The 46,932-nt window shown below is 66.2% G+C and carries 40 protein-coding genes, 6 pseudogenes and 1 riboswitch (1 of these 47 running past the window's edge); of the genes and pseudogenes, 21 read left to right on the forward strand and 25 right to left on the reverse strand.

The features are described 5' to 3' along the window. On the reverse strand, positions 1 to 984 hold the 5' portion of the coding sequence (locus tag PW843_26710; GenBank protein MDE1150162.1) for a hypothetical protein. 714 nt of this gene lie to the left of the window's left edge; the window shows 984 of its 1,698 coding nt (coding positions 1-984); its start codon is at positions 982 to 984; its stop codon lies beyond the left edge, outside the window. Between the two features lie 301 nt (positions 985 to 1,285). Here PW843_26710 and aroQ point away from each other — a divergent pair, with 301 nt between their 5' ends. Together aroQ and PW843_26720 are read left to right on the forward strand one after the other, a co-directional pair. Continuing rightward, the gene (gene aroQ / locus PW843_26715; protein ID MDE1150163.1) at positions 1,286 to 1,882 is read left to right on the forward strand and encodes a gamma subclass chorismate mutase AroQ; all 597 of its coding nucleotides are present in this window, start codon (positions 1,286 to 1,288) and stop codon (positions 1,880 to 1,882) included. A 152-nt stretch (positions 1,883 to 2,034) separates the two neighbouring features. Beyond that, on the forward strand, positions 2,035 to 2,619 hold the full coding sequence (locus PW843_26720; protein ID MDE1150164.1) for an NUDIX domain-containing protein: 585 nt from the start codon (positions 2,035 to 2,037) through the stop codon (positions 2,617 to 2,619). Between the two features lie 6 nt (positions 2,620 to 2,625). Here PW843_26720 and PW843_26725 read toward each other — a convergent pair whose 3' ends face one another. From PW843_26725 to PW843_26745, 5 genes are all read right to left on the reverse strand, one after another. Next, positions 2,626 to 2,994 (reverse strand): type II toxin-antitoxin system prevent-host-death family antitoxin, encoded by a 369-nt coding sequence (locus tag PW843_26725; protein MDE1150165.1) that lies wholly within the window; start codon positions 2,992 to 2,994, stop codon positions 2,626 to 2,628. 75 nt (positions 2,995 to 3,069) lie between these two features. Then, positions 3,070 to 3,783 carry an alpha/beta hydrolase gene (locus PW843_26730; GenBank protein ID MDE1150166.1) on the reverse strand — a complete coding sequence of 238 codons (714 nt, stop codon included), beginning with the start codon at positions 3,781 to 3,783 and terminating at the stop codon, positions 3,070 to 3,072. 55 nt (positions 3,784 to 3,838) lie between these two features. Then, positions 3,839 to 5,215 (reverse strand): serine hydrolase, encoded by a 1,377-nt coding sequence (locus tag PW843_26735; protein ID MDE1150167.1) that lies wholly within the window; start codon positions 5,213 to 5,215, stop codon positions 3,839 to 3,841. A gap of 107 nt (positions 5,216 to 5,322) precedes the next feature. Continuing rightward, a complete protein-coding gene (locus PW843_26740) occupies positions 5,323 to 7,230 on the reverse strand; it encodes a hypothetical protein (protein MDE1150168.1) in 1,908 nt (635 codons plus the stop codon). A 205-nt stretch (positions 7,231 to 7,435) separates the two neighbouring features. After that, positions 7,436 to 8,902 carry a catalase gene (locus PW843_26745; protein ID MDE1150169.1) on the reverse strand — a complete coding sequence of 489 codons (1,467 nt, stop codon included), beginning with the start codon at positions 8,900 to 8,902 and terminating at the stop codon, positions 7,436 to 7,438. 418 nt (positions 8,903 to 9,320) lie between these two features. On the opposite strand from PW843_26745, the gene PW843_26750 reads away from it, so the two are divergent. Beyond that, entirely contained in the window at positions 9,321 to 10,277 is a 957-nt protein-coding gene (locus tag PW843_26750) for a LysR family transcriptional regulator (protein MDE1150170.1), read from the forward strand. A gap of 21 nt (positions 10,278 to 10,298) precedes the next feature. Here the strand turns inward: PW843_26750 and folB are convergent, their stop codons facing one another. Next, the gene (folB, locus tag PW843_26755; GenBank protein MDE1150171.1) at positions 10,299 to 10,664 is read right to left on the reverse strand and encodes a dihydroneopterin aldolase; all 366 of its coding nucleotides are present in this window, start codon (positions 10,662 to 10,664) and stop codon (positions 10,299 to 10,301) included. Between the two features lie 239 nt (positions 10,665 to 10,903). Between folB and PW843_26760 the strand changes: the two genes are divergently transcribed. Both PW843_26760 and PW843_26765 read left to right on the forward strand, forming a co-directional pair. Next, complete coding sequence (locus PW843_26760) at positions 10,904 to 12,034, forward strand: beta-eliminating lyase-related protein (GenBank protein ID MDE1150172.1); 1,131 nt, start codon at positions 10,904 to 10,906, stop codon at positions 12,032 to 12,034. A 150-nt stretch (positions 12,035 to 12,184) separates the two neighbouring features. Beyond that, positions 12,185 to 12,499: a hypothetical protein gene (locus tag PW843_26765; protein ID MDE1150173.1), complete on the forward strand. Its 315-nt coding sequence runs from the start codon at positions 12,185 to 12,187 to the stop codon at positions 12,497 to 12,499. A gap of 4 nt (positions 12,500 to 12,503) precedes the next feature. On the opposite strand, the gene PW843_26770 is transcribed toward PW843_26765, so the two are convergent. Next, on the reverse strand, positions 12,504 to 13,088 hold the full coding sequence (locus PW843_26770) for a histidine phosphatase family protein (protein MDE1150174.1): 585 nt from the start codon (positions 13,086 to 13,088) through the stop codon (positions 12,504 to 12,506). A gap of 4 nt (positions 13,089 to 13,092) precedes the next feature. Continuing rightward, positions 13,093 to 13,255: riboswitch (cobalamin riboswitch) on the forward strand. Between the two features lie 81 nt (positions 13,256 to 13,336). On the opposite strand from PW843_26770, the gene PW843_26775 reads away from it, so the two are divergent. Beyond that, the gene (locus PW843_26775; GenBank protein MDE1150175.1) at positions 13,337 to 13,525 is read left to right on the forward strand and encodes a CbtB-domain containing protein; all 189 of its coding nucleotides are present in this window, start codon (positions 13,337 to 13,339) and stop codon (positions 13,523 to 13,525) included. Positions 13,526 to 13,633: 108 nt separating this feature from the next. Next, complete coding sequence (locus PW843_26780) at positions 13,634 to 14,452, forward strand: CbtA family protein (protein ID MDE1150176.1); 819 nt, start codon at positions 13,634 to 13,636, stop codon at positions 14,450 to 14,452. Positions 14,453 to 14,478: 26 nt separating this feature from the next. Here PW843_26780 and PW843_26785 read toward each other — a convergent pair whose 3' ends face one another. After that, positions 14,479 to 15,501 carry an RDD family protein gene (locus PW843_26785; protein MDE1150177.1) on the reverse strand — a complete coding sequence of 341 codons (1,023 nt, stop codon included), beginning with the start codon at positions 15,499 to 15,501 and terminating at the stop codon, positions 14,479 to 14,481. Positions 15,502 to 15,683: 182 nt separating this feature from the next. Between PW843_26785 and PW843_26790 the strand changes: the two genes are divergently transcribed. Then, positions 15,684 to 16,520: an EamA family transporter gene (locus PW843_26790; protein MDE1150178.1), complete on the forward strand. Its 837-nt coding sequence runs from the start codon at positions 15,684 to 15,686 to the stop codon at positions 16,518 to 16,520. A 7-nt stretch (positions 16,521 to 16,527) separates the two neighbouring features. On the opposite strand, the gene PW843_26795 is transcribed toward PW843_26790, so the two are convergent. The 3 genes from PW843_26795 to cobA form a co-directional block, all read right to left on the reverse strand. Further along, entirely contained in the window at positions 16,528 to 17,997 is a 1,470-nt protein-coding gene (locus tag PW843_26795) for a sugar porter family MFS transporter (protein ID MDE1150179.1), read from the reverse strand. A gap of 399 nt (positions 17,998 to 18,396) precedes the next feature. Then, complete coding sequence (locus PW843_26800; protein MDE1150180.1) at positions 18,397 to 19,725, reverse strand: cobyrinate a,c-diamide synthase; 1,329 nt, start codon at positions 19,723 to 19,725, stop codon at positions 18,397 to 18,399. Continuing rightward, positions 19,718 to 20,506, reverse strand: coding sequence for a uroporphyrinogen-III C-methyltransferase (gene cobA / locus PW843_26805; protein MDE1150181.1), 789 nt, complete (start codon positions 20,504 to 20,506; stop codon positions 19,718 to 19,720). The genes PW843_26800 and cobA overlap by 8 nt, the downstream gene beginning before the upstream one ends. A gap of 4 nt (positions 20,507 to 20,510) precedes the next feature. Between cobA and PW843_26810 the strand changes: the two genes are divergently transcribed. Beyond that, entirely contained in the window at positions 20,511 to 21,623 is a 1,113-nt protein-coding gene (locus PW843_26810; protein ID MDE1150182.1) for a cobalt-precorrin-5B (C(1))-methyltransferase, read from the forward strand. Here the strand turns inward: PW843_26810 and cobM are convergent. From cobM to cbiE, 3 genes and pseudogenes are all read right to left on the reverse strand, one after another. Continuing rightward, positions 21,602 to 22,364, reverse strand: a pseudogene (gene cobM / locus PW843_26815) (precorrin-4 C(11)-methyltransferase). The gene PW843_26810 and the pseudogene cobM overlap by 22 nt on opposite strands. Continuing rightward, entirely contained in the window at positions 22,361 to 22,774 is a 414-nt protein-coding gene (locus PW843_26820) for a cobalamin biosynthesis protein (protein ID MDE1150183.1), read from the reverse strand. The pseudogene cobM and the gene PW843_26820 overlap by 4 nt, the downstream one beginning before the upstream one ends. Next, positions 22,771 to 23,996, reverse strand: a pseudogene (gene cbiE, locus PW843_26825) (precorrin-6y C5,15-methyltransferase (decarboxylating) subunit CbiE). Before cbiE ends, PW843_26820 begins: the two are co-directional and overlap by 4 nt. A gap of 29 nt (positions 23,997 to 24,025) precedes the next feature. Between cbiE and PW843_26830 the strand changes: the two are divergent. Then, a complete protein-coding gene (locus PW843_26830) occupies positions 24,026 to 24,772 on the forward strand; it encodes a cobalt-precorrin-6A reductase (protein MDE1150184.1) in 747 nt (248 codons plus the stop codon). Here the strand turns inward: PW843_26830 and cobJ are convergent. The 6 genes from cobJ to cobW are packed head-to-tail and all read right to left on the reverse strand — an operon-like array spanning position 24,745 to position 33,175. After that, positions 24,745 to 25,536: a precorrin-3B C(17)-methyltransferase gene (gene cobJ / locus PW843_26835; GenBank protein MDE1150185.1), complete on the reverse strand. Its 792-nt coding sequence runs from the start codon at positions 25,534 to 25,536 to the stop codon at positions 24,745 to 24,747. The genes PW843_26830 and cobJ overlap by 28 nt on opposite strands. After that, the gene (locus tag PW843_26840; protein ID MDE1150186.1) at positions 25,533 to 26,312 is read right to left on the reverse strand and encodes a precorrin-2 C(20)-methyltransferase; all 780 of its coding nucleotides are present in this window, start codon (positions 26,310 to 26,312) and stop codon (positions 25,533 to 25,535) included. The genes cobJ and PW843_26840 overlap by 4 nt, the downstream gene beginning before the upstream one ends. 5 nt (positions 26,313 to 26,317) lie before the next feature. Continuing rightward, positions 26,318 to 26,980, reverse strand: a complete 663-nt coding sequence (locus tag PW843_26845) for a precorrin-8X methylmutase (GenBank protein MDE1150187.1) — start codon at positions 26,978 to 26,980, stop codon at positions 26,318 to 26,320. Then, entirely contained in the window at positions 26,967 to 28,364 is a 1,398-nt protein-coding gene (cobG, locus tag PW843_26850; protein MDE1150188.1) for a precorrin-3B synthase, read from the reverse strand. Before cobG ends, PW843_26845 begins: the two co-directional genes overlap by 14 nt. Continuing rightward, positions 28,361 to 32,077 (reverse strand): cobaltochelatase subunit CobN, encoded by a 3,717-nt coding sequence (gene cobN, locus PW843_26855; GenBank protein MDE1150189.1) that lies wholly within the window; start codon positions 32,075 to 32,077, stop codon positions 28,361 to 28,363. Before cobN ends, cobG begins: the two co-directional genes overlap by 4 nt. A gap of 51 nt (positions 32,078 to 32,128) precedes the next feature. After that, positions 32,129 to 33,175: a cobalamin biosynthesis protein CobW gene (gene cobW, locus PW843_26860; GenBank protein MDE1150190.1), complete on the reverse strand. Its 1,047-nt coding sequence runs from the start codon at positions 33,173 to 33,175 to the stop codon at positions 32,129 to 32,131. 476 nt (positions 33,176 to 33,651) lie between these two features. On the opposite strand from cobW, the gene PW843_26865 reads away from it, so the two are divergent. The 3 genes from PW843_26865 (at position 33,652) to PW843_26875 (ending at position 36,856) form a co-directional block, all read left to right on the forward strand. Further along, a complete protein-coding gene (locus PW843_26865; protein MDE1150191.1) occupies positions 33,652 to 34,320 on the forward strand; it encodes a hypothetical protein in 669 nt (222 codons plus the stop codon). Between the two features lie 14 nt (positions 34,321 to 34,334). Then, entirely contained in the window at positions 34,335 to 35,927 is a 1,593-nt protein-coding gene (locus tag PW843_26870; protein ID MDE1150192.1) for a hypothetical protein, read from the forward strand. A gap of 104 nt (positions 35,928 to 36,031) precedes the next feature. Beyond that, positions 36,032 to 36,856: an IS5 family transposase gene (locus PW843_26875; GenBank protein ID MDE1150193.1), complete on the forward strand. Its 825-nt coding sequence runs from the start codon at positions 36,032 to 36,034 to the stop codon at positions 36,854 to 36,856. A gap of 48 nt (positions 36,857 to 36,904) precedes the next feature. On the opposite strand, the pseudogene PW843_26880 reads toward PW843_26875, so the two are convergent. Continuing rightward, positions 36,905 to 37,192 (reverse strand): annotated as a pseudogene (locus PW843_26880) (transposase). 204 nt (positions 37,193 to 37,396) lie between these two features. Between PW843_26880 and PW843_26885 the strand changes: the two are divergent. Beyond that, a pseudogene (locus PW843_26885) lies at positions 37,397 to 38,086 on the forward strand (IS256 family transposase). A 171-nt stretch (positions 38,087 to 38,257) separates the two neighbouring features. Here the strand turns inward: PW843_26885 and PW843_26890 are convergent. Continuing rightward, a pseudogene (locus PW843_26890) lies at positions 38,258 to 38,776 on the reverse strand (ATP-binding protein). 321 nt (positions 38,777 to 39,097) lie between these two features. On the opposite strand from PW843_26890, the gene PW843_26895 reads away from it, so the two are divergent. Then, positions 39,098 to 39,259: a hypothetical protein gene (locus PW843_26895; GenBank protein MDE1150194.1), complete on the forward strand. Its 162-nt coding sequence runs from the start codon at positions 39,098 to 39,100 to the stop codon at positions 39,257 to 39,259. Then, positions 39,240 to 41,288, forward strand: coding sequence for a recombinase family protein (locus PW843_26900; protein ID MDE1150195.1), 2,049 nt, complete (start codon positions 39,240 to 39,242; stop codon positions 41,286 to 41,288). The genes PW843_26895 and PW843_26900 overlap by 20 nt, the downstream gene beginning before the upstream one ends. A gap of 16 nt (positions 41,289 to 41,304) precedes the next feature. On the opposite strand, the gene PW843_26905 is transcribed toward PW843_26900, so the two are convergent. Both PW843_26905 and istA read right to left on the reverse strand, forming a co-directional pair. Further along, entirely contained in the window at positions 41,305 to 41,649 is a 345-nt protein-coding gene (locus PW843_26905; GenBank protein ID MDE1150196.1) for an ATP-binding protein, read from the reverse strand. Continuing rightward, positions 41,646 to 42,944, reverse strand: a complete 1,299-nt coding sequence (gene istA, locus PW843_26910) for an IS21 family transposase (GenBank protein MDE1150197.1) — start codon at positions 42,942 to 42,944, stop codon at positions 41,646 to 41,648. Before istA ends, PW843_26905 begins: the two co-directional genes overlap by 4 nt. A gap of 318 nt (positions 42,945 to 43,262) precedes the next feature. Between istA and PW843_26915 the strand changes: the two genes are divergently transcribed. The 5 genes and pseudogenes from PW843_26915 to PW843_26935 all read left to right on the forward strand — a co-directional run. Further along, positions 43,263 to 44,206, forward strand: a protein-coding gene (locus PW843_26915; GenBank protein ID MDE1150198.1) for an IS630 family transposase whose coding sequence is annotated in 2 segments (ribosomal slippage) — positions 43,263 to 43,598 and positions 43,601 to 44,206 — 942 coding nt in all. Because the reading frame shifts where the segments join, the coding sequence is not laid out codon by codon here. 62 nt (positions 44,207 to 44,268) lie between these two features. Then, positions 44,269 to 44,376: pseudogene (locus PW843_26920) on the forward strand (IS630 family transposase). A gap of 283 nt (positions 44,377 to 44,659) precedes the next feature. Further along, positions 44,660 to 44,845: a hypothetical protein gene (locus tag PW843_26925; protein MDE1150199.1), complete on the forward strand. Its 186-nt coding sequence runs from the start codon at positions 44,660 to 44,662 to the stop codon at positions 44,843 to 44,845. A gap of 277 nt (positions 44,846 to 45,122) precedes the next feature. Continuing rightward, on the forward strand, positions 45,123 to 46,406 hold the full coding sequence (locus PW843_26930; protein MDE1150200.1) for a DUF6212 domain-containing protein: 1,284 nt from the start codon (positions 45,123 to 45,125) through the stop codon (positions 46,404 to 46,406). Positions 46,407 to 46,431: 25 nt separating this feature from the next. Next, positions 46,432 to 46,932, forward strand: a 501-nt coding sequence (locus PW843_26935) for a glycosyltransferase family A protein (protein MDE1150201.1), incomplete at its 3' end; no start/stop codon positions are given.

A 46,932-nucleotide genomic window follows, 5' to 3' on the forward strand; every position in this document is an offset into this window, starting at 1 on the left:
GCTCAACACGCCCACCTGGGTCGCGGTCAGGGCACCCAGCTGGGTGTCGGTCAGGTAGTTGATCTGGGTGCTGGTCAGGCCCTTGACCTGGGTGGTGGTCAGGGCCACCACTTCGGTGGTCGTCAGGCCGGCGACGGCGGTGCCGGTCAGTGCCGCGATCTGCGTGGCCGCCAGGGCCGCCAGTTGGGTGGCCTCAAGGCCGGCCACTCCGGTCGCGGTCAGGCCGGACAGGGCCGTGGTGGTCAGGGCCGCCATCTGGGTGGTGGTCAGCGCATCCAGCTGGCCCGTGCTGAAGGCCGTCATTTCCGTCTTGGTCAGGCCCTTGACCTGGGTGGCCGTCAGGGCGGCGACCTCGGTGTTGGTAAGCTCGCCGATCTCGGTGGTGGTCAGCGCCGCCATCTGCGCCGCCGTCAGCGAGGCCAGCTGCGTGTCCGCCAGCGACTGGATCTGGGTGGCGCTCAAGCTCTTGATTTGGGTGGCGGTCAGGGCCGCCACCTGCTTGGTCGTCAAGGCTGCGAACTGCGTGCCGCTCAGGGCCGCCAGGTCCGTCACCGTCATGGCCTGCAGCTGATTGGTGGTCAGCGACTGGACCTCGGTCGTGGTCATGGCCGCCAGCTGGGTCACCGTCAAGGCGGCGATGCCGGTGGTGGTGATGCCCTGCAGCTGGGTGGTGGTCATGGCCGCGATCTCGTCCGCGCCGAAGGCGGCGATCTGGGCGGCCAGCAGGACATGGAACTGGGCGGCGCTGAAGCTGATCTGGCCGGTGGTCAGCACCGCGATCTGCGTGGTGGTCAGCCCGGCCATCTGCTTGGTCGACAGTTCCGACAGCTGCGTGCCGGACATCGCCTCGATCTCGTCCGTGGTCAGCGCGCTGATCTGACTGGTGCTGAACGCCGCGATGTCCGTCGCCGTCAGCGCCTGGATGGCGCTGGTCGTCATGGACGCGATCTGCGTCACCGTCATGGAGGAGACGGACGAAACCATCGTATCGGGCGCCCCCTTCAGGCCAAGGATCCGGTCGGCGGACGATGCGTTCCCCACATATCGCCCACACCCTTGAACGGCGGTGGGCCGGTTACCGGGCGGCTTTTTCGACGTCTGGTGCGACAAAATGGACCAGGTGGCGGGGGGGCGCCGGGATTTCCGCTTGTTTCCAAGGCCATCCCGCGCAAGTGTTGACCGCCGCCACCAGCGCCAGGGTGCCCATGACCGACGCGTTCAACGACCGCCGCCGCCCGTCGCCGCCCCGCACCGTTCGTTGCCTAACCGGAATGGACCAAGCCTGATGCCGCGCCCGTCCCTTTTTCCGTTCTGCCGCCTGCTGGTCTTGGCCGGTTTTCTGGCCGCCGCCATGGCCCTGCCGCGGCCGGCCCGGGCCGGTGCCGACTTCGCCGAAAGCCTCAAGGCCCTGGTCGAGGCGTCGGCCGACCGCCTGACGCTGGCCCATACCGTGGCCCTGTCGAAGTGGGACAGCGGCGCCCCGGTGGAGGATGGCGGGCGCGAGGCGGTGGTCATCATGGCCGCCATTTCGCAAGGGGAGGCCATGGGTCTGGAACGCCTCTGGGTGGCCGGCGTGGTCCGCGCCCAGATCGAGGCCAACAAGATGGTGCAGTACGGGCTGCTGGCCGACTGGTCGCGCGGTGCCGCCGTGCCGCGGCATGAACCGGTGGATCTGGTGCATGACGTCCGGCCGCAGCTGGACGCCATCCAGAAGACGATGATGGCGGCCCTGGCCGGCGTGGCGCCGATGCGGGCGCGCAAGACCTGCCGGGGGGAAATCGCGGCGGCGGTGAACGATTATTTCTACCGTCACCAACTGCCCATGGGCACGCTGGACGCCTGGGCGTTGGACCGCGCGCTGGCAGGCGTGTGCGGCGGCTGATCCAGATTGGTCACGGGCCCGACCTGGGACAGGCGGCGCCCATGCGCGCTAAGCTGATGCGTTGCCGACCTTTTTCGGGCCACAATGGCCTGTCAGCTTCGATCTGACATCCCTCCCCGGTATCGGAAGTGCCCGCATCCATGAATGGCTCGATGAAAGACCGCGTCCTTGTCCGTGAGGATCGCATCCTGTCCAACGAATGGTCCGTCCTGCGCAGTGTGACGTTCGACTACCACCGCCAGGATGGGGAATGGCAGACCCTGACGCGGGAGATTTACGACCGGGGCCATGGCGCCGTCATCCTGCCCTACGATCCCGCGCGCGGCACCGTGCTGCTGATCCGCCAGTTCCGCTTCGCGGTTTACGCGGCCGGCCACGACGCCCCCCTGATCGAGGCGGTGGCGGGATTGCTGGACGACAACACGCCGGAGGAAACCATCCGCCATGAGGCGGAGGAGGAGGCCGGCTGTCGCATCGGTGCCGCCCGCAAAGTGTTTGAATGCTACATGAGCCCCGGTTCCGTCACCGAACGCCTGACCTTCTTCGTCGCGCCCTACAGCACCGGGGATCGCATCGGCGCCGGTGGCGGCCTGGTGGAGGAGGGCGAGGACATCGAGGTCCTGGAGCCCACCCTGGATGAGGCCATGGCCATGATCACCCGCGGCGAGATCGTGGACGCCAAGACCGTCATGCTGCTGCAGTACGCCAAGCTGAACGGTCTGGCGGGCGGGGCGTAAGCGCCGTCAGCCCGAGGGGGGCTGGGCGCAGTCGTCCCCCTCGAACAGCGCGATTATCTCCGCCTGGCCCAAGGCGTCGAAGCCGTCGGGCACCTTAGAGCAAGATGCGATCACCCGTGATCGCATCTTGCTCGTAACCTGTTCATGATAGAGCGGATTTACACGATCAGGTGATTCCACCTGATCGCGTTCCGCTCTAAACGCATCCATCAGAAAACCCAGGCGGCGCTGTGGCTTGGTGGCCGGTGCCGAAAGAGGCACCACCATCGCCAGGGGAGTCCCGTGCCTGGTGATGATGAATGGTTCACCCTGCGACGCCTCCTGGGCGAGGCGCGACAGGTGGGTCTTGGCATCGCTTATGCTGACGGTTTTCATGTCGCGGGCCCGGCGATGGGGTGGGTTTCTTGAAGTATGCGATGGGCCGCAATTTGTTTCCAGATACCCTGAACTTCACGGCCCAATCGGACGTTCGCCGTGCACGTCGAGCCAAGCAACGATTCCATCGATCACCTTGATTTCGATTCCGTAATAACCGTGGGGCGTCAGCGACCCGCAGTCGTCGCGGGATCGCTGTTCCCCGCCATTGACGGTCAGCACGCGCACGTCGGGCGTGTTGGACAGCGCGGTGGCGATGCGGGGCGCGTCCTCCGGCGGGGCTACCCGGCAGCGGTCGTCGCGGTTGGCGACCACCAGGGCGGGGATGCGGACGGCGGCGGGGTCGGCATCGAACACCGTCTCATGGCTGCCGCCCAGGCGGCTGACGGATTCGGTCAACACCACGCCCGCCAGGCCATCGACGTGGGCGGCCCCATTCATCGCGGCGATGGAACCCTGGCTGGTGCCGACCAGGAAGACCGGTGCCGAGGATTGGGCATGCGCGAAGGACGCCAAGCTCGCGACCCAGGTGGCGAAGGCGGTCGTGCTGCGCGCACCCCGCAGGTTGTCGCCGCCCGGCGCGTCGGGAATCAACACGGCATAGCCATGGGCCAGCCACAGGTCGCGGGTGCGGATCAGGAAGTTGTCGGGATGCCGCAGGCTGCCATCCGCCTGGATGCCGATGTCACCGTCCCCGCCCGTCAGCATGACCAGCACGCCGCGCGGCCGGCCCGGCGGCGCGGCATAGAGGGCGGGAACCGGGCCGGTGGCGGCGGGCAGGTCCACCACCCGCGCGGTTTGCGCCCCCGCTGGCGTTGCCGCCAGCAGTGCAAGGGCGGCGACTTTAATCCGGGTAGGCCATGAACTGTTCATACTTGCCCTCGCTGGCCCGCGCCACCACGCGCAGGGACTTCTGGCCAAAGGCGGCCAGGTAGATTTCCTCCGTGAAGCCGCCGCGCAGCCGGCGGCTCAGCGGCTTCAGGGCTGTCAGCGGACCCAGGGGGCCCAGGCTGGCGGCGTAATCGGCGACCACGGCCGGGGTGAAGTAGGCGGCCCCGTCCGGCGTCAGGTGACCGGCGTCGGCGTGGCCTTTGGCCAGCCCCGCCAGGAAAGTGCTGGCCGCCGCCGTCTCCACCGCCGTGGGCTGGGTCGACAGCGGCATCAGGGCGGTGATCTTCTGGGCGATGCTGGCGGGGTCGCCGTAGTCGCTGTTGACCAGCACCACCACGGCGGCCCCCAGGTCCGGCCACACGCGGTTTTCCGCCAGGAAGCCTGAGACCTCGCCGCCATGGCGCACCATGCGGAAGGACCCGTCCGGCGTGACGGTCAGGCCCAGGCCGTAGCGCGCGTCCTGGCCGTTGTTCAGGCGCACGCTGGTCTGCATGGTCCGCCAGCTTTCCGGCTTCAGCAGCCGGCCCTCCATCATGGCGATGTCCCAGCGCGCCAGATCCTGCGGCGTCAGGGCCAGTTGTGCGGCCCCCATCAGCCAGCCCGGCGCCTCCTTCGGGGCCGGGCGCGGTTGGCCCAGGGCATAGCGGGTATAGCCGGCGGCATCATGGGGTCCCAGCGGGCTGGCATCGATGTCGGCGGCATCCAGGCCCAAGGGCTTCAGCACCCGGCTTGTCAGGAAGGTGAAGAAGGGCTGGCCCGCGGTCTTCTCCACGATGCGGGCGGCGATGGTGAAGCCGGTGTTGGAATACTGCCAGGCCTCACCCGGCTGGAAGTCCAGCGGCACGCGGGCCCAGCGGTCGAAGATGCCGTCGGCCGTGATGGGCTTTTCCATGAAGGCGGGGACGTAATCCTGCGGCCAGAAATCACGGTACCCCGCCGTGTGGCTCAGGATCTGGCGCACCGTGATGCGATCGCCGTCCGTCAGGTCCGGGATCCATTTGCCCACCGTGTCGTCCAGCGACAGTTTTCCTTCCTCGGCCAGCAGCAGGATGGCCGCCACCGTGAACTGCTTGGACACCGACCCGATGGCGAAGCGCTGCGCCGTCGTGGCCGCCACGTCCGGATCGCGCCGCGCCTGGCCGTAGGCATGGGCGTAGACCACCCTGCCGTCGCGCACCACGGCGATGGACGCCGCCGGCGTGCCGCTGGCCGCCAGCGCCTCCGTCACCGCCGTATCCACCTTGGCGGCCAGATCGGGGGACAGGCCGGGATCGGCCAGGGCGGAACAGGGGGCGATCAGGATCAGGGCTGCGGCGAGCAAGGCCCGCATGGGACGGTCTCCGGTATCGGTGCGCTGGCGCCGATTTGACGGGAGGTTGCAGGGGCAGGGCAAGCGTTTGTTCGTGGCCAGCCGATCCTGATGGTCTTGAACGGATTTCAGCGGCCCACCGGAAATGCCGCCAGGGACAGCAACGGCTGCCATCGTGTCCGCTGATCGGTGATGCGCAAGCTGGTCGCCAACGCATCATGGAGATCCGCCGCCTTGATCTGCGCTTTAGCGATATCCGCCAGCAGTGAATTTCGCTTGGCGACGATGTTGGCGTTGCTTTCGCCCTCCAAGCCGCTTTCCACCTCTAATGCCTGTGCGGTGTCTCCCTTGAGCGCCAGGTCGCGGGCAATGCCGACCAGCGTGTCGGCGTGTGCGCCGGCCACGGCTGCCGGCATCATTTTCTGTGCGGTTGCCAATGCCTTGGCCACCTCATCCTGGGTGGGAGGTGTTTTCGCGTTGTCGAACATCATGGTCGTCACGGCCAGGGCGGCCATGGGGCTGGGCGGTGCGGTCATTGGCCCCTGGGCATTGGCAGCGGCCACCGCTCCGGCCACGTCCCCCATGTCCGCCTGCAGCACGATGGTTTTATACGGGTCGAGACGGCGGGTAGGGGTTTGTGGCACGGCCTGTAATTCGGCCAGTGCTGTTTTCGCTTCGGTCTGGTATCCGGCCATGACCAGTTCCCGTGTCAGGGCGTAGAGATGGCCGAGCGCGCCATCCGGTCCATCCATGTCCGCCTTCAGGGCGTCGATGGCGACGGCCGTCATGCGGGCCACACCCGGCGCGTCCTGCCTGTCAATCGCGCTGCGGGTAATGCTGACATAGAATTGCAGCCGGTTCTCCAGCTCGATGGTTTGGATCACGCTCAGCGCATCGTCATATTCCCCCAGGGACGCCATCCGGCCGGATAGGCGTGAAAACAGGCTGAAGCGGTCCGCAGAACGAAGTATCGCGGGCCCCGGGCCGGGGCTTTGCGCCAGTGATGCCAGACTGAAAGCCTGTTTGATCAGTGCGAGGGCACCGATGTGGTCGTCCAGTTTCACCAGTAGATCCGACGCGTCCAGCAGCTCCCCGATATCGGCAGGATCGGGCGTCGGCACGAGGGCGTGTGCCAAGGGCTTGTTATCGGTGGCAAGGCCACGGACCAAGACACCCAAGACGGCGTTTTCCTGGATCTTGCTGATCGCGGTCGCCGCAACGAAATTCCGCGCCGCTTTGGCGCCGATACAATGGGCGGCCGCGCCGGCCGTAGCCTCAATCAGGTCAAACCTGATTGAGGGATCCGCGGTGTTGAGGGCTGTCCGGGTGGTCTCCACGGCCTGGGTTGCCACCTTGCGGCCCAGCGCCGTGTTCCGCTGCCGCATGGGTGTTGCATCACACAATGCGACGGCCACGTTGGCCAAAATTTCGACCCTGCTCAGGTCCGGCTGCGGCTTGGCCTGCAACCGAAGGGCATCGTCCGCCGCGCCGGTTTCGGCCAAGGCCTTGGCGATGCGGGGCAATGCGTGTGCCATATCGAGCGTCAGGCCCAAATATGCAGTGGGGGCAAGGGTGGGGATAGTGATGCCTTTTGCCACTTGCAGGGCGGCGGCCTTATCACCGGCATGGGCGAGGGCGGTGGCGAGACGCGCCTGGGCCATGGTCGCGGCGGGTGGTGGCGCATCCACCATGGCCACGGCGCGCCCAGCCGTGGGATCACCGGCAAGGACCAGCGTTTCGATGAGGCTTTCCCGGGTATAAGCTTCCGGCTGGGTCGCCGGGTTTTGTAGGAGGAGGGCGGCGGCGTTTGCGACTTCTCTGGCTTTCCCGGGGTTTCCGGCCTTCAGCAGCGTTCGGGCGAGGTCCGCCAACGCCATCACTTCCATCGTCCCGGTGGCTCCGGTGCCGGCTGGTGCCAAAGCCGTGCTGACAATGTCATTCACATCCTGGCTGTTCCAGGAGGCGGCGGCGGCAGGCAAGGTGCCGCTGAGGGCCAGCATCAACAGGGCGCGGACGACGATGACGGCTTTGGGCAAGGTCGCTTCCTGATCGCGGTGGCGGCCCCTGGGGTGGGGGCTGTTGGTTGCGACCTATTATGGATAAGTGGCGGCGTGCCGCAACGATCAAGGGGCGGCCCCCGGGATCACCGGGAACCGCCCCTTGACGCATGGCCGGGACGTTCGGGACAGAGACAGGGGGAAACCGCACCCGGCCGCCCGGCCGAAGATCAAAGCTTTCCCGTCAGCTGGCGGTCTGCACGGCCAGGGCACGCAGGGCCTGGGCCACGCCCTCGCCGTAGGCGGGGTCGGCTTTGGTGCAGTTGGCGATGTGGCGTTCCTGGATGTGCGCCTCGGCCCCGCCCAGGGATCGCGCGGTGTTCTCGAACAGCGCCTTCTGCTGCGACGGGTTCATCAGGCGGAACAGGTTGCCCGGCTGTTCCCAATGGTCGTCATCCACGCGGTGGTCCCAGTGCCGGGCGTCACCGGCCAGTTCCAGCGGCGGTTCGGCCGTGTCCGGCTGGTCGGGCCAGACGCCGTAGCTGTTGGGGTAGTAGTGCAGGGTGGCGCCCTGGTTGCCGTCGGTGCGCATGGCGCCGTCGCGGTGATAGCTGTGGACGGGGCACTTGGGCGCGTTCACCGGGATGTGGTTGAAGTTCACGCCCAGGCGGTACCGCTGGGCGTCACCGTAGGAGAATAGGCGCGCCTGCAACATCTTGTCGGGGGAGAAGCCGATGCCCGGCACCACGTTGGCCGGGGAAAAGGCGGCCTGCTCCACCTCCGCGAACACGTTGGCCGGGTTGCGGTTCAATTCCATCACCCCGACCTCGATCAGGGGATAGTCGCCATGCGGCCACACCTTGGTGAGGTCGAAGGGGTTGTGCTTGTGCGTCTTGGCCTGCGCCTCCGTCATCACCTGGATGGACAGGGTCCAGCGGGGGAAGGCCCCGGCGTTGATGCTGGTGAACAGGTCGCGCTGGTGGCTCTCGCGGTCCTTGCCCACCACCGTCTCGGCCTCGGCGTCGGTATAGTTCTCGATGCCCTGCTGGCAGGTGAAGTGGAACTTCACCCAGTGCCGCTCATTGGCGGCGTTGATCAGGCTGAAGGTATGGCTGCCGAAGCCGTGCATGTGGCGATAGCTGCGGGGCAGGCCGCGCTCGCTCATGACGATGGTCACCTGGTGCAGCGCCTCGGGCAGCAGGGTCCAGAAGTCCCAGTTGTTGTTGGCGCTGCGCATGCCGGTGTGCGGGTCGCGCTTCACCGCGTGGTTCAGGTCGGGGAAGCGCAAAGGGTCGCGGAAGAAGAACACCGGCGTGTTGTTGCCGACGACGTCCCAGTTGCCGTCCTCGGTATAGAATTTCACGGCGAAACCGCGGATGTCGCGCTCCGCGTCGGCGGCCCCGCGCTCACCGGCGACGGTGGAGAAGCGGATGAACATCGGCGTCTGTTTGCCCACCTCGGCGAAGATCTTGGCCTTGGTGTAGCGGCTGATGTCGCCCGTCACGGTGAAGGTGCCGTGCGCGCCGCTGCCCTTGGCATGCATGCGCCGTTCGGGGATCACCTCGCGGTCGAAATGCGCCAGCTTCTCGATCAGCCAGATATCCTGCAACAGGGCGGGGCCGCGCGGGCCGGCGGTCTGGATGTTGAGGTTGTCCACCACCGGCGCGCCGGTGGCATGCGTCAGGTGGGACGGTTTGGGGGCGTCGGTCATGGGGGCCTCCGGGCCGGCAGGGAAGGACTGCCGGGCGGCATGCGGGCCCCCGGCGTTGCTTGCGGATTTGGCCCGCAGGCGCTCCTCATTTTCATTCACAACCGGCCCGGCCTTTGTTGCGGTGGGCGCACCGCCCCGGGGTCCCGCGTGCAGGCCGGGTAGCCGCCGCCGGTATTCGGGAAATCGCATCGGCGGGGATGGGAAAGGCCCGGAACTGCAAAATTTAACAAGGCTTAACGCTGAATCGGCGCCGGTCCGGACAATAGTATCCAAATTGGTGTCCGTCCGAACAATCGTATCGCCAGTGGGGCGCCTACACTGTTTGCCGACGGGTTCATTGATGGGGGCGTTTCCGGCGCCCCCTGCCGAACCCAGACCGGGGCACGAGCCATCGACCTGAACAGATGAGGGACGCAAGATGTCAGACGTAGCGATGAAATACTTCTACGCGACCGCCATCCACGGGTCGATGCGCGCCGCCAGCCAGAAGATGAACGTGGCGGTATCCTCCGTCAGCCGCCAGATCGCCCAGCTTGAGGCCGCGATGGGCATGCCCTTGCTGGAAACCGGCCGCCGCTCGGTCAAGCTGACGACGGCGGGGCAGATGGTGTTCGACTATTACCAGGCGCAGATGGCGGACCGCGAGGCCTTCGCCGCCCGGCTGGAGGCCCTGCGCGGCATGCGCATGGGCACGGTGGAACTGGCGGTGGCGGAGGGGTGCACCACCCAGGCCGTGCAAGGGGTGCTGGACACCTTCCAGAACCGCTACCCCGGTGTGGAACTGTCCATCCACGCCGTCTCCACCGCCGAGATGGTGCGCATGATCGTGGATGACGAGGTGCACATCGGTCTGGGTGTCCGCGTGCCGTCCGACCCCAAGGTGCGGGTCCGCACCTCCACCCGCCAGCCGCTGATGGTCATCTGCCGGCCCGACCATGCCCTGGCCAAGCGTGGGGCCGTCACCCTGCAGGACCTGGCCGGCCACGATTTGTGCCTGCCCACCCGCGACAGCCGCATCCGCCAGATGCTGTCATCGGCGGAGATGCGCCATCAGGTCTGGCTGCGCGCTACCGTCACCACCAATTCCATCCACACCATGCGCGACCTGGTCCTGTCGGGCCGCGCCGCCGCCATCCTGCCGCGTGTGGGCGTGCTGGCGGATCTGGAGGACGGCACGCTGGTGGCGACACCGCTGTGCGATGTGGAGGCCGACACCGCCACCCTGGACCTGGTCACCCGCCTGGGCCGCCAGTTGCCGCACGCCGCGACGCTGGCCCTGTCCATGCTGGAACAGCAGACGCACCGCTGGTGTCAGCAGCAGAACGCCCGGCCGGAACGACGGACGGCACCGGCCCTGATGGAAGCGGTGGCTTAAAGACGACGGTGTGGATCAGATCTATGCCCGCGCGCGGCGGATCCGCACCGACACGCCGTCAATGATGGCCGGCACCGGGGCCGACGGCTTGTCCACCTGCACCGTGACGGCCTCGACGCGGGGAAACTCCGTCAGCAGGGTGCCGGCCACCGCCTCCGCCACCGCTTCGATGGTCATGAAGCGGCGGGCGGTGGCCACGCGGGTGGTGGCGGCCGTCAGCTTGGCGTAGCAGACGCTCAAATCCCAGTCGTCGGCCTTGCCCGCGATCGACAGGTCCAACTCGCAATCCAGCGAGATGAAGAAGCGCTGGCCCAGCTTGGCCTCCTCCACCATCACGCCGTGGTGGGCGTAGATGGCGATGCGGTGGACCAGGATGTGATCGCTCATGGGAAGGCTACCTTGGGATAAGGCCGGGACGGGGCGTCCGTTCCAGGCTGCCCGTTTTGTGGGTCGCCGTCACGGGTTCCGGTGTTTCAAGGCACGGTTGGGCAATCTCCTTCGGTGCCTTTGCCCGTATGCCCCTGTGGCTTTAATGTGGGTGGGGCGATTGGCCGTTGCCTGGATTGCGGCCCGGACGCAGGGTTGCCGCCTGCCTCATGATCCTTCGTGCCAGCGGACCGATGCCCATGCCTGCCCCCGCCCTCGGCCCTGTCAGCGGTTCCACCAGCGGCAACCTCGCCGCCCACCGCCAGCGCCTGCGCCAGGCTTGTGCGATTGTCTTTCCCGGCTTCCGCGTCCTGACCCCGGCGGAAGAGTTCCGGGCCGTGGCGGCGTGGTGCGATGCCAACGGCGTGGCCCATGACCAGTATGGCGAGGGCGACCTGCTGGCGGCGTTCGAGGGCACGGTGGCGGGCCTGCTGGGGAAGGAGGCGGCGGCCTTCATGCCCAGCGGCGTGATGGCCCAACTGATCGCCCTGCGCCTGTGGACGGAGGTCAGCGGCGTGCCCCGCTTCGGCATGCCCCACACCTCCCACCTCGCCCTGAATGAGGAGGAGGCTTACCAGGCCCTGTTCAATTTCCACGGCGTGCCGGTGGGCGACCGGCACCGGCCCATCCTGGCCCGCGACCTGGCGGCGGTGGCCCAGCCCCTGGCCTGCCTGCTGGTGGAACTGCCCCTGCGGGAAATCGGCGGCCAATTGCCGCGGTGGGATGAGTTGCAGGCCCTGAAGAACCTGGCGCGGTCACGCCAGCTGCCGCTGCACATGGACGGCGCCCGCCTATGGGAAAGCCGCGCCTTCTACGGGCGCCCCTACGCCCAGATCGCGGCCGGCTTCTCCTCCGTCTACGTCTCGGTCTACAAGGGCATCGGCGGCATCGCTGGTGCCGTGCTGGCGGCCGATGCCGATTTCATCGCCAACGCCCGGCTGTGGCAGCGGCGCCTGGGTGGCACCCTGGTGCGGCAAAGCCCCATGGTCGCCACTGCCGCCATGCGTTTCCAGGCGCGGCTGGGCCAGCTGGAGGCCTGTTATCGCCGCGCCGTGGATCTGGCGGCCGGCCTTTCGCGCATTCCCGGCATCCGCATCAATCCGGCCGTGCCGCAGACCAACATGCTGCATGTCTTCTTCGACCGGCCGGCGGAGAGGGTGGCCGAAACCCGCGACGCCATCGCCGCCGATGAGGGCCGGTGGGTGGTGGGCGACGTGCGCGCGACCGGCGTGCCGGGGTGGAGCGTGACGGAGCTTTACGTCGGCGACACGCTGCTGGACCATGACAACGACGACGTGCTGCCCTATTTCGCCCGCCTGATGGGCTTGTGAGGTGGCGGGCCGCTTTGCCTTTCGGCCCGGGTGGCTATATATGCGGGCAGGGTTCGTCCGCCGAACGCTGCCGGCGGATGCCGGTGTCCGGCGATTGAGGGGACATTTGATCGGTCACGGGTCAAATGCCGCGCTTATGAAAAGGCCCATGTGGTGAAGGCAATTCACAAGATTTTCAGGGATCCGAATAAGTTTCGGCGGCGCGCCGGCCTGACGGCCCTGGTGTTCGCCCTGGGCGCGCCGGTTGCCGGCTACAATTTCGGGATTATCGTTGGCGGCATGTTGACGGTCCTGGCCTTCCTGGTCACCCTGCTGATCGTCGTTTTCGACATGTGCTCGTCCTCGAAAAGCTGTTCCTGCCCCGTTTGCAGCTATCGGACGGTGCGGGAAACGGGCCTTTGGATGAAACCGCCGCCGGAGGAACACTGCACCGGTTTGCGTGCCCGCCTGTTCGGGATGACGTAGGGGCTTATTCCACGCCGGTGGCGCGGACGGTCCAGCGGCCGTTCCACCGCAAGTCGGTCAGCGACAGGGGCACGATGTCCAGGCGCCAGAAGGCGTCGGCACCGGTGCCCAGGGCATGCAGCACCGCCGCCCGGATGGGGGCCGCGTGGGTCACGGCCACGACATGCCCTTCCGCATCGATCAGCCCGTCCATCCAGCCGCCCACGCGTTGCAGCAGCCGTGCGATGGACTCGCCGCCGTGGGGCTCGGCCGTCGGATCGGTCAGCCAGGCGGCCAGGCCCGCCGGATCGACGGCACCCACGGCCGACAGGCTCTGTCCTCGCCAATTGCCCGCATCCAGGTCACGAAGGACGGGATCGATGCCCGCCTCCAGGCTCAATGTCCGGGATAGTGGGGCCGCCGTCTGCCGGGCCCGCGTTTCCGGTGCCGTCCATAGCCGGGCGGCCTTGCGCCACAGGGGTGCCCGATCGGCCAAATCCGCCATCCGCGCCAGGCCGGCGGCCTCCGCTGGTTCATCCGCCTGGGGGAAAACGGCGTCGCGTTGGGCACGGGTGGGGGCGTGGGCCAGCAGGGTCAGGCGCAGGGTCATGAGATATCCCTTGAAAGCGGGTGGGGGCACCCCTACCATCCGCCCGTCATTCGCGAACGGGGGAAGCCGGTGCAATTCCGGCACGGTCGCGCCACTGTGACCGGATGCCTTAGCCTTATATCGGCCGGCGTCCGGAAGCCAGACCCCCCGCTTGCCCAATCCAGCCTGGCACGGCTGATCGCGCACGGGACGCGTTTTTCCCAGGGAGCGTACAATCATGGCCCACGCCGCCACCCAGTCCGGCACCCCTGCCGTTGCCCCTTCCCGTCATCTCCGCCGGCGAGCTGCTGCCGTGGGCGGTGTTCGGCGGCCTGCTGCTGGTGCTGATGCTGTATTTCGTGGGGGCGGAGCAGGGGGCGACCTCCCTGGTCCAGGGCCGTGCCGTGCATGAATTCGTGCATGACGCCCGCCACCTGCTGGGCTTCCCCTGCCATTAACGTTTTCCCGCCTTCGCTGGGAAACGTTAATTTCTTGTTCGGCCGTGCGATTCACGCTTTGGGCGTTTCCGTCCAAAGTGATCGCACTTGAGGCAGGTCCTATCCATCATGGTTGGAATCCTTCTGGCCCGCGGGATGCTGATCGGCATCCTGGCGGGTGTGCTCGCCTTCGGTGTGGCCCGCTTGGCCGGCGAAGGGTCTGTCGAACGCGCCATCGCCTTCGAAGCCGCCCACGCTCACGAGGGGCATGACGATCATCATCACGATCAGGCCGATGCGGATCACGACGATGATCATGCCGGCGTTGGCCACAGCCACGGCGATGATGAGGAAGAACTGTTCAGCCGCGGGGTGCAGAGCACCGGCGGCCTGCTGACCGGCCTGTTGGTTTATGGTGCGGCCATCGGCGGCCTGTTCGCCCTGGTCTACGCCTACGCCCAGGGCCGTTTGGGTGCGCTGAGTCCCCGCGCACTGGCGGCCGTGCTGGCCCTGCTGGGGTTCGTGGCCCTGGTCCTGGTGCCGGCGTTCAAATACCCGGCCAACCCGCCGGCGGTGGGCGATCCCGACACCATCAGGCAGCGTACCGCCCTGTTTTTCATGGTGCTGATCCTGTCTGTCGTCGCCATGGTCGCGGCCGTGGTGCTGGCCCGGCGGCTGGCGGCGCGCTGGGGCGCCTGGAACGCTGCCATCGCTGGTGGCGCCCTGTTCCTGGCGGTGGTGATCGCGGCCGGCTTGGTATTGCCGGCGGTGGACGAGGTGCCGGCCGACTTCCCCGCCCAACTGCTGTGGCGCTTCCGCCTGGCCTCTTGGGCTATTCAAGCCACCTTATGGGCCGGCCTGGGCTTGGGCTTCGGCGCGTGGATGCAGGTGGCGCAAGGGCGGGACGTGGCGGCCCTGCGGCAGGATCGGCGGCCGGCGTTGTTCTGACCGAACCAGCACCGGAACTTGGGGCATCAGCCTTGGGGCTTGCCCGTGGTCGCTTCGCTTTCAGGCGCGAAAGTCTGGATGGTGGCGTGCCAGTGCGCGAACGTGTCGCCAAGCCCCAGTGTCTGGAACCAGTGGGCGAAACCGAAATCGAAGCCGTAGGCGATGCCTATGCTCAGGTGCGCGGACGGGGGCAGATCGGTGGCTTTCAGCACCTGCGCCGCGATGCGTGCCAGTTCCGGCCGCGCGTCGGCCATGGGCTGGAACAGGCGGACCGAGACCGCCAGCACTTCCGACGGGCCGGGGGCGTTTCCCGCGATCCGCTGGGTGTGGCTAATGCCCACGACCTCGACTTCCGGAAGCGTATCCACGGCCGTATAGACGGCCCGCAGCGGTCGTCCCAGCGGGGTGAAGAAAAAGGCCGGGCTCAGGGCTGCCAGCAGGATGGCCGCGATCAGGACGCCGGTCATATGGCTGCCCAGTCTCTCCAGTACCAAGGGGACCGGGGAGGATGGCATCGTCCGGCCACCGATCCGGGCAACGTACGTGCCGCAAGCCAGGTCATGCAGGCCACGGCGGCTGGGACGGTTGAATAGGAAAAGCAGAATCTGCCCCAGAAGCGCGCCTCCGAAAAGGGTGGTGGTAACCCAACCCACGATCATCACCGGGGTGTCGTTCGACAGGGATTTGAGCAGCATGCCGTTCAGGAACCAGGGTGCGGTCAGGATCATCGCCCGAACCAGGGCTTCGCTCACCTGCGGCGGCTCCCCCCCGGCTGACAGCACCCGTAGTTTCAGCAGCCGCTTGCCCGGCGTCTGACCGTTGCCCAGCCGGCTGCCCAGCAGGCCGAAATAGCAGACGGCGACAGCCCATCCGATGAAACGACCGCCGGTGCCCAGGGCCGCCGCCTGATGGAACAGGGGAATGCCGACGGCCAAGCCGGCAGCGGCCAGAACCAGGATGTCGACCACCAAGGCCAGCAGGCGGGGCCAGAAGCGGGCGAAGGATGGCGGCGTTAACGCGTCCGGCGCGGTTGAATCCAAGGTGTCCATCCATCTTCCCCCACGGCTTGGCGCCACAGCCAATAGGATAGGCTGTGTGGACTTCTTATGTCATGGCGTGTGGCGCGCGCGCCAGCCGGATGCCGGGCAGCCATCCCATGACAGGGCGGTGACAGGGTGGCGGCTCGCCCCGTACAACGGAACCGGCCCCGTACAGGAACCGTCGCCCCCCCATGTCCATTTCCGTCTTCGCCGTCGTCATGTTCGCGGCCCTGCTGCACGCCACCTGGAACGCCATCGTCAAGGGCGCGGGGGACAAGCTGCTGGGGGCGGTGCAGGTGGCGGCGTTCGGTGCGCTGATCGCCGCCGTGGCCCTGCCTTTCCTGCCGCAGCCGGCCGTGGCCAGTTGGCCCTATATCGTGGCGTCCAGCGTCTTGCAGGTCCTGTACATGAGCCTGCTGGCCCGTGCCTATCATGTCGCGGACATGAGCCAGACCTATCCCCTGATGCGGGGCACGGCACCGCTGGTGGTGGCGCTGGTCGGCAGCCTGTGGCTGCGGGAACCGCTGTCCGTCACGGCCTGGGTCGGCGTGGCGGTGATCTGCGCCGGCATTCTCAGCATGGCGTGGCTGGGTCGCGGCGGCGGCGGGGGCAAGGGGCTGCGCGTGGCGCTGCTGAACGCGGCGGTGATCGCGGGCTATACCCTGGTGGACGGGCACGGCGTGCGCCTGTCGGGGGCGCCGGCCGCCTACACCCTGTGGGGCATGTTGCTGAACGGCATTCCGCTGGTGGGTTGGGCGCTGGTGTTCCGCCGCCGTCCCTTCCTGGACCAGGCCCGGCGGCAGTGGCGCCGGGGCGTGGTGGGCGGCTTCGGCAGCCTGACCTCATACGGCCTGGCGCTGTGGGCCATGACCCTGGCGCCGGTGGCGGTGATCGCCGCCTTGCGCGAAAGCTCCATCCTGTTCGGCACCGCCATCGCGGCCCTGGTGCTGAAGGAAAGGGTCGGCCCCCGCCGGGTGGCGGCCGCGTGCCTGATCGCGGCGGGGGCCATGGTGCTGCGCCTGGCGTGATGCCGGCCTATTCGGCGGGGCTCAGCCGCGCCTCCAGGTGCTGTTCCAGGGTTTCCAGTGATTTTCCGCGCGTTTCCGGCACGAAATGCCAGACGAAGGCCAGTGACGCCACGTTCAGGGCCGCCAGCAGGAAGAAGGTCTCGCCGCCCAGCCAGTCCAGCAGGATGGGAAACAGGAAGGCGACAGCGGCATTGAACATCCACATCACCGCCACCACCAGGCCCGTCACCACGCCGCGCATGCGCTGGGGGAACAGTTCCGACATCAGCAGCCAGTAGATGGTGCTGATCATGCCCTGCTGGAAAAACATGAAGGCGAAGATGATGGCCAGCGCGATATAGCTGCGCCCCGTCCCGTCCGGCATCAGTTGCAGCACGGCACCCAAGCCCATCAGGCACAGGATCGCCCCGACCAGGCCCGTCATCAGCAGGGCGCGGCGGTTGTTGCGGGTGATCAGCCAGATGCCCAGCAGGGTGGACAGCACGGCGATGACGCCGTTGCCGATGGTGCCGGTCAGGGCGGCCTCCGTCCCCATGCCGGTCGATTGCAGGATGATGGGGGTGAAGTACATGAAGGCGTTGACGCCGGTGAACTGCGCCACGAAACCCAGCCCGATGCCGATCAGCATCAGGTTGCGGATCCAGGGGGTGCGCAGTTCGCTCAGGCCCGTGGCCTCGCTGACATCGCTGGTGGCGGCCATCATGCCGGCCAGCTCCCGCTCGCGCTGGGCCGGGTCCTGGCGGATGCGCGCCATGACGGCCCGCGCCTCATCCTCCCGGTTGTGCAGGGCAAGCCAGCGGGGCGATTCCGGCATGAACACCATGCCCAGCCACAGCAGCAGCGCCGGCACGGCGGCGACCGCCAGCATGACGCGCCACACCGCCGGATCGTGCAGCACATGGGCCAGCACGGCGCTGCAGACATAGGCCAGCATCTGGCCGGTGACGATCATCAGTTCGCTGCGGGTCACCAGGCGGGCGCGGCGGTTGGGCGGCGCTATCTCCGCGATGAAGACGGGCACGACGGCGGAGGCGCCACCAACACCCATGCCCAGGAAGAAACGGGTGGCCGCCATCAGGGCGATGTCGGGGGCGCCGGCCGTGCCCAAGGCGCCGGTGAAGAACACCAAGGCCAGGATCAGGATGGCGGCGCGGCGGCCATAGCGGTCGGACAGGCGCCCGCCGATGAAGGATCCCAGGGCGGCGCCGAAGATCAGGGCCGCGGTGATCGCCCCCTCCGTCAGCGGGGTCAGGCCCAACCCGCCTTGGGTGGCCGCACGGCTCATATAGGGCAGGGCGCCGGCGATGACGCCGGTATCGTATCCGAAGGCCAGCGCGCCCAGGGTGGCGACGCCGGTGATCACTTGCACGTAGTTATAGGCGCCGTTCTTGGCTGCTTTGGCGGCGGGTGGTGGGAGGGGATCCACCAGAGAATCCGGGAGTGACGCGGCGGACGTTGTGGCGTTCGTCGTATCCATGACGGCTTGTTTTTCCTTTTCCTTTTCCGACATGCCGCCCGCCAATCAGGCAAAAGCGATCCCAGCCCGGCGCCCAAGGGGGAACGCCGAAGGGGTTGTTCGGATAAAAGATGCGATCACCGGCTGCGGGGCTCATTCCCCGGGCACGGCGGACGGATCCGCCCCGCACGTAAGGGACCGGATCCTGTGATCGCTTTCAGGGATGGGGACGGTGGATGGATCACACCGGGCGCCCGGCCGATGTCAGGCCGGGCACGCATCCCCGACGGCGCCGCAACTCAGGGGCAGGGGCCGCACCTCATGCTGAATCGTGGCCGACAAAGCGGGGCTTCCACGTTCGAGGTGACCCGAAAGTACCAGTCAGATAGTTGTGTTGTCAACCTTATGGGGCTGGCGGGCTTATCCGGCTGCCGCGATCAGGTGCAGGAAGGACCCGGTGACGCCGCCCCGCCGGCTGCCCAAGGGCCCCAGATCGGTGCCGTCGGCGGCCTGCGCCGTCAGCAATGGGGCATCAGCACCAGGTGTGACCACGCTGGCGTAATGGAACTCATGCCCGCGGAAGCGGCTGCCCTGGGGGCCGAAAGGCAGGTCGGCCAGGGTGGTGATCAGGCGATAACCCAGATGCAGCTTGCGCTTGGCGAAGCTGGTCTGGACGGACAGCAGGCCCAGCATGTCGTGCGCCTGACCCTGGGCATCCACCAGCACCTCGCCCAGGGTCATGTAGCCGCCGCACTCGCCATAGATGGCGGCACCCTGCTCGGCCAGCCGGCGCATGCCGGCCTTAAACGTCACGGCGGCGGCCAATGTGCCGGCGTGCAGTTCGGGATAGCCGCCGGGCAGGTAGACGGCGTCGGCGCCGGCATCCGGCGCCTGGTCGGCCAGGGGGGAGAAGGAAAGGATCTCTGCCCCGGCGGCGCGCCAACCTGCCAGCACGTGGGGGTAGGTGAAACTGAACGCCGCGTCGGCGGCCAGCGCGATGCGCTGCCCCGGTGGCCGCAGGGCGGGCACGTCGCTGGCGACGGCCGGGGTGTGTGGCACGGCCAGGGCGGCCAACCGGTCCAGATCCACATGTTCCCCCACCCAGGTGCCCAGGGCCGCCAGGCGGTCGGCCAGGGCGTCGGTCTCCGCCGCCTGCACCAGGCCCAGGTGCCGTTCCGGCAGGGCCAGGCCGGGCGTGCGGGGCAGGGCGCCCAGCACGGGGATGTCCAGCGCGTGGATGGCGTCCTGGATCAGGCTGCGATGACGCGGGCTGGCGATGTTGTTCAGCACCACGCCGGCCAGGCGTACGTCGTCGCGGTACGTGGCGAAACCTTTGACCAGGGCCGCCACCGACTGCGACGCCCCGCGCCCGTCCACCACCAGCACGACGGGCCAGCCGGTGCGGGCCGCGATGTCGGCGGTGGCGCCATTGCCCCAGGCGCCCACCCGCGCCACACCGTCGAACAGGCCCATCAGGGCCTCGCAGATCAGCAGTTGGCCATTTGCCGCCGCCCGGCCCGCCAGCGTGTCGAACAGGGCCGGCGCCATGGCCCAGCTGTCCAGGTTCAGGCTGGGATGGCCGCAGGCCGCCGCGTGGAAGGCCGGGTCGATATAGTCCGGCCCCGACTTGGCGGCGCGCACGTCCAGCCCGCGCGCGCGGAACGCCGCCAGCAGGCCCAGGGTCAGGGTGGTCTTGCCGGAGCCCGAGGCGGGCGAGGCGATGATCAGGCCGGGGGCGAACTCAGCCATGGGCATCGACCCCCAGCCAGTTCAGTGTGCCGTGCAGTTCGGCGATGGCGCCGATGACGATGATGGCCGGCGGCGCCAGACCACTGTCCGCCAGATCCCGCGCGCAAGTCTCCAGTGTGCTGACCAGCACCTTCTGGCGCGGGGTGGTGGCATCGCAGATGACGGCGACGGCGGTATCCGGCGCCAGGCCACCGGCCATCAGCGCCTGCGCGATGCCGCCCAGGCCGCGCCAGGCCATGTACAGGATCAGCGGCGCCTTGGTGGCGGCAAGCGCCGCCCAGTCCGGCCCATCGCCCGCCGATTGGCCCGTCACCAGGATGACGGCCTGGTTGGCGGTGCGATGGGTGGCCGGGATGCCGGCATAGGCGGGACCGGCCAGGCCGGCGGTGATGCCCGGCACGACACGGAAGCGCAGGCCGGCCGCGACCAGGGCCAGCGCCTCCTCCCCCCCGCGGCCGAAGACGAAGGGGTCACCCGCCTTCAGGCGCAGCACGTGGCGGCCCTGGCGGCCCAGTTCCACCAGGCGCAGGCTGATGTCCTCCTGCGCCGGGGACGGGCGGCCGCCGCGCTTGCCGGCGAATTCCTTCACGGCGGCGGGATTGGCCAGGGCCAGGATGCGGTCATCGACCAGCGCGTCGTAGACGATATGATCGGCCTGGCGTAGAGCATGCAGCGCCAGCAGCGTTAGCAGGCCGGGGTCGCCGGGGCCGGCACCCACCAGCCAGACGCTGCCGGGCTCAAAGGCGGGAAGATCGAGAGCGGACAGGATCGGGTCAGTCATGGCGATGGATGGTGTTGAGGGAGCCGAAGGGAAGGACGGGCGCGCGCTGCGGCCGGGCTGGACCACCGGCGCCTGCGCCACGGCCGCCGCCGCCGCCGCCGCCGCCGCTTTGTTTGGGGACGACTTTCCGGACCCGGTGGCCATCACCCTGCCGGGCGGGCAGACGCCGGCCTTCGCGCTCGCCATCACGCAGCGCGGCGACGGCTGGGCCCTGGCCGGGGTGGTCAAGGATGCGGGCGACGATCCGGACGTGACCCACGGCGCCCTGGTGCGGGTGCGTATCACGCAGGGCGCGGCGGGCGGCGGCGTCACTTTCCGCGCCGGTCCCGGCGTCGGCACCGTCACCTTGCCGGGATTGCCGCTGCCGGTGGGGGAGCCGGCCATCAACCCCATGCCCCGAACCATGATCCGCCAGGCGGTCGAGGCCGCGGCACAAGCCGCCGGCCGGGCCGCCGATCTGGTGGTGGAGGTCGGCATCGACAACGGTGAGGTGCTGGCCCGGCGCACCATGAACGGCCGCCTGGGCATCGTCGGCGGGCTGTCGGTGCTGGGCACCACCGGCATCGTCGTGCCCTATTCGTGCAGCGCCTGGATCGCCAGCATCCATCGCGGCGTGGACGTAGCCCGCGCCGCCGGCCTGGCCCATGTCGCCGCCTGCACCGGCCGTACGTCCGAGGCGACGGTGGCCCGCCATTACGGCCTGACCGAACAGGCGCTGCTGGACATGGGCGATTTCGCCGGCGGCACGCTGAAGTACCTGCGCCGCCATCCCGTGCCCCGCCTGACCATCGCCGGCGGCTTCGCCAAGCTGGGCAAGCTGGCGCAGGGGCTGATGGATCTGCATTCCAAGCGCCACGCGGTGGATCTGGACTGGCTGGCCGGGGTGCTGGCCGATCTGGGCGCCGCGCCGGATCTGGTTGATGCCGCGCGCGGCGCCAACACCGCCCTGCAGGTGTTGCAGATGGCGGATGCCGCCAGCCTGCCCGTGGCGAACCGGGTGGCGGAAATGGCGCGCGCCGTGGCACTGGACGTGCTGGACGGGGCCCCCATCGCCGTGGACGTGATCGTCATCGACCGCCAGGGCGGCATCATCGGTCAAGCGCCCCTCCCGCGATAGCGGCGCTGGTAATTGGCGTCGTAGAGGGCGCTGGCGCGGAAGTCGTCCGTGCCCAGGGTCTTGCCCACCAGGATCAGGGCGGTGCGGTCGATGGGATTGGCCGCCACCTGGGCGCCGATGTCGGCCAGGGTGCCGCGCAGCACCCGCTCATCGGGCCAGGACGCGCGGTAGACCACGGCCGCCGGGCAATCCGCGCCGTACATCGGGGTCAGCCGCTCCACCACCTGGTCGATGACATGGATGGACAAATGGATGGCCAGGGTGGCGCCGGACTGGCCCAGCACCTCCAGTGTCTCGGTGGCCGGCATGGCGGACGCCCGGCCGCTGGTGCGGGTGATGACCAGGGTCTGGCTGACCTCCGGCAAGGTCAGTTCGCGGCCCAGGGCGGCGGCGGCGGCGGCGAAGGCCGGCACGCCCGGTGTGATGGTGTAGGGAATCCCCAGGTCCGCCAGGGCCCGCAATTGCTCACCCAGCGCGCTGTAGACCGACAAATCGCCAGAATGCAGGCGGGCGACGTCCTGGCCGGCGGCCTGGGCGGCCTGGAACTCCGCCACGATCTCTTCCAGCGACAACGGCGCGGTGTCGATGATGCGGGCGTCCTCCGGCGCGTGGGCCAGCACGGCGGTGGGCACCAGCGATCCAGCATACAGGCAGACGGGGCAACGGGCGATCAGGTCGCGACCGCGCAGGGTCAGCAGGTCGGGCGCCCCCGGGCCGGCGCCGAATGAAATGGACGGTCATGGGGCGGTTTCTCCGGAACAGGCGATGGCGCAGGTGCAGACCAGCCCTTGGATACGGGGCAGGATGAGGCGGGCGGCGGCATTGCCGGGGGCGCCGCAGGCCGCCAGGGCCGCGGCCTCCGCCACCGCCGGCCGGCCATGCTCGGGACCGGCGCTGGGGGTGGGGGTGCCGATGCCGCGCAGGATCGCGTCGCTGAAACCCACCAAGGGCAGGTACAGGATGGCGGCGGCGTCGATCAGGGCCTCTTCCTCAAGCTTGCTGTCCAGGGTGGCCAGGACCAAGCCATCCGGTAGCTCAGCCCAGTCCAGGCGCTTGAAGGCCCGGGCCAGCAACTCCTGGACATCGTCGTACAGAACTCCGCTGGCGCAGCCGATGCCGATGGCGAAAGGGGCGTGGGGAAGCGTCGTCATAACGGCTTCTCCACCCGCCACAGCGTAACGGGCATCAGTGGGCGCCAGCCGCGAAAGCCGCCCAGGGCGGCGGCACGCTCCACCGACAGACGGGTCAACGTCCCTCCCCATTCGGCCTGGCGGCGGGCCAGTTCGCTTTCGGTTTCCAGGGTCACGGCGGTGGCCACCAGCCGGCCACCGGGACGCAGCGCCCGCCAGCAGGCCTCCGCTACGCCAGGCACCGTCAGGCCGCCGCCGATGAAGATCGCATCCGGCGTGGGCAGGTCCGCCAGCGCGTCGGGCGCCTGGCCCCCGCGGCAGTCCAGGCCGGGCACGCCGAACGCCAGGGTATTGGCCCGGATCGCGGCCATGCGATCGGCCCGATCCTCCACCGCCACCGCCCGGTTGGCGGGATCGGCCAGCAGCCATTCGATGGCGATGGAGCCGGAGCCGGCACCCACGTCCCACAGCATCTCCCCCCGGCCGGCGGCCAGGTGCGACAGGGCGACGGCGCGGACCTCACGCTTGGTGATCTTGCCGTCGTGCCGGAACCAGTCGTCGGGCAATCCTGGTGTGCGCGGCAGCACGCGGGCGCCCCCGGTTCCACCGCGCAGGTCAGGGCGATGGTGTTCAAATCCTGGACCGTGTCGGTCGCCCAATCCCGTGCCGTGGCGCCTCTCACCCGTTCACGCGGGCCGCCCATGGCCTCCAGCACCGTCAGGGTGCTGGGCCCGAAACCGCGGTCACGCAGAAGGGCCGCCAGCTTGGCCGGCGTCGTCCCGTCCCAGCTCAGCAACAGCAGGCGGGCACCCGGGAATAGGTGGGGGATGACGGTCTCCAGCGGCCGGCCGTGCAGGGACAGGCAGGCGACCTCCTGCAAGGGCCAGCCCAGCCGTGCGGCCGCCAGGGTGAAGGCGCCGGGGGCCGGTAACACCCGCGTCTCATCCGCCGGCACGATGCGGGACAGCGTGGCGCCGATGCCGAACCACTGCGGATCGCCGCTGGCCAGCACCGTCACCGCCTGACCGCGCCGGGCCAGCAGGGTGGGGAAGGCGTCGGTCAGCGGACTGGGCCAAGCCAGGCGCTGCTGCCCCGCTGTATCCGGCGCCATCGCCAGGTGGCGCGCCCCGCCCACCAGCAGGGTGGCGCCGGTGACGGCCGCGCGCGCGGCGGGCGACAGGCCGTCCCAGCCATCCTCACCGATCCCGACGATGGTCAGCCAAGGTGCCGGAATGCTACTCATGGCGGGCACTCAACGGTGGAGAGGGGGCGATGCGCGTACTGGTCCTGGGCGGCACGACGGAGGCGCGGGAACTGGCGGGTCTGCTGGCGACGGACGGCCGCTTCGATGCCACCCTGTCGCTGGCCGGCCGTACGCGGACACCGGCGGCCCAGCCCCTGCCGACGCGCGTCGGCGGCTTTGGTGGTGCTGAAGGCCTGGCTGCCTATCTGCGCGATCAGGGCTTCCAGGCGGTAATCGATGCCACCCATCCTTTCGCTGCCCAGATCAGCCGGAACGCGGAGGTTGCCTGTGCCCAGGCCGGCGTGCCCTTGGCGGTGCTGACCCGCCAGCCCTGGACGCCGGAGGAAGGGGACGACTGGCTCATGGTGCCGAACATCGATGAAGCGGCAACCGCCGTGGCATGCCTGCCGTATGCCGTGTTCCTGACCGTTGGCCGCCAGGAACTGGAGCCCTTCCTGGAGATGAGCCACCGGTTCCTGGTGCGCGCCGTGGACCCGCCCGATGCCCTGCCGGAAAATACCGACCTGATACTGGACCGGGGCCCCTACACGGTGGAGGCGGAAACCCGTCTCATGCGCCAGCACGGCACCGGCATCCTGATCACCAAGAACAGCGGTGGCACGGCCACGGCGGCCAAGCTGGCGGCGGCGCGGGCCTTGGGCGTGCAGGTGATCATGGTGGAACGGCCGCCCGCCGGCTCCGCCCCCCGTTTCTACGCCGCATCCGACGTTATGGCCTGGCTGGCCGCTCACGCGCCCTCCGCCGCCGGGATGTAGCTGCGCGGGGTATAGACCCAGGCGTCGCCGCCCCTGCCGTCATTCTGGCCGTCATTGCGGGGCAGCAGCCGGGTCTGGCTGGACCCGATCAGCACCAGGGTGCGCATGTCGGCCGTGGCTGGGTCGCAGTCGGCCAGCGTGGTGATGGTCACGTCCTCATCCGGCCGGCCCACGGCGCGGGCCAGCACCACCGGCGTCGCCGGGTCCTTCAGCGTGCGCAAGGTTTCCAGCGCCGCACCCAGCTGCCAGGGCCGCGCCTTGCTGATGGGGTTGTACAGGGCGATGACGAAGTCGGCCTCCGCCGCCAGGCGCAGGCGCTTCAGCACCACGTCCCAGGGCTTCAGGTTGTCCGACAGCGACAGCACGCAGAAATCATGGCCCAAGGGGGCACCCACCCGCGCGGCGGCGGCCAGCATGGCGGACACGCCGGGGCACACGCGCACCGGCACGGCGGCCCAGGCCGGGTCGTCCCGGGTCTCCAGCGCCTCGAACAATGCCGACGCCATGGCGAAGACGCCGGGGTCGCCGCCCGACACCAGGGCGACGTGGGCGCCCTTGACCGCCAGGTCCAGCGCCAGGCGCGCGCGCGACAGTTCCACCCGGTTGTCGGATCCGTGGCGGCGGTGCGGTCCTGCCGGGATGCGGTCCAGATAGGGGCCGTAGCCCACCAGGTCGGTGGAAGCGGCCAGCACCTCCGCCACCTCCGGCGTCAGCCAGCGGTCGGGGCCGGGGCCCAGGCCCACCACAGTCAGCGATCCGGTCATTCCGCGGCCCCTTGATTGGCGGCGGCGGTCAGCACGCCACCGCGCTTGCCCTGGCCGGGGATCAGGATCATGGAGAAATAAGGGGCCACGTCCGGCGCCTCGGCCAGCGGGTGCACCCGCTGTTCCCCCGTGGTGCCGCGTTCCACGTACCAGGCGCGGGCGGTCAGGCCCAGGCCCTCGATCACCCGGCGCACCTTGGGCAGGTTGCCGCCCAGTTTCATGACGGCGGCGGCGTCGGCGGCGGACAAGGCGGCGGCCAGCGCCGCTTCGCCCAAGGTGCCGGGGATGACCGACAGCACGTCGTCGCGGATGGTCAGCGGTATCGGCAGTTGTGCCGCACAGCCCAGGAGGGAGGGCACGCCCGGCACCACCACCGCCTTGAAACGCGGCGTCAGGCGCAGGTGCAGATGCATGTAGGACCCGTAGAAGAACGGATCGCCCTCGTTCAGCACGGCGACGTCGCGGCCGGCGGACAGCAAGGCGGCCAGGCGCTCCGCCTGTTCATCGAAGAAGGCCTCGATGGCGTCGTTATAGGCGGCGCTGTCGGGGGGTAGTTCGGTGGTGACGGGATAGACCATCGCCACCTCCTCCTGCCCCGCCGTGGGCAAATGGGGGGCCGCGATGCGCCGTGCCTGGCCGGGCCCGCCGCGCTTGGCGAAATAGGCCACCACCGGGCATGCGTGCAGCAGGCGCACCGCCTTCAGGGTCATCAGTTCCGGGTCACCAGGGCCGGTGCCGATGCCGTAAAGCGTGCCGGGGATGATTTCAGTCGTCATCGCCGTCACTCCCGATCAGACGCCAGGGCGTTGACCGCCGCCGCCGCCATGGCGCTGCCCCCCCGGCGCCCAGCCACCGCCAGATAGGGAAGATCCCAGGGGTTGGTCGCCAGGGCATCCTTGCTTTCGGCGGCCCCGACGAAACCCACGGGGAAGCCCAGGATGGCCGCCGGGCGCGGGCCGCCGGACGCCACCATCTCCAGCAGATGGAACAGGGCGGTGGGCGCGTTGCCGATGGCCACCACTGCCCCTTCCAGGTGCGGGCGCCACAGTTCCAACGCCGCGGCGGACCGTGTGGTGCCAAGGTCGGTCGCCAGGCCGGGCACGTCCGCGTCGTTCAGGGTGCAGATGACCGGATTGTCGGCCGGCAGGCGGGCGCGGGTGACACCGTGCGCCACCATCTGGGCGTCGCACAGGATGGGCGCGCCGGCGCGCAGGGCGGCGCGGGCGGCCGTGCCCACGTCGGCGGAGAACAGCAGGTGCTCGGACGTCTCGACCAGGCCCGCCGCGTGGATGATGCGCACGGCCACGGGGCGCAGGTCCTCCGGCAAATGGTCCAGCCTGGCCTCCGCCCGGATGATGGCAAAGGACTTGGCATAGATGGCTGCCCCGTCGCGGATATAGTCGTAGGCGGGGGCCCCGTGGGTCTGGGGTTCAGGACTGGACACCGGGACTTTCCTCCGCGCGGGCGCGCGTTGCTGCCATTTGGTCGTTGATCAGGGCGGCGACCGGTTCGGGGCCGCCCAGGCGGGTGATGAAGCTGGCCGGATCCTCACCCGGCCGTGCCCGCCCGGTATAGACAGCTTCCAGCGCCGCCACCAGCGATGTGACGGTTCGCTTGTCCAATCTTGTCCATTGCATGGTGCCGCCGGCCGGTGTCAGCAGGCCGAGATCATAGCCATCGGGCCGAGCCGTCAAAGTGATTGGGCTTGCCGCCGGATGGGCGCAGCCCTTGGCGCAGGCCGAAACGTGGATGTGCCCATGCGCCAGCAGGCGGGGGGCGACGGCCGCCAGCGCCAGCGCGTCGCCGCGCGCGTCCGTCAGGCCCGAATCACACGCACCCCGGCCGCTGCACGCTGACAGCGCCAGGCGCGGATCGTCGGCGGCCAGGATGAAACCCAGGGGCTGAAAGATTTCAACTGGGTCGTTGGCGGCGGTCCCTTCCAGCAGCAGGGCGCGCCAGGGGGTCAGACGCAGGGCCGGCGCCATATGGGCGAGGAGCGCCAGCATTTCGGCCCGCAGGCCACCGAAAGGAAAGGCGACGCCCGTCCATGAAGCGTGCGCACCCAGCACCCGGTTCAACTGCAAATCGGGCAGAACATTATCGGCGGGCGGCGGCGCCAGCGGCACACTGGTGGCCAACTTCCTTGTCCCTTCCGCGGCCACCAGAGCGCCCAGGCGATGGTAGCGGCCGGCCGAGAGATCGACATAGGCACGGGCCAGGGCCAGGGCGGTGTCTACCACCGCGTGGGCTGCACAGATACCCAGGGGCGAGGCGCTCACCTGGTCGCCGCCCACGGCCACACGGAAGAGGTCGCTGCCGGACAGGGCGTCGAACCGGATGTCGCCCACGGCATCGGCCAGGGGTGCCTGTCCGCCGCCGTTCAGGGTAAAGCTGAACTTGGCCGGCAGGGTGGACCACAGGTCGGGACTATCGGCGAGCGCCGCGTCCAGCGCCCGGGCCAGGGAGCGCACGGGCGTGCAGGCCGGGTCCAGGCCGCAGGTCGGGCTGCACAGCACGTTGCGCACCCGTTCGGCCGCCGGATCGCCGTTGACCAAGCCCAGTTCGCGCAGGGCGTCGGTCAGGGCGGACAGGGAGGTTTCGCGCACACCCCGGATTTGCAGGTTGGCGCGCTGGCTCAAATCCACCAGGCCATTGCCGTGGCGGTCGGCCAGATCCGCGATCGCCGCCGCCATGGGGCCCGTCAGCGTTCCGCCGGGAACGCGCAGGCGTACCAGAAGGCCGTCGGCCACCGGCATGGGCACCAGGGCGCCGGGACAGGCGCCGCGCGTGCGGGGGGGATTGGGCGTGGGGGCGGCGGCGGCGGTCATGCCAGTTCCTCCCGCAGGCGGGCCAGATCCTCTGCCGTGGAATTGCGCCTGGGGTGCCACAGGCCACGCCGCAGCGCTTCCTCCAGCCGATTCAGGATCAGGACGGCGGCGTCCGGGTTGCTGGCGGCCAGCCAGTTCCAGATATCGGTGTCGGCGACATAGGCGTCGAACAGGCTGTCCACCTGGTGCGACCGGATGGCGCCGGCCAGGGCGGCCAAGGCGACGGCGCCGTCGACCGTGCGCGCCAGGCTGCCAGCGCCGGCGTAGCCATGGCGCCGCTGCCCCGCGATCCAGCGCGGGTTGACGGCCCGGCCGCGCACCACGCGGGCGGCCTCCTCCGCCAGGGTGCGGGGAACGATGCGTTCCGGCTCGGCACTGTCGACGTGATAGAGGATGGGATCGCTGCCCAGCAGGCCGGCGGCGGCGGCGAACCCGCCCTCGAACTGGGTCATGCCGTCATTGTCCAGCACGTCGGTTTCGCGCTGGTCCTGGATGTGGACCAGGGCGTCGGCCAGGCCCACGCGGCGGCGGAACAGGGCCGGCAGGGCGATGCCGTCCAGGTCTGCGCCATAGGCGTGGCAGCCGCTGTCCAGATAGGTGGCACCCAGCTGGTCGCGGGCCTGCCAGTCGCCGGTGGCCAACGGCTGCGCCAGGCCGGTGCCGTAACCACCGGGGGCGGCACCAAACACCCGGGCCGTGGCCTGGCGCCAGGCGGGGTCTTCAGCCATGCCGCTGGCCGCCAGGGTGTCGCGGTCAGCGCGGGCCGCCTGGGCCAGCGGGTTGACCTCGCTTGCCTCGTCCAGGCCGGCGATCTTGCGCGCCGCCTGATCGAACAGCGCCAGTTGCGCCGGGAACATGTCGCGGAACAGGCCGGAGATGCGCAGGGTCACGTCCACGCGCGGCCGGCCCAACACCGTGGCCGGCAACACCTCCACCCCGGTGACGCGGCCGGATCCGGCCTCCCACAGGGGCCGGACACCCATCAGGGCCAGGGCCTGGGCCAGTTCCTCACCGCCGGTGCGCAAGGTTGGGCTGCCCCAGCAATCCACCACCAGCTGGCGTGGCCAGTCGCCCTGGTCCTGCAAATGGCGGGTCAGCACGGCGTCCGCCCCCTTCCAGCCCAGCGCCCAGGCGCTGGGCGTGGGCACTGCGCGGGGGTCGATGGCGTAGAGGTTGCGGCCGGTGGGCAGCACGTCGGCCCGGCCGCGCGCCGGCGATCCGCCGGGGCCGGGGGCGATGAAGCGGCCGTCCAGGCCCGCCAGCAAGGCCGCCATTTCCGCCGGGCCGCTGGCGGCCAGCACGGGCGCCACCTCGTGATGCAGGGCCTCAAGGTTGGCGGTTGTCCGTGACCATTCCGTATGCGGAACAAGATCGCCGGCCACCAGTTCGCGCGTCATCCCGTCCAGGGCGGCCCGCACGCGGCCGTGGGTGACGGCACCAATCACGCGGGCTGCCAGCGTGGGGGGCAGCGGATGGGGCCAGGGCTGGGCGGCCTCGCCGTTGAACAGGTCCTCCAACGTGCCGCCCAGGCCCAGGTCGCGGGCCAGCGCGTCGGTCAGGGCCGGTCGGTCCCGGCGGGGGAAACGGGCGATGGCCGCCAGGAAGGCGGTTTGGGATCCCGCGTCCGGGGCCTGGCCGAACAGGTGCAGGCCGTCGCGGATCTGCATCTCCTTGATGTCGCAGAGATGGGCGTCCAGCCGCGCCAGGGAATCATCGTCCAGGTCACCGGTGGCCGTTGCTGCGGGCAGGTTCAGGTCGTGGCTGACCCCGGCGCTCCATGCCAGATCGCGGATGCGGGTCCGCAGGGTGGGTAGGCGGCGCGGATCCAGGCTCTGCGCCTGGGCGTATTCGTCCAGCGCCTGTTCCAGGGCCGCCAAGTCGCCATGTAGGCCGGCAGGGCTGGGGGGAGGCGGCAGATGCCCCACCAGGGCCGCACCCAGGCGGCGGCGGGCCTGCACGCCCTCACCGGGGTTGGTGGCGATGTAGGGATAAAGGACGGGCAGGGGGCCGGCCAGCCGCTCGGGCCAGCAGTCGGCCGACAGGGCCACTGCCTTGCCCGGCAGCCATTCCAGGGTGCCGTGCGCACCGACCTGCACCAGGGCGTGGATGTCCAGGATATGGCGCAGCCAAAGGTGGAAGGCGGCGTAGCCGTGACTGGGTGGCGTGTCGGGATCGTGGTGGGCGGCGCTGTCGATGGCGCCGTGGCCCCGGCTGGGCTGCACCGCCACGGTGACATTGCTGCAGGACAGCAAGCGGAAGCGGAAGGCCCCGTTCTGGACCAGCGGGTCGTCTTCGGGCGATCCCCAGGTGGCGGTGACGGCATCTAGCGCCGCCGGTTCCAGGTGCCGGATATAATCGGCCACCATCAGGCCGGGTGCCTGGGCGTTGGCCCGCCCACGCAGGGCGGTCATCAGGGTGCTGCCGTCGGCCGGGGTGTTCGCGACCCCGTAGCCCGCCGTTGCCATGGCTTTCAGCATGGCCAGCGTGCTGGCCGGCGTATCCAGGCCCAGGGCCAGGCCGGCGCCGCCGCGGGCGGGATAGTCCGACAACACCAGGGCCACGCGGCGGCTGGCGCGTGGTGTGGCGGCCAGGCGGACCAGTGCCGCCGCCCTGTCGGCCAAGGCCGCTATCCGGTCGGGACGCGGGCGGCTCAACACCGGGGCGTATTCCAGCGCGGGATCCCAGTCGGCCGCGGCCTTGAAGGCGATGGCGGGGCCTTGCAGGCGGCCATCCATCTCCGGCAGCACCACATTCATGGCCAGGTCCGCGGGGCTCAGGCCGGCACGGGCCTTTCGCCAGGCGTCCTCCGTGCCGGTGGACAGCACGGCTTGCAGCACCGGGACACCGGCGGCGTCCAGGGGGCTGGCCTCTTCGGCTTGGCCCTTCTGGGCTTGCCGGGCGGAAAAACCGGTGGCGTTCAGCACCAGGGCCGGTGCCAACTGGCGCAGCTCCATGGCCAGCCAGGCGGCGGCATCGGCCTCCTTCAGGCTGGCCACATAATAAAGGTGCGGCGTTAACCCGCGGTGGGCCAGCGCGTCGGCCAGGGCACGCAGGGCGGTCAGGTTGCCGGCCTGCAAGTGCGACCGGTAGAAGACGACGGCCGCGATTTGTCCGTTGCCGGCGATGGCCGGCGGCGTCCACCCGTCATGCCGGCCGAAGCGGGGTAGGGGCGCCGGATTCGTCTCGGCCAGCGTGGCCGGCGCCGACCGGCCCAGCGCCTTGGCGCAGCCGGCGATGAAACGGGCCATGTTGTCCGGGCCACCCTCCACGAAACAGCGCCATAGGCGGTGGGTGGAGCCCAGGTCCAGGGTGCAGGCGGCGTCCAGGGCCGGATCGGCCTTGGCTTCCCCCGGCAAGACAGCCAGAGGAATGCGACCGGCCCGGCAGGTTTCAGCCACCCGCTCGAGGCCGTAACGCCAATAGCCGGCACCGCCGTTCAGGCGCAGCACGACCAAACCGGCACCGGCCACCACCGTGTCGACATAAAGATCGACGGACAGCGGGTGGCCTAGCCGCATCAGGCTGGCCAGACGCAGGCTGGGCCGCCAGGCCGCGACGCCGGATGCATGATCAAGCGCGTGGTAAGCCGCCGCGACCGCCGACAGGTCGCTGTCGGAAAAGGACAGCACGACCAGGTCGGCTGGCGCCTGGCCCAGATCTTCAGCCTGGGGCGACGCCAGCAGATCCTCGGCCTGGGTGGGCAACAGGTGCATGAAAAGAACGGCCTCGACAGTCGGCCGGAATGGCCAGCGGCAGCAACACTATCAGGTGTTGGCCAATGCCGCTTCAATAGCCCCTCGGTCCATGCCCGTCTCGCCGATTACCACCAGGCGACTGTGCCGCGTCTCGTTCGGCCCCCACAGCCGGTCATAGCTGGTCTGGATGCGGCCGCCCACACCTTGGACCAGTAGGCGCATGGGCTTGCCCGGCACGTCGACGAAACCCTTCAGGCGCAGAATGCCGAAGCGCTGGGCCAGGTCGCCCAGCTGTTGGGCCAAGTTGGCCGGATCGCTCTGGGGGGGCAGGCTGGCGACGAAACTGGTGAAGTCGTCGTGGTCGTGCTCTTCGTCGCTGTCGTGATGGCTGACGCGGTTGTCCAGGTCCGCTTCCGCCGCGGCGGACAGGCCCAACAGGATATTGGCGTCCACAGCACCATGGCTGACGCGAATCAGGGGCGGAGCCGTCGGGCGCAGATCGCGCACCGTGGCGGCCACGACCGCCATGCCGGCCTCATCCACCAGGTCGGCCTTGCTCACCAGGATCAGGTCGGCGCACAATATCTGGTCTTCGAACACTTCCTGCACCGGCGTTTCATGTTCCACCGTGCCATCATCGGCTTCCATCGCCATTTTCTGACGGGCCAGGGCTTCGGCGTCGGGGGCGAATCGACCTTCGGCGACGGCGTCGGCCGCCACCACAGCCACCACGCCGTCCACCGTGACGCGCGACCGCACGGCTGGCCAGGTGAAGGCCCGGACCAGCGGCTTTGGCAGGGCCAAGCCGCTGGTCTCGATGATGATGTGGTCCGGTGGATCGGCCCGATTCAGCAGCGATTCCAGCGCCGGGACGAAATCGTCCGCGACGGTACAGCACAAACACCCGTTGGCCAGCTCGATCACCCGGTCCTCCGGACAGGCTTCGTCTCCGCAGCCTTTCAACACCGCGCCGTCGACGCCGACATCACCGAACTCATTGATAATCAAGGCCAAGCGCCGCCCACCGGGGCTTTGCAACAAGCTACGAATTAAGGTGGTCTTGCCGGCACCGAGGAAGCCGGTGATGATGGTGGTTGGGATTTTGAATTTGAGCATAAATAGATTTTCCAACGTGAAGATATAAGGCGATAATTCAGCATAGCAGTTCGGGCGGGAAGACTGTCTATATATGGTGACATCGCCCTTGCTCAAGATCGTATCGAATATTTTCTCGACATTGATCTAGAAGTGTTAGTCGTTGGCAGGCTCGCTCAAGGAAGTGGAAGCATTGATGTGGCTATGGCGTGGGGGCTGCCAGGGAGGGGGGTAGATATGCCTTGCCGATGGGAGATTAGGAATATTCGAAACAGAGAAGCACATTCCGGAATGTATTTCTGCGGGATATGGCTATAATATTAAGGTGATTTTGTCATGAGAATGATAATTGGAATGCATTGATGGTTTTAGTGCGGTAGCGCTTTAGTTTTAGGAGCTGAAATTGTTTGTTGTTGTTGACATTTGTTTTTTTTTGGCTATATCGGTTGTCGAACTGAAAGTCAGCAATCCAGCGCAACCTCGATTTTGGACGTATTATGGAAAGCAGTGAGAGATTTGACTTTTCTTTCTTGAATTCTTTTGAGTCCCTTGGTATAAACTGTGAATTTGGTTTTGTGCAGCGACGATGCGGCGTCGAGCCCGGGCATCTTTTGAGGTGGGCGTTTACACCGCTTGATAGTCTCAGGCAGGCTATTGCGGCTGATTTTTGCGAACTTTATCAATTCAAGAATTTGTTGCCTAGCGGAAGCGACATGGTGTGGGATGAAAAATATCACATATCTTTTCATACCAAGATGAAATCCACTATACAGGGGGGAGGATTTCAATTCAGCGAGGCGGAAAAAGAAAGGCGTGAAATTTGGGAAGCGGAGCACAAAAAAATTCTCTATCTTCGGGAAAAATTTCTAAAATCGGCCAAGGTGGGTGGAAATATATACGTCCTAAAGCTCGATTCTAAGCAAAGTGTCCCGGATATTTTGTCGATTTGGGGGAAGATTCGATCATTGGGATCTAATTCTCTTTTGTGTGTAAGGGAAGCATTAGTGTGCGAGGAAATTGGAACGATTAAGACCGTTGATTTAGGGTTGCATCTAGGTAATATAGATAGATTTGCGCCTAATAGTAAGGCGGATGATCTTTCCATTGGAATTTGGCTAAAATTATGCCAATTGGCTTGGGAAGTTTCATATACGGATAGAAAATAACAGGGGGGGGTATCTTGACTAGTGCTGTAATTGAGAAAAATATGAAGGAGCGCTCCACCAATTTGAGCGCGAATATTGCGGCGATATTTGAAAAATCTGCGGAAATTGATATTTCTCTTTTTTCTTTAGAAATGATAAGTCAGCAGGTTTCGGATTCTTACGAGTTGATCAAGATCGAATCTGGGAAGGAATTCCACAGAGCATTAGATTTTATGTCAATCCCTTTTCTAGAAAAAGCGTCAGCCGGCCCTGCTGCACTACTAGATGGTATTGTAGAAGTGCAGCAAGGGCCCAGGCCCTCGCTGAGGACTTTGGCGCTTAGGGAATTTCTGCGCGAAGGGAAATACAAGCTATTGAGTCCATTTACCGGAACGTTGAGTGTTGTTAACACTAGCTTGGGTCTCGAATGGTATTATCATCAGTATAATGGTGATTATTGTCTAGTATCTCATATGGGCGGTACCATGACAACTGATATCGTCGAAACAGTCTGGGTTTTCCCAAGGCATGGAGTCGCTATTTATATAGAAAATGGCCTAAACAAAGGTGAGATAGAAAAGGAAATATCAAAATTACTTTATAGATGTTTGTTAAATCGCGTTGAATTAATGGACTATATTAGTAGTTCTGTTCGGAGGCGTGTTATTTCACTTTCCGATTTTCCCTGTCCACACATGGCTCATAATCTTTGGAACGTTCAAACAGGGTGGGCAAATATAATCGACTCTATCGACCTTTCTGCCGCTAGACGTTTCATTTTTTATTCTAATCAGAATTTTTTTGGTCACCTAGATGAGATTCATTTGGATTCAGCAGTTGCTAGCCACAAAGATAATTTTATATCGGTGAGGAATGTCGATGAAATGTTTCGTGTAATTATGAAGGAAAATCTTTTTGTTCTTACTGTAAAAGATAAGTATTTTACAGAATCTTTTGCTCAAAAAGTAATTAAAACGGCTCAATCGCATTGTTCTAAAGAATTCTTAGATTATGTTATGCACATCAGGGCGCGCCCATTAATTGTAACAACAATTAGACTCGATAATAGGTCATGGATAGAGCAAGAAAAAGGCCTTATATCACTTTATAGAAGACTAATAGTTGATTTTCCACAGGTAGAATTCGTATTAGATGGATTGAGTTCAGATACCGCTAAAGAGTGGACGACAAGTTGGATGTCGATGGAGGCTGAGCTCCAGGTTGCTCAAAGAATTAAGGATGCCGTCGGTGAAGATCGTGTCCACCTTAGCGTCGGGAGAAAATTCTCGGAAAGCATAGTTCTTAACAACGCTGCTGATTTATTTATTGCGCCATCAGGTTCTGGAATGACGCTCTACAAGTGGGTATCTAATATTCCAGGAATAGCGTTTTCAAACCGTAGCGTTCTAGATTTGAAAAATTGGCATAGTTGGCCACTTCGAGTTTGGCATGATAATAAATTACGAGAGAATTTAGTGGCGACAATACATTTATCACCAGATGCGGTAACGGATGGAGAGATGCAAAGAAAAAGTATAACTCGGGCTAATTTTAGCTTGGATTGGATGAAATTATATGAGGCATCTTTGCCCCTAATTAAGGAGGTCGTGCAGTCAAAGCTGGAGTGAGTATTCAATTTTCTGCGACGTGACTATGAGGATTGCGCTGAGAGGCTGTTTGGAAAATAGCATAGGCCCTTGCGGTGTCGGCGATGTCATGATTCAAGCTGTTGATGTGGACGAAGCAGAGCCGTGGTCGGATGACCGAAATCGCCAAGAAGACGAAGCGCTATCCGTCTGACCTGACGGACGAGGAGTGGGAGCGGATCGCGTCACTGATGCCGAAGCCAGGCCGCCGCGGCCGGCCGCGCGAGGTTGACTTTCGGGAAGTGATCAACGCGGTTCGCTATCTTGTCCGGTCGGGTTGCGGGTGGCGGATGTTGCCGACCAATTTCGGCCCCTGGCAGACGGTCTACGGTTGGTTCCGCGAAATGGCGCGCCGGTTTCTGTTCCAGACCATTCACGATGTCGCGCTGATGGTTGATCGGGAGCGGGCGGGTCGGGAAGCGAGCCCCACGGCCGGGGTGATTGACAGCCAATCAGTCAAAGCACCGCATGCGGAAACAAGGGGTTACGACGCGGGCAAGACAGTCGTTGGTCGCAAGCGGCACATCGCCGTCGATACCGATGGGCGCCTGCTGATGGTCAAGCTGACACCAGCCGATATCTCCGACAGCGCCGGCGCACAGGCGATCCTGGAGGCGATCCGCAAACGCTGGCCTTGGGTGAAACACCTGTTCGCCGATGGCGCCTATGATCGCATGAAGCTGATGAACAAAGCCGCTTACCTGGATTTCGTCGTCGAGGTCATACGCCGGTGCGATGATCAGAAAGGATTCCGGGTGCTGCCCCGCCGCTGGGTTGTCGAGCGCATCTTCGGCTGGATGATCCGTTGGCGACGTCTCGTTCGTGATTATGAACGGCGAACCGATGTCTCACAGGCCATGATCTACGTCGCCATGGGCGGCAATCTGCTACCACGAAACGCTCATCCCTGATTTCCAAAACGGACTCTGAGCGCCCGGCCCGGAATCGGATAGGTGATTTTAAGCCCTTGCCAATCTCCTGGCGAGGAGCTTGACACTGGCGGCGAAGATCCTGGCCGTTGCGGTGTCGGTTCGCCGTTCGAAGTCCTTGGCGAGCCGGCGATTACGGCCCAGCCAGACGAAAGTCCGTTCCACCACCCAGCGCAGGGGCAGGACGACGAAGCCCTGGCGGTGTCGGATCGCAGGATCGCCCGTGGCGGCCAAGGCGGTCTCCAACTTGGCGCCCGAGTAGCCACCGTCGGCAAAGACACGCCGCAGCCACGGGAACGCGGTGCGGATCGAAGCTAAGCAGACTCCTTACTGGTTGCCCCACACATGTTGGTCTGATGATTCTGATGATTGTGTCCCTGGGCGTGGTGTAGGAGCGCCTCCGCCAGGTCAGGCCCTCCAGCCGGCTACGCCGGCCTCCACGCCTGACCTGGCGGGCGGTCATCGCGGTTCTTCGGGTAAAGTTTGGTCACCACAACAAAACCCCAACCGAGGGTGACCACGATGACCGACCCGATGATGGCGCTGCGCGTGATGCTTGAAAAGGGCGCAGACGCCGATGTGCTGAGACAGATGATCGGCTTTGCCGCCGAACGGCTGATGGAACTGGAGGTTCAGGAGTTGACCGGTGCCGGCCACGGCGAACGGTCGGCCGACCGCCTGGTTCAGCGCAATGGCTACCGTGACCGCGACTGGCACACCCGCGCCGGCACGGTGGAACTGCACATCCCCAAGCTGCGCAAAGGCAGCTACTTCCCGGGCTTCCTGGAACCTCGCCGCATGGCGGAGAAGGCGCTGACCGCCGTGATCCAGGAAGCCTACATCCAGGGCGTTTCCACCCGCGCCGTGGACGACCTGGTCCAGGCCATGGGCATGACCGGCATCTCCAAGAGCCAGGTCAGCCGGCTGTGCGAGGAGATCGACGGCCGGGTTAAGACCTTCCTGGAACGGCCGCTGGAAGGCGACTGGCCCTACCTGTGGATCGACGCCACCTATGTGAAGGTCCGCCAGAACGGCCGCATCGTCTCCGTGGCCGTCACCATCGCCGTGGCGGTCAATACCAACGGTCGGCGAGAGATCCTGGGCATGGACATCGGCACCTCGGAGGCCGAAACCTTCTGGGTGGAGTTCCTGCGCAAGCTCAAGCGCCGTGGCCTGGGCGGCGTCAAGCTGGCCGTCTCCGATGCCCACGAGTGTCAATCGGCGGTCACGTCCCACCACGTGGCGGGACGTGACCCCAACCTAAAATCATAATGCTCTAAAAGCGATGAGCGCCTGAATGTGAAACTGACCTCGCCAGCTGTAAATGGCGAAGTGATTTTCCCCAGAAGTGGCGACTTAAAAATCCCCAGATGGTTTGTTTGGCTAATTGATTGGGTGGGTGTCGGCGGGCCTCACTTTCGGCGGTCTTCCACGTTTTCGGATGGCTTGGAGCGGCGCGGTGTCGGGTCTTCGCCGCACGTTCTCGGGGATGAGGTCGGCATGCTGGCGTAGCCTGTAGCTGGCGCCTTCGATCTGCACGACGATGGCGTGGTGGAGAAGGCGATCGAGGAGCGCCGTAGCGACGACGGTGTCGCCGAAGACGTCCCCCCATTCGGCGAAGCCGCGGTTCGAGGTGAGGACCATGGCGCCCTTTTCGTATCGGGCGTTGACGAGCTGGAAGAAGAGGTTGCCGCCGCCAGGGACGACGGGGAGGTAGCCGATCTCATCGACGATGAGGAGTTGGGGGCGGCAGAGGAAGCGCAGGCGTTCCCGCAGGGTGCCTTCGCGTTCGGCCTTGGCGAGGGAAGCGATAAGGTCGGCCAGGGTGGTGAAGTAGACGGAGCGTCCCGCCTTGACGGCCTCGACGCCTAGGGCCGTGGCGAGGTGGGTCTTGCCGCATCCGGTCGAGGCAGCGGCATACTGCCCGATATCAGGGGCAGGACGCGACGATCCATTATCCGTTTCATCCGCGATGCGGTGAACGCGTAGGCATCATCCGGCGCCATTGCCTTGGCGGTAGCGTCATGCTGGTGGTCGAGCAACCGGACGGCACGCTGACCCATGTGCCGGAATGGATGACCGCCCCTGCAGCCCGTGACGCCGCCATCCGTGACGCTCCCCGCTTTCCCATGGAGGTATTGCAGGCTCTGCGTCTGACCGCTGACGCGGCCCTATCGTTGCTGTGTGAACGACGCAACGGAGGGCGGCATGAGGCATCGCGGAATGATGGTGCAGACGGATCTGTTCACGGCGACCCGGCCACTGGCAGCTCTTCCGCAGGAGGTTGCGCGCCGAGTCTTGCCGCTTCTGGAACAACTTTTGCTGGAAGTCCTGGCGAGCGAGGCCGTGACGCTGGAGGGGAACGATGAACAAGATCACCCCTGACCACCTGGCCCGTCGCGCCTACATCTACGTCCGTCAATCCAGTGCCGACCAGCTCCTGCACAACCATGAGAGCCGACGGCGCCAATACGGACTGGCGGATCGTGCCCGCCAACTCGGTTGGACGGATGTGGTGGTGATTGACGATGACCTCGGGCGATCAGGTGGTGGCATCGCGCGTCCCGGGTTCGAGCGGCTGCTGGGGGCGATCTGCGAAGGGCGGGTCGGCATTGTCCTGGCGATCGAAGCGTCGCGGCTCGCCCGCAACGGCCGGGACTGGCACACGCTGTTGGAGTTCTGCGGCCTCGTTGACTGCCTGCTGGCGGACGAGGACGGGGTCTACGACGCGCGGCTTCCGAACGACCGTCTCGTCTTGGGCATGAAGGGCACCATGAGCGAGATGGAGCTTTCCATCCTGCGCCAGCGATCGCTGGAAGCTCTGCGGCAGAAGGCCCGCCGGGGCGAGCTGTTTTTGACCGTGGCGGTCGGCTACGTCAAAACCCGCCATGACCGGATCGCCCTGAATCCGGACCAACGGGTGCGCGAGGCGCTCGCCTTGGTGTTTCGCAAGTTCGCCGAGTTCCAGAGTATCCGGCAGGTCCACCTCTGGCTTCGTCAGGAGCAGATCAGGCTACCGGCTGTCGAACAGACCGCCGACGGCCCCCGCATCGCGTGGAAGCTGCCTGTCTACAACACCATCCACCATCTGCTGACCAATCCCGTCTATGGCGGCGCCTACGTGTTTGGTCGGACCGGCAGCCGGGTCAGCGTGCGGGATGGGCGCAAACATGTCGTGCGCGGCTTCCGTCGCGCCCAGTCGGAATGGGAGGTGTTGATCCCCGAGCATCACGAGGGCTACATCTCGTGGGCGGAGTTCGGAAGGAACCAGGCACTGATCGCCGATAACGCCAACGGCAAAGGGCTTATGGCCCGCGGTTCGGTGCGCCGCGGTGACGCGCTGTTGGCTGGGCTGCTGCGCTGCGGGCACTGTGGTCGACGACTGCACGTCTCCTACAGCGGCACGGGCGGCTATTGTGTGCGTTACAACTGCCGTGGCGCACACATCAATCATGGAAGCGAACGCTGCATCTCGTTTGGCGGCTTGCGGGTCGATGGTGCCGTTGCGACAGAGGTCCTCAGGTTTCTGGCCCCATTGGGCATCGAGGCGGCCTTGCAGGCGATCGAAGCCCGCGAGGCCGAGGGGTCCGAGGCGCGCCGACAGACGGAACTCGCTTTGACCCAGGCCCGCTATGAGGCCGAGTTGGCACGCCGCCAGTATGATGCGGTTGATCCCGGCAACCGTCTCGTGGCGGCCGAGCTTGAGCGTCGGTGGAATGACCGGCTGGTAGAGGTCCACCGGCTGGAGGAACGCATAGGGGCGTTTGACGCCAACCCACGGGCCAGTTTCAAGGCCCAGGACCGTGCCCGCCTGATGGCGCTGGGCGCCGACATCCATACGCTCTGGCATCATGCTGGCGCGACGGCGGAGACGCGCAAGCGTATCCTGCGCACGGTCATCATCGAGATTGTCGCGAGGGTCGCCGCCGACACGATCCACCTCACCATTCACTGGCAGGGAGGCGATCACACCAGTCTGACCGTGCCGAAGAACCAAACCGGCAAACACCGTTGGCGAACCGACGCCGACACCGGTGACCTCATTCGGACCCTGGCACGGCAGCAGCCGGACGGGGGTATCGCCGCGATCCTGAACCGGGCCGGTAAACGTACCGGCAAGGGTAATAGTTGGACCGAAGCGCGGGTGCGCAGCTTCCGCAGCGCCCATGGCATAGCCGTCTACAGGGAGGGCGAGATCGCTGAACGAGGGGAACTGACCTTGGAGGAAGCGGCCACACGCCTACAGGTCAGCAAGATGACGGTGTTGCGTCTGATCGCCGGTGGTGCCATCCAGGCAAACCAGGCGTGTAAGGGAGCGCCTTGGGCGATTCCTGAAGCCCAGCTATCCGGGCTCAATCCGGCTTACCGTCCGGTAACAAAAAATCCGGATCAGAAGACCTTTGATTTCCAATAACGTAGCGAGGTGGGCATCATGACGCGAGAGCGGGCTGGCCCAAGAGGTGGAGGACTTCGTGCCGGTCGATGAAGTCCAGTTGGGCCAGGGCCAGGATACGGTCCCTGTCGAGGGAAGGCTGGAAGGCGAAGTCGAAGCCCGCCAGCGTCTTGACGGTGAGGAGGCGGCCCATCTGGAGGGCTGCCTTGACACGGCGTGCTTCCCGGAGCGCCAGTTCCTCGCCGAGCAGGGCGTCGATGGCCTCCAGGGTGGAGAGGGTGCCGCGCTCAGCCTGGCGCAGGACGTGGTCCAGCGTTTCCAGGGCGCGCGGCATCTTCAGGCCCACCAGGTGGCGCCGGATGCTGTCGAGGGTGGCGGTCATGGCGCGACCTCGCGCTGGATGTCGCCTTGGGCGAGCTGGCGGCCAACGGCGTCGTAGATGGCCAGGTCGCGCGGCGTAACGATCTCGCCGGGCCGCCGTGGCGGCGGCGCCTGGGGGGCGCATTGCCGGGGTGTCGTGCTGTTGACAGGCGGCGGCAGGACACGATGCCCGGCGATCAGGTGCCGGTGTCCACGTCCCTCCAGCACAGGATGGACGGCGATCCGGCGGCCATCCTCCAGGATGTGTACCTGGTCGGCGGTGAGTTGCACTTCGACGGCGCGGCGCCGGGTGCTATCGGGCACGGAATAGAGGTTGCCGCCAACGGATACCATACCGTCCTTGGTGATGCGGCGTTCCAGGGACAGGACGGTGGCATAGGGCATCGGGGGGATGGGCTTGAGGTGGGGCCGCTCCTCGGCGAAGTGCTCGATGACGATGCGCTGGGTGGTGGCGTGGCGGCGGATGTTGGCGACCTGGTCCAGCCATTGGCGCAGTTGGCCGTTCAGGTCGTCGAGGTTGCGGAAGGTGCGACCCAGGAAGAAGTCCTGGCGGATGTAGCGGAAGGGCCGCTCGACCTTGCCCTTGGTTTTGGGGCGGTAAGGTTTACAGGCCTTGGGCAGGAAGCCGTAATGGGCAGCCAGCTCCAGCAGGCGGGCGTTGTAGGCGATGCCGCCATCGGCGCCGTCATCGCCCGCCGCCTCGCCCAGCACGGCGGTCTTCATGCGGTCGTAGAGGATGCGGGCGGGCACGCCGCCCAGGGCCTGGAAGACGGCGATATGGCACCTCAGCACGGTGGCCAGGTCCTGGCGCGCGACGAAGCGTGCCCACAGCATGCGGCTGTGGCCCAGCACCAGGGAGAACAGCCACACCACCCGTTCCACGCCGGGCTCATCGGTGAAGCTGGCCTTGAAGTGGGCGAAGTCCACCTGGGCCTGATGCCCCGGCGGCGTCTCGAACCGCTGCTCATAGCCCTTGGCCGCCGCCGGTCGCACGGTGCGCAGGAAGTCCTTCACTGCCGTGTAGCCGCCGGAATAGCCCAGGGCCTGGATCTCCCGCAGCAGACGGCGGGCGCTCAGCCCGGGCACCGCGATCACCCGCTGGCGCAGGTAGGCCTCATAGGGCCCGACCACCGTGGGCTTGGACGGCCGGGGCGTATAGCGGGGCGGCTCCAGCCCCTGGGCGATGTAGCGACGGACAGTCTTGCGGTCCAGGCCGGTCTGCCGGGCAATGGCGGAGACGGTCAGCCCTTCACGGGCAAGTTCCAGGATCATGACGAGTTCCCCAAGTGTGACCACCAGTCCCCTCCCTCGCTCCTGCGAGGACAGTCTGGGTGACCAGCGGCCGCGAGGTCCCGGGGGGCATGCCCCCCGGGACCTCGCCGGTCAACGAAACTGGGGAAAATTCAGGCGCCACTTCTGGGGAGTATTCATTCGCCACTGACACCAGCCAGGTACAACCGGGTCGCCATGCTGTGGTCGTGCTGGACGGCGCTGAATGGCACGAGACCGGCGGCGACTTAGAGCATTTTGAAATAAGGCTGAATCGGTAAGGGGGATTCCCATTTATTTGGGCCTCTGATTCACTGCGTCTGTCTTGAGATGGAGGCAGTGGCGATGGGTCGTCCGTATTCAATGGATCTTCGTGAACGGGTAGTGGCCGCAGTTCAGGGGGGCCTGTCGCGGCGTCAGGCGGCGGCTCGGTTCGGTGTGAGCGACAGCGCGGCGATCAGGTGGATGAAGCGCCTGAACGAGACGGGTGACGTCGCCCCTGGTCAGATGGGCGGTCACAAGCCCAAGAAGATATCCGGTGACCATCACACCTGGCTTGTTGCGCGCTGCCAGGAGCGGCCCTTCACCCTGGCCGTCCTGATCGCGGAACTGGGGGAACGCGGCCTGAAGGTCGACTACCGTTCGGTCTGGGAGTTCGTCCGTGGCCAGGGGCTGACTTATAAAAAAAGACGCTGGTCGCCAGCGAGCAGGACCGCCCCGACGTTGCCCACCGACGAGCGCAATGGGTGAAGCACCGGGCGTCGGTCGATCCGTCCCGCCTGGTGTTCATCGACGAAACCTGGACCAAAACCAACATGGCGCCACTCCGAGGATGGGGGCCGCGCAGTGAGCGCCTTGTCGGCAAGGCGCCCTTTGGCCATTGGAACACCATGACCTTCCTGGCCGCCCTGCGCCATGACCGCATCGAGGCTCCTTGGCTCTTGAACAAGCCCGTCAACGGCCAGCGCTTCCAGGTCTATGTCGAGGAGGTTCTCGCTCCGACCTTGAGCAAGGGCGATGTCGTCATCATGGACAACCTTCCCTCCCACAAGGCCAAGCCCGTTCGCAAGGCCATCCGCGACGCCGGCGCTAAGTTAATCTTCTTACCAAAATACTCCCCGGACATGAACCCCATCGAGAAGTTCTTCTCCAAGCTCAAGCATTCTTTGCGTGAGGCCCAGCCACGATCTATCGAGGCCCTCTGCAAGAGCATCGTAAAGACCATGGATACTGTTACGCCAGCGGAATGCTCAAACTACTTCAAAAGTTGCGGGTATGGACCAACCTAAAATCATAATGCTCTAATCCTTCCGCCAAACCTCTCACTGTTCCATTTGTCGCCCTTTGACTGGAACTAAATCCGGCTGAAAATGTCTGGCAGTACCTTCGCTCAAACTTCCTCTCCAACCGTGTCTTCAACGACCACGCCGACATCGTCGATGCCTGCTTCAACGCATGGGTCGCTCTCACCGCCATTCCCGGCAAAATCACCAAATGAGACTGGGCAAGGGTCAATGTTTAGGGCTGGTGGTATTGCGCTCCGCCTCGGGATACGATTTCCGGACGCATATTCTCGAATAAGCGATGAATCATCCAATGGTTTCGAATTGGATGAATTATACATTCTAAAGTTTTTAATTAAATAGTGATTGTAATGGAGATAATCGCAAAATGAGATCGACGATTTGGCATTTCTGATGAAGTATAAATGTTGAATGCGGTCCGGTCTAATTTCTTGGCCTGTGATCGCCGGGTTCGCCCGCTACCTGTCGATCCCGGCGGACCGTTTTGCCGCGCTGTTTTCCGATTGCGGGCTGGCGGCGCAGGCACTATGCTGCCCAAACAAAGATTATCTTAAATTTGAGGTTAAAACCGCGTTAATGGCCCTGGAATTTCCAGATCATGGCGGGGTTGGCTATTTAAAATAAGATAAACGCAAACAATTGGCGCTGGTTAATAAAGAAGGGAAGTTTGGGGATTATGGCGGAGCCCTCAATCCAAAAGAACGGTACTCTCTTGTCTTCCAAGAAGGCCGTTGCTGGACTTGATCCTTCAAGTGTCAAGATTATCATCCCCGCGTCGGACCGTCGGTTTGTAGCCGATTCCCTGCTGGCGTCCGGAGTGACGCTGGTGTGGGCTGGTGTCGAGGGCAAAAATTTGCGCTTCTCCGTCAGCGGAGCCGAACAAGGCCTTGAGCCCAAGGTTGTGCCCACGGATATCGTCGCGGCCGTGTCGTTCAGCGATGAGGGCGCGGCCATCGTTGTCGCCGCCGCCGCAGAATGGCAGGCGCGCGGCTGGCCGGCGTTGCGGACGCATAGGGTTGCCGCGCCGCCGGGCGGCGAGGCGGCCGCCTTCGCCCGTCACGTCCAGGAGATTCTCTTCGCCCGCTATCGCGACATGGCCACCATGGCCACCCGCCTGATGCGCGAACTGGCTGAGGTGCGTGCGCTGCACGAAGGGATGCAGGAAAATTTCCTGGCGGTGGAAGAGTATCTGTCTCGGCAGAATCCGCCGCGCCTGTCGCTGCTGCACAGCAGCGCGCCCAGCGGGTATGTCACCCAGCTGTCGGCCGAATCGCCCACCGTCCGCCAGCGCCTTCCCCTGCCGTCACGGTCCGTCATCGCCATCGATGTGCACCTGGACAGCGTGCCGGGCGGGGACGGCACCTTGACCGTCGCCCTGTTCGACCAGCCTGAGGGCAATCTGCTTGAACAATGGTCGGTCGCCGGCAGCGATCTGGAACCAGGCTGGCTGACATTCAGCCTGCCACGCGCCTTGAGCGGCATGCGGACGGATTTGGACCTGGTCTGCACCTGGCAGGGGGATGAATACGGTCCCGCCCTTTCCCTTGGCATGTTGTGCCCCTTGCCCGACCTGTGCGCGTCCGGACCCAAGGATGAGGAGCTGCGTCCGCTCAGCCTCCAGATCTGGGGTGGTCTGATGGGCGTCGGCAGCATTCCCGACCTGGGGCCGGTCCGGCTCTTGTCGGAGCAATCGCGTGACGGCCTGGTCCGGTATGTGCCGCGCCGCACCTTGCTGGCGGCCCAGTCCCTGTGGGTCATCCCCGACAGCATAGACTTCACCATCGTGGGCGCGGTGGACGGCGAACTGCGCGTCCATCCGCTGGAAGGCATGCTGGTGGGGGCGGTGCTGCAGAAGGCGTGCCCCGCCGGCGCCGTGCGCATCGGCGTCACCGTCCTGACTGACAATCCGATGGCGTCGATCGTGGATTACGCCGTCTACGTGGGCGCGTCGTCCGCCCAGGCCGACCTGGCGTTCAAGGGAACGGCGCCGTCGCGTGGGCTTTCCGGCTTCTCGGGCTGGGTGCGGGTGCCGCCGGCGGTGCCGGCCACCCTGCACGTGGAACTGTTGCCCAACGCGGAGGAGCAGCACATTTTCATTGCCACCCGCCTCACCAACGGCAGCAGCTCGTCGTATGGCTGGGCCAATGTGAAATCCATCGAAGTCACCCGTACGGCACGGGGATGAAATGATGGATCAGAGGATCACAGAGATGCCCATGCCCGTCTCAGGGTGGAGGGCCGACGCCAATCCGGGCGTGATCCCGGAGGTCGTCATCGTCATTCCGGTCTTCAAGCACAATGGCCTGCTGTCCGAGGCGGTGGACTGCGCCTTGAAGCAGGATGCCAGGGTCAAGATCGTTATCGTCAACGACGGCTGCCCCTTCCCGGAGACGGATCTGGTCTGTGCCGCCTTCGCGACCGCCTATCCGGATGACATCACCTATCTGCGCCGTCCCAACGGCGGCCTTAGCGCTGCCCGCAACACCGGCATCGATTACGCCTTGGCCACCTGGCCGAACGCCGAGGCCGTTTACCTGCTGGATGCCGATAACCGCCTGGGCCCCAAGGCGTTGTCCAGCGCCCTGCAGTCCCTGCGCGCGTCGCCCGAGATCGGTTGGGTCTATCCGGACATCAGCATGTTCGGCCTGCCCTGGTATGGCAGCTTCTCGGGCGACTACTCCCTGCTGCTGCATACCGGCAACAACATCAGC

The organism is Azospirillaceae bacterium (genome assembly GCA_028283825.1).
Lineage (GTDB): Bacteria > Pseudomonadota > Alphaproteobacteria > Azospirillales > Azospirillaceae > Nitrospirillum.

Excerpts from the sequence above, each read along its gene's own strand:
- aroQ (MDE1150163.1), top strand. The coding sequence starts at position 1,286 with ATGCCGCGCCCGTCCCTTTTTCCGTTCTGCCGCCTGCTGGTCTTGGCC.
- PW843_26720 (MDE1150164.1), top strand. The coding sequence starts at position 2,035 with ATGAAAGACCGCGTCCTTGTCCGTGAGGATCGCATCCTGTCCAACGAA.
- PW843_26725 (MDE1150165.1), bottom strand. The coding sequence starts at position 2,994 with ATGAAAACCGTCAGCATAAGCGATGCCAAGACCCACCTGTCGCGCCTC.
- PW843_26735 (MDE1150167.1), bottom strand. The coding sequence starts at position 5,215 with ATGCGGGCCTTGCTCGCCGCAGCCCTGATCCTGATCGCCCCCTGTTCC.
- PW843_26745 (MDE1150169.1), bottom strand. The coding sequence starts at position 8,902 with ATGACCGACGCCCCCAAACCGTCCCACCTGACGCATGCCACCGGCGCG.
- PW843_26750 (MDE1150170.1), top strand. The coding sequence starts at position 9,321 with ATGTCAGACGTAGCGATGAAATACTTCTACGCGACCGCCATCCACGGG.
- folB (MDE1150171.1), bottom strand. The coding sequence starts at position 10,664 with ATGAGCGATCACATCCTGGTCCACCGCATCGCCATCTACGCCCACCAC.
- PW843_26760 (MDE1150172.1), top strand. The coding sequence starts at position 10,904 with ATGCCTGCCCCCGCCCTCGGCCCTGTCAGCGGTTCCACCAGCGGCAAC.
- PW843_26770 (MDE1150174.1), bottom strand. The coding sequence starts at position 13,088 with ATGACCCTGCGCCTGACCCTGCTGGCCCACGCCCCCACCCGTGCCCAA.
- PW843_26780 (MDE1150176.1), top strand. The coding sequence starts at position 13,634 with ATGGTTGGAATCCTTCTGGCCCGCGGGATGCTGATCGGCATCCTGGCG.
- PW843_26785 (MDE1150177.1), bottom strand. The coding sequence starts at position 15,501 with ATGGACACCTTGGATTCAACCGCGCCGGACGCGTTAACGCCGCCATCC.
- PW843_26790 (MDE1150178.1), top strand. The coding sequence starts at position 15,684 with ATGTCCATTTCCGTCTTCGCCGTCGTCATGTTCGCGGCCCTGCTGCAC.
- PW843_26795 (MDE1150179.1), bottom strand. The coding sequence starts at position 17,997 with ATGGATACGACGAACGCCACAACGTCCGCCGCGTCACTCCCGGATTCT.
- PW843_26800 (MDE1150180.1), bottom strand. The coding sequence starts at position 19,725 with ATGGCTGAGTTCGCCCCCGGCCTGATCATCGCCTCGCCCGCCTCGGGC.
- cobA (MDE1150181.1), bottom strand. The coding sequence starts at position 20,506 with ATGACTGACCCGATCCTGTCCGCTCTCGATCTTCCCGCCTTTGAGCCC.
- PW843_26810 (MDE1150182.1), top strand. The coding sequence starts at position 20,511 with ATGGATGGTGTTGAGGGAGCCGAAGGGAAGGACGGGCGCGCGCTGCGG.
- PW843_26820 (MDE1150183.1), bottom strand. The coding sequence starts at position 22,774 with ATGACGACGCTTCCCCACGCCCCTTTCGCCATCGGCATCGGCTGCGCC.
- PW843_26830 (MDE1150184.1), top strand. The coding sequence starts at position 24,026 with ATGCGCGTACTGGTCCTGGGCGGCACGACGGAGGCGCGGGAACTGGCG.
- cobJ (MDE1150185.1), bottom strand. The coding sequence starts at position 25,536 with ATGACCGGATCGCTGACTGTGGTGGGCCTGGGCCCCGGCCCCGACCGC.
- PW843_26840 (MDE1150186.1), bottom strand. The coding sequence starts at position 26,312 with ATGACGACTGAAATCATCCCCGGCACGCTTTACGGCATCGGCACCGGC.
- cobG (MDE1150188.1), bottom strand. The coding sequence starts at position 28,364 with ATGACCGCCGCCGCCGCCCCCACGCCCAATCCCCCCCGCACGCGCGGC.
- cobN (MDE1150189.1), bottom strand. The coding sequence starts at position 32,077 with ATGCACCTGTTGCCCACCCAGGCCGAGGATCTGCTGGCGTCGCCCCAG.
- cobW (MDE1150190.1), bottom strand. The coding sequence starts at position 33,175 with ATGCTCAAATTCAAAATCCCAACCACCATCATCACCGGCTTCCTCGGT.
- PW843_26865 (MDE1150191.1), top strand. The coding sequence starts at position 33,652 with ATGGAAAGCAGTGAGAGATTTGACTTTTCTTTCTTGAATTCTTTTGAG.
- PW843_26875 (MDE1150193.1), top strand. The coding sequence starts at position 36,032 with ATGTGGACGAAGCAGAGCCGTGGTCGGATGACCGAAATCGCCAAGAAG.
- PW843_26895 (MDE1150194.1), top strand. The coding sequence starts at position 39,098 with ATGATGGTGCAGACGGATCTGTTCACGGCGACCCGGCCACTGGCAGCT.
- PW843_26900 (MDE1150195.1), top strand. The coding sequence starts at position 39,240 with ATGAACAAGATCACCCCTGACCACCTGGCCCGTCGCGCCTACATCTAC.
- PW843_26905 (MDE1150196.1), bottom strand. The coding sequence starts at position 41,649 with ATGACCGCCACCCTCGACAGCATCCGGCGCCACCTGGTGGGCCTGAAG.